This window comes from Pseudomonas sp. H3_E07, from assembly GCF_054668895.1.
In genome coordinates this window covers 2254074-2311744 of sequence record NZ_CP162795.1, presented here as the reverse complement: position 1 = coordinate 2311744, position 57671 = coordinate 2254074, and the positions used below count along the sequence as shown (strand labels likewise).

Annotated in this window: 45 protein-coding genes and 2 pseudogenes (2 of these 47 cut by a window edge); 16 read left to right on the top strand and 31 right to left on the bottom strand. The window is 62.0% G+C overall.

The window, feature by feature from the left end; all coding sequences use genetic code 11:
• The 18 genes in view from fabG to AB4O08_RS10430 are tightly spaced (at most 33 nt apart) and all read right to left on the bottom strand, a layout consistent with a single transcriptional unit that may run on beyond the window.
• On the bottom strand, positions 1-213 hold the 5' end (the start) of the coding sequence (fabG, locus tag AB4O08_RS10515; protein ID WP_010213740.1) for a 3-oxoacyl-ACP reductase FabG. The gene continues 516 nt to the left of window position 1, outside the view; the window shows 213 of its 729 coding nt (coding positions 1-213); the start codon lies at positions 211-213; the stop codon falls past the left edge of the window.
• Positions 210-671 carry an ApeP family dehydratase gene (locus AB4O08_RS10510; RefSeq protein ID WP_010213738.1) on the bottom strand — a complete coding sequence of 154 codons (462 nt, stop codon included), beginning with the start codon at positions 669-671 and terminating at the stop codon, positions 210-212. The genes fabG and AB4O08_RS10510 overlap by 4 nt, the downstream gene beginning before the upstream one ends.
• Positions 668-1834, bottom strand: a complete 1167-nt coding sequence (locus AB4O08_RS10505; RefSeq protein ID WP_042571358.1) for a beta-ketoacyl-[acyl-carrier-protein] synthase family protein — start codon at positions 1832-1834, stop codon at positions 668-670. The genes AB4O08_RS10510 and AB4O08_RS10505 overlap by 4 nt, the downstream gene beginning before the upstream one ends.
• On the bottom strand, positions 1831-2313 hold the full coding sequence (locus tag AB4O08_RS10500) for a hypothetical protein (protein WP_021493276.1): 483 nt from the start codon (positions 2311-2313) through the stop codon (positions 1831-1833). The genes AB4O08_RS10505 and AB4O08_RS10500 overlap by 4 nt, the downstream gene beginning before the upstream one ends.
• Positions 2310-3044: a class I SAM-dependent methyltransferase gene (locus tag AB4O08_RS10495; RefSeq protein ID WP_010213731.1), complete on the bottom strand. Its 735-nt coding sequence runs from the start codon at positions 3042-3044 to the stop codon at positions 2310-2312. Before AB4O08_RS10495 ends, AB4O08_RS10500 begins: the two co-directional genes overlap by 4 nt.
• Entirely contained in the window at positions 3041-4288 is a 1248-nt protein-coding gene (locus tag AB4O08_RS10490; protein ID WP_235364529.1) for an NAD(P)/FAD-dependent oxidoreductase, read from the bottom strand. Before AB4O08_RS10490 ends, AB4O08_RS10495 begins: the two co-directional genes overlap by 4 nt.
• A 33-nt stretch (positions 4289-4321) precedes the next feature.
• A complete protein-coding gene (locus AB4O08_RS10485; protein WP_010213728.1) occupies positions 4322-6634 on the bottom strand; it encodes an MMPL family transporter in 2313 nt (770 codons plus the stop codon).
• Positions 6624-7286 carry an outer membrane lipoprotein carrier protein LolA gene (locus AB4O08_RS10480; RefSeq protein WP_010213726.1) on the bottom strand — a complete coding sequence of 221 codons (663 nt, stop codon included), beginning with the start codon at positions 7284-7286 and terminating at the stop codon, positions 6624-6626. The genes AB4O08_RS10485 and AB4O08_RS10480 overlap by 11 nt, the downstream gene beginning before the upstream one ends.
• Positions 7287-7315: 29 nt before the next feature.
• Positions 7316-7741 carry an acyl-CoA thioesterase gene (locus AB4O08_RS10475; protein ID WP_010213724.1) on the bottom strand — a complete coding sequence of 142 codons (426 nt, stop codon included), beginning with the start codon at positions 7739-7741 and terminating at the stop codon, positions 7316-7318.
• A complete protein-coding gene (locus tag AB4O08_RS10470) occupies positions 7734-9275 on the bottom strand; it encodes an HAL/PAL/TAL family ammonia-lyase (RefSeq protein WP_010213722.1) in 1542 nt (513 codons plus the stop codon). Before AB4O08_RS10470 ends, AB4O08_RS10475 begins: the two co-directional genes overlap by 8 nt.
• Positions 9259-10194, bottom strand: coding sequence for an LpxL/LpxP family acyltransferase (locus tag AB4O08_RS10465; protein WP_010213720.1), 936 nt, complete (start codon positions 10192-10194; stop codon positions 9259-9261). The genes AB4O08_RS10470 and AB4O08_RS10465 overlap by 17 nt, the downstream gene beginning before the upstream one ends.
• Positions 10191-10925: a glycosyltransferase family 2 protein gene (locus AB4O08_RS10460; RefSeq protein ID WP_010213719.1), complete on the bottom strand. Its 735-nt coding sequence runs from the start codon at positions 10923-10925 to the stop codon at positions 10191-10193. Before AB4O08_RS10460 ends, AB4O08_RS10465 begins: the two co-directional genes overlap by 4 nt.
• Complete coding sequence (locus tag AB4O08_RS10455) at positions 10918-12588, bottom strand: acyl-CoA synthetase family protein (protein ID WP_021493271.1); 1671 nt, start codon at positions 12586-12588, stop codon at positions 10918-10920. The genes AB4O08_RS10460 and AB4O08_RS10455 overlap by 8 nt, the downstream gene beginning before the upstream one ends.
• Positions 12585-13130, bottom strand: coding sequence for a COG4648 family protein (locus AB4O08_RS10450; protein ID WP_010213716.1), 546 nt, complete (start codon positions 13128-13130; stop codon positions 12585-12587). Before AB4O08_RS10450 ends, AB4O08_RS10455 begins: the two co-directional genes overlap by 4 nt.
• A complete protein-coding gene (locus tag AB4O08_RS10445; protein WP_003187949.1) occupies positions 13127-13381 on the bottom strand; it encodes an acyl carrier protein in 255 nt (84 codons plus the stop codon). Before AB4O08_RS10445 ends, AB4O08_RS10450 begins: the two co-directional genes overlap by 4 nt.
• Positions 13382-13390: 9 nt before the next feature.
• Entirely contained in the window at positions 13391-13660 is a 270-nt protein-coding gene (locus AB4O08_RS10440) for a phosphopantetheine-binding protein (RefSeq protein ID WP_010213712.1), read from the bottom strand.
• Positions 13638-14450, bottom strand: a complete 813-nt coding sequence (locus tag AB4O08_RS10435) for a lysophospholipid acyltransferase family protein (protein WP_010213711.1) — start codon at positions 14448-14450, stop codon at positions 13638-13640. The genes AB4O08_RS10440 and AB4O08_RS10435 overlap by 23 nt, the downstream gene beginning before the upstream one ends.
• On the bottom strand, positions 14426-15145 hold the full coding sequence (locus AB4O08_RS10430; protein WP_010213710.1) for a beta-ketoacyl synthase chain length factor: 720 nt from the start codon (positions 15143-15145) through the stop codon (positions 14426-14428). The genes AB4O08_RS10435 and AB4O08_RS10430 overlap by 25 nt, the downstream gene beginning before the upstream one ends.
• A 304-nt stretch (positions 15146-15449) precedes the next feature.
• Between AB4O08_RS10430 and AB4O08_RS10425 the strand changes: the two genes are divergently transcribed.
• Together AB4O08_RS10425 and AB4O08_RS10420 are read left to right on the top strand one after the other, a co-directional pair.
• A complete protein-coding gene (locus AB4O08_RS10425) occupies positions 15450-16220 on the top strand; it encodes a ParA family protein (protein ID WP_010213709.1) in 771 nt (256 codons plus the stop codon).
• A gap of 484 nt (positions 16221-16704) precedes the next feature.
• Positions 16705-16923, top strand: coding sequence for a DUF6124 family protein (locus AB4O08_RS10420; protein WP_010213708.1), 219 nt, complete (start codon positions 16705-16707; stop codon positions 16921-16923).
• Positions 16924-17022: 99 nt separating this feature from the next.
• Here AB4O08_RS10420 and trxC read toward each other — a convergent pair whose 3' ends face one another.
• From trxC to AB4O08_RS10390, 6 genes and pseudogenes are all read right to left on the bottom strand, one after another.
• Positions 17023-17457 carry a thioredoxin TrxC gene (trxC, locus tag AB4O08_RS10415; protein WP_010213707.1) on the bottom strand — a complete coding sequence of 145 codons (435 nt, stop codon included), beginning with the start codon at positions 17455-17457 and terminating at the stop codon, positions 17023-17025.
• A gap of 111 nt (positions 17458-17568) precedes the next feature.
• Positions 17569-19032: a protein adenylyltransferase SelO gene (selO, locus tag AB4O08_RS10410; protein ID WP_069672815.1), complete on the bottom strand. Its 1464-nt coding sequence runs from the start codon at positions 19030-19032 to the stop codon at positions 17569-17571.
• A gap of 48 nt (positions 19033-19080) precedes the next feature.
• Positions 19081-22419: a mechanosensitive channel MscK gene (gene mscK, locus AB4O08_RS10405; RefSeq protein WP_010213705.1), complete on the bottom strand. Its 3339-nt coding sequence runs from the start codon at positions 22417-22419 to the stop codon at positions 19081-19083.
• A gap of 50 nt (positions 22420-22469) precedes the next feature.
• Entirely contained in the window at positions 22470-24212 is a 1743-nt protein-coding gene (locus tag AB4O08_RS10400) for a potassium/proton antiporter (protein WP_010213704.1), read from the bottom strand.
• A gap of 243 nt (positions 24213-24455) precedes the next feature.
• Positions 24456-25055: pseudogene (locus AB4O08_RS10395) on the bottom strand (methyl-accepting chemotaxis protein); the annotation flags it as partial.
• A gap of 303 nt (positions 25056-25358) precedes the next feature.
• Positions 25359-26015 (bottom strand): annotated as a pseudogene (locus AB4O08_RS10390) (MCP four helix bundle domain-containing protein); the annotation flags it as partial.
• Between the two features lie 344 nt (positions 26016-26359).
• Between AB4O08_RS10390 and AB4O08_RS10385 the strand changes: the two are divergent.
• Both AB4O08_RS10385 and AB4O08_RS10380 read left to right on the top strand, forming a co-directional pair.
• Positions 26360-26590, top strand: a complete 231-nt coding sequence (locus tag AB4O08_RS10385) for a hypothetical protein (protein ID WP_010213700.1) — start codon at positions 26360-26362, stop codon at positions 26588-26590.
• Entirely contained in the window at positions 26587-26880 is a 294-nt protein-coding gene (locus AB4O08_RS10380; RefSeq protein ID WP_016977202.1) for a cell division protein ZapA, read from the top strand. The genes AB4O08_RS10385 and AB4O08_RS10380 overlap by 4 nt, the downstream gene beginning before the upstream one ends.
• Here AB4O08_RS10380 and AB4O08_RS10375 read toward each other — a convergent pair.
• Together AB4O08_RS10375 and putA are read right to left on the bottom strand one after the other, a co-directional pair.
• A complete protein-coding gene (locus tag AB4O08_RS10375) occupies positions 26877-28679 on the bottom strand; it encodes an acyl-CoA dehydrogenase (protein ID WP_045791376.1) in 1803 nt (600 codons plus the stop codon). The two genes, AB4O08_RS10380 and AB4O08_RS10375, sit on opposite strands and share 4 nt — an antisense overlap.
• A gap of 227 nt (positions 28680-28906) precedes the next feature.
• Positions 28907-32860 (bottom strand): trifunctional transcriptional regulator/proline dehydrogenase/L-glutamate gamma-semialdehyde dehydrogenase, encoded by a 3954-nt coding sequence (gene putA, locus AB4O08_RS10370; RefSeq protein ID WP_010213697.1) that lies wholly within the window; start codon positions 32858-32860, stop codon positions 28907-28909.
• Between the two features lie 460 nt (positions 32861-33320).
• Here putA and putP point away from each other — a divergent pair, with 460 nt between their 5' ends.
• The 4 genes from putP to AB4O08_RS10350 all read left to right on the top strand — a co-directional run bounded on the left by putP (position 33321) and on the right by AB4O08_RS10350 (position 38661).
• Entirely contained in the window at positions 33321-34805 is a 1485-nt protein-coding gene (putP, locus tag AB4O08_RS10365) for a sodium/proline symporter PutP (RefSeq protein WP_010213696.1), read from the top strand.
• Between the two features lie 203 nt (positions 34806-35008).
• A complete protein-coding gene (locus tag AB4O08_RS10360; RefSeq protein ID WP_460114850.1) occupies positions 35009-36985 on the top strand; it encodes a type VI secretion system Vgr family protein in 1977 nt (658 codons plus the stop codon).
• A gap of 21 nt (positions 36986-37006) precedes the next feature.
• Positions 37007-37690, top strand: coding sequence for a DUF4123 domain-containing protein (locus tag AB4O08_RS10355; RefSeq protein ID WP_460114849.1), 684 nt, complete (start codon positions 37007-37009; stop codon positions 37688-37690).
• A gap of 134 nt (positions 37691-37824) precedes the next feature.
• The gene (locus AB4O08_RS10350; protein WP_010213693.1) at positions 37825-38661 is read left to right on the top strand and encodes a 23S rRNA (adenine(2030)-N(6))-methyltransferase RlmJ; all 837 of its coding nucleotides are present in this window, start codon (positions 37825-37827) and stop codon (positions 38659-38661) included.
• 138 nt (positions 38662-38799) lie between these two features.
• On the opposite strand, the gene msrA is transcribed toward AB4O08_RS10350, so the two are convergent.
• The 4 genes from msrA to aceE form a co-directional block, all read right to left on the bottom strand.
• The gene (gene msrA, locus AB4O08_RS10345) at positions 38800-39447 is read right to left on the bottom strand and encodes a peptide-methionine (S)-S-oxide reductase MsrA (protein ID WP_010213692.1); all 648 of its coding nucleotides are present in this window, start codon (positions 39445-39447) and stop codon (positions 38800-38802) included.
• Positions 39448-39519: 72 nt separating this feature from the next.
• On the bottom strand, positions 39520-42213 hold the full coding sequence (locus tag AB4O08_RS10340) for a putative bifunctional diguanylate cyclase/phosphodiesterase (protein ID WP_010213691.1): 2694 nt from the start codon (positions 42211-42213) through the stop codon (positions 39520-39522).
• Between the two features lie 315 nt (positions 42214-42528).
• Positions 42529-44175 (bottom strand): dihydrolipoyllysine-residue acetyltransferase, encoded by a 1647-nt coding sequence (gene aceF, locus AB4O08_RS10335; RefSeq protein WP_044286531.1) that lies wholly within the window; start codon positions 44173-44175, stop codon positions 42529-42531.
• Positions 44176-44185: 10 nt separating this feature from the next.
• Positions 44186-46831 (bottom strand): pyruvate dehydrogenase (acetyl-transferring), homodimeric type, encoded by a 2646-nt coding sequence (gene aceE, locus AB4O08_RS10330; protein ID WP_010213689.1) that lies wholly within the window; start codon positions 46829-46831, stop codon positions 44186-44188.
• A gap of 383 nt (positions 46832-47214) precedes the next feature.
• On the opposite strand from aceE, the gene glnE reads away from it, so the two are divergent.
• The 8 genes from glnE to AB4O08_RS10290 are packed head-to-tail and all read left to right on the top strand — an operon-like array spanning position 47215 to position 57155.
• A complete protein-coding gene (glnE, locus tag AB4O08_RS10325) occupies positions 47215-50154 on the top strand; it encodes a bifunctional [glutamate--ammonia ligase]-adenylyl-L-tyrosine phosphorylase/[glutamate--ammonia-ligase] adenylyltransferase (RefSeq protein WP_045791369.1) in 2940 nt (979 codons plus the stop codon).
• Positions 50155-50208: 54 nt separating this feature from the next.
• On the top strand, positions 50209-51243 hold the full coding sequence (waaF, locus tag AB4O08_RS10320; protein ID WP_044286536.1) for a lipopolysaccharide heptosyltransferase II: 1035 nt from the start codon (positions 50209-50211) through the stop codon (positions 51241-51243).
• A gap of 1 nt (position 51244) precedes the next feature.
• The gene (waaC, locus tag AB4O08_RS10315; protein WP_042571374.1) at positions 51245-52306 is read left to right on the top strand and encodes a lipopolysaccharide heptosyltransferase I; all 1062 of its coding nucleotides are present in this window, start codon (positions 51245-51247) and stop codon (positions 52304-52306) included.
• Positions 52306-53430, top strand: a complete 1125-nt coding sequence (locus AB4O08_RS10310; RefSeq protein ID WP_010213684.1) for a glycosyltransferase family 4 protein — start codon at positions 52306-52308, stop codon at positions 53428-53430. The genes waaC and AB4O08_RS10310 overlap by 1 nt, the downstream gene beginning before the upstream one ends.
• Positions 53427-54233 (top strand): lipopolysaccharide core heptose(I) kinase RfaP, encoded by an 807-nt coding sequence (gene rfaP, locus AB4O08_RS10305; RefSeq protein WP_010213682.1) that lies wholly within the window; start codon positions 53427-53429, stop codon positions 54231-54233. The genes AB4O08_RS10310 and rfaP overlap by 4 nt, the downstream gene beginning before the upstream one ends.
• Positions 54233-54967 (top strand): lipopolysaccharide kinase InaA family protein, encoded by a 735-nt coding sequence (locus AB4O08_RS10300; protein ID WP_460114848.1) that lies wholly within the window; start codon positions 54233-54235, stop codon positions 54965-54967. Before rfaP ends, AB4O08_RS10300 begins: the two co-directional genes overlap by 1 nt.
• Positions 54964-55716: a lipopolysaccharide kinase InaA family protein gene (locus AB4O08_RS10295; RefSeq protein WP_042571376.1), complete on the top strand. Its 753-nt coding sequence runs from the start codon at positions 54964-54966 to the stop codon at positions 55714-55716. The genes AB4O08_RS10300 and AB4O08_RS10295 overlap by 4 nt, the downstream gene beginning before the upstream one ends.
• Positions 55716-57155, top strand: coding sequence for a lipopolysaccharide kinase InaA family protein (locus tag AB4O08_RS10290; RefSeq protein WP_460114847.1), 1440 nt, complete (start codon positions 55716-55718; stop codon positions 57153-57155). Before AB4O08_RS10295 ends, AB4O08_RS10290 begins: the two co-directional genes overlap by 1 nt.
• 118 nt (positions 57156-57273) lie before the next feature.
• Here the strand turns inward: AB4O08_RS10290 and AB4O08_RS10285 are convergent, their stop codons facing one another.
• Positions 57274-57671 carry the final stretch of a TonB-dependent receptor family protein gene (locus AB4O08_RS10285; RefSeq protein ID WP_460114846.1) on the bottom strand. Its footprint extends 1702 nt past the window's final position, so only the last 398 of its 2100 coding nucleotides appear in the window; its start codon lies beyond the right edge, outside the window; the stop codon is at positions 57274-57276.

Below are 57671 nucleotides of genomic sequence, written 5' to 3'. Positions count from 1 at the left end.
CAGGATGGCTTTGCACACAGCACGGTCCGCCACATCGAACTGCAGCACCCGCGCCTTGCGGCCCAGGGCTTCAACCTCGGCCAGCACTGCATCGGCTTCCGCACGACCGCTGCGGCAATGCAGCACGATGTCATGCCCGGCCTGGGCCAGGCGCAGGGCGATAGCGCGGCCGATGCCACGGCTGGAGCCGGTGACCAGTACGGATTCAGTCATGGCGTTACGTCCTTCGATTCATCTAAATAGTTAGCCGCCTGGGGCGGTCGAAATACATTCAAGCGGGCGCTGGCCTGGATTCCATCACCGGTCAGGTGGCATTCGAACACACCCATGCCGTTGTCGTCTTCCAGGGAGCGCAGGCCGTGGATCGCCAGCTCAGCGCCTGTCGGGAAGCAATCCACGTTGCACTCGAATTTACGTGTGCCGAGCAGGAAGCCCAGCTCCACGGCTTCGCCTTTCTGACGCGCGCGGCAACCGGCGTAGGCGGCGACGCTTTGCGCCATCAACTCGATGCCGACCCAGGCCGGCAGGCTGCCGTCCGGGCGGTTGAACAGGCCGCCGGGTTTGACGGTCATGCGGGTGTGGATCTGCTCTTCATCGAACGACAGCACCTGGTCGATCAGGATCATGTCGCCCGCGTGGGGCAGCAGTTCGGCGAGTGGCCAATCGATCATGGGGCCTCTCCGATTATCAGGCTGACATTGTTACCGCCGAAGGCAAACGAATTGCTCATCAGGCAGCGCTTTCCCAGGGGTTCTGCAGCTTGCGCCCATTGTAAAGCGGGGAGTGCCGGGTCGGCCTGGCCGTCCCACACATGGGGAGGGACGCGGTTGTGAGCCAGGCTCAACCAGCAGAACGCAGCTTCCAGCGCCCCGGCTGCGCCCAGGGTGTGGCCGCTCATGGGTTTGGTCGACGAACAGGCCACGCCGTCCGGGAACAGGCTGGCGACGGCCAGGCTTTCCATGGCGTCGTTATGTTGGGTCGCCGTGCCGTGAAGGTTCAGGTAACCAATCTGCTCGGGCTGCAGTTGGGCGCTGGCCAAGGCCTTGCGCATCGACTGCAATGCGCCTTTGCCGGTGGGCTCGGGCGCCGAGATATGGTGTGCATCGCAACTGGCGCCGCTGCCCAGCAGGGCGATGGGCGCGCGCTCCTTGCTCATCAGAAACAGCACGGCCGCTTCGCCGATGTTGATGCCGTTGCGGTTCACCGAGAACGGATTGCAGCGTTCGTTCGACACCGCGTCCAATGAGCTGAAACCGTTGAGGGTCAGCTTGCACAGGCTGTCGACGCCGCCGCAGATCACCGCATCGCACACGCCCAGGTCCAACAAGCGCTGGGCACTCATCAAGGCGCGGGCGCTGGAGGTGCAGGCGGTGGAAATCACATAAGCCGGGCCGCTCAGTTGCAGCCAGTCGGCGAGGAAATTTGCCGGCGCGCTGAGTTCCTGTTGCTGGTAGTCGTAGTCGCCGGGGAATTGCTGTTCCCGCAGGAAGTGGGCGATGCCACGACTGGCCTCGTCGATGCCCGAGGTGCTGGTGCCGAGCACAATGCCGACCCGCGAAGCGCCGTAGGTGTGGATCGCCTGGCGGATCGCGCCCTCGATCTGCAACGCGGCTTCCAGTAGCAACTGGTTATTGCGGCTGCTTTGCTGGCCCAGCTCGGCGGGGATGGTCGCCAGCTCGCCGTGTACACCGGCCACCGGTAATACGCGCTCCGGCACCCAGCCGCTTTCGGCGCGCATCCCGCTGCAGTCACCGGCAAACAGGTTACGGCTGACTTCATCCTGGCCACGGCCAAGGGCGCAGATCACGCCCAGCGCGTTGAGGTAGGCGCTCATCGGGCGGCTCCGAGCGGCGTGATGCGGTAGCTCAAGGGCTGGCCGGTGATGTTCACGCTGAAGACCTCGGACGATTGATACACAATCTGCCAATGCCCCGGCAGGGTGCGCGTCAGGTCCATGGCCTGGGCGCTGGGGTAGAGCGCGCGCACGTCATCCGCCGAGGTCAAGGCAAACAGCAACGCGGCAAACAGCTCACGCGCCTGGGGGTTGGGCGGCAGCAAGCCATCGGCCTGCCATTTGCCATCGATCAGTTTTTGGCGGGCCTGGGGGATGCCCAGCGGGTCCATCATCGACCACCGAATGCCGCCGCCTTCGCGCTGGATCACCAGCAGCCAGTCCTGGCTCTGGCCATCGGCCAGGCGCTGCACATGCAGTTGCACCGGCAAGGCCAGGGTTGGGGTTTTCTCGGGCAGCGGCGGTTGGCTGGCGCAGGCGCTCAGCAGCAACAGGCAGGCGATCAACCACGTGCGCATCATGGGGCAGCGCTCGCCAGAGGTTTGCGTGCCACACAGTTGACCAACGTTTCCTCACGCTGGCCTACCGGTGGCGCCTTGCGCAGGCCCCAGCGTTCCAGCAGGCCGAAATCGCGGGAACGGCTCCACCACAGGTATGGATACGAGACGTGTTGCGGGCCGAATTCAAAACCCTGCTCGCGGATCATCTCCAGGTACTCTTCGGCGCTTTTCTGCACATGCATCGGGTGGCGGAACAGCCAGCGGATCACCCAGGTGTCGATATAGGCTTCGGTGGATTCGGCAAACAGCAGATAACCACCCGGCTTGAGCACGCGGTAGAACTCCTTGAGTGCGCGGTGCTGTTCCACCAGGTGGTGGAAGGTCTGGTGGCAGAACAGGATATCGACGCTTTCGTCCGGCACTTGCAAGGTGGCGCAGTCGCTGCCGATCAGCTCGATGGCCAAGCCTTGGCGCTTGGCTTCTTCACGGCTCAGTTCCAGGCTGTGCGGGTCGGCATCCAGGCCGATCAGGCGCGCGGGGGCGAACACCTGCTGCAAGTACTGGAACGATTTGCCCTGGCCACAACCGGCGTCCAGCAGTACCGGCGCTTCTGGCAAGGAGTCGGTAAACAGGCTACGCAGGTCGTTGATCGCCACGCGCAGCACATGGTGCTGCCAGGTGTGGCTGCGCAGGAACCAAAAGCCGAACTTGGTCTCTTCGACGTAGTTTTTACTCAGGTACTGACTGCTCATACCGGCTCACTCGCACAAATCTCCGATAACATCCGCAACCGGCGCTTGGGCTCGCTCACAAACGGGTTGCGCTCATCCCACGCGTAACCGGCGAGGATCGAACAGATCATCCGGCGAATCTCCGGCGAACTGTCCGGATGGAAGATCACATCCTGGAAGGTCCCGGCGTACCAACCCTCGACGTAGCAGCGGAAGGTGTCCACGCCACGTTTCAACGGCGCTGCAAATTCGCTCTCCCAGTCCACGGTTTCGCCTTTGAGCTGACGATGCAGCACGCCAGCGGCCATGCTCGCCGAGCGCATGGCGATGGTCACCCCGGAGGAAAACACCGGGTCGAGGAATTCCGCCGCATTGCCCAGCAATGCAAAGCCCGGCCCGTGCAGGGTTTTGACGTTGGCCGCGTAGCCGCCGATGGTGCGCGCGGGCGTATCCCACACGGCGTTTTGCAGCACGCTGGACAGGCTTGGGGTTTCCTCGATAAAGCCGCGCAGGCAGGCATCGAGGTCACCATCGCGGCCGTCGAAATGTTCCTTGGCCGCGACCACGCCCACCGAGCAGCGACCGTTGCTGAACGGGATGGTCCAGAACCAGATGTCACGCTGGGTCGGATGTGTGGTCACCAGAATCTTGTTACGGTCGAAGCCAGGATGTTCGATGCGGTCTTCGACGTGGGTGAACACGGCCTGGCGCACAGGAAAGTCGGACGGCAGATCCAGGTCCAGCAGACGCGGCAGCACGCGGCCATAGCCGCTGGCATCGAGCACGAACTTGGCCTTGAGGTGGTACTCGCTACCGTTCTCACGGCGTACATGCAGGTAACGGGATTCGCCCTTGAAGTCCACGCCGACGAGGGTCTCGCCGTAGCGAATCTCCACGCCTTGCAGCGCGGCTTGATCGGCCAGCAGCTTGTCGAACTCGCCGCGCTGCACCTGGAAGGTGGTGGGCTTGCCGTTGCTGAAGGTGTCACTGAAATCAAAGGCGCTGTAGCGCTCGCCCCAGGCGAACGCTGCACCCGTTTTCACCTGAAACCCTGCGGCCTGTACCGCTTCGAGCATGCCCGCTTCTTCGATGAAGTCGATGCAGTGGGACAGCAGGCTTTCGCCGATCGAGAACCGCGGGAAATGCTGGCGCTCGATGATCAATACATCATGCCCTTTGCGCTTTAACAGCGCGGCGGCGATGGCCCCGGACGGACCGGCACCGATCACCACCACCTGGCGACGTTCCATTTCAACTATGGGCACGAGGGCTCCTTGCCACATTGGCGATAATCACATTCATAAGGCGTGTTTCTGTTGCCCGGCCCAGGGTGCCAGCATAAAGCTGAATGCCAGTCCCAGGCTGACCGATAAGCCGAAATTACTCACTGCCGGTGTACTGGATACGGCCAGCAGACCAAACGACAACCAGGTTGTCAGCGCTGCCAACAATGTTCCCAATAGACTGACCGCAGGGCCGCCAATCTGCTCGCGCATCAGGATCGCGTAGTCGACGCTGATCGCCGTGACCAACAGCAGGCCAAACAGGCTGAACAGCGTCAGCGGCTGGCCCAGCCAACCGAGGCTGGCCAGGCTGCACAGCGCAGCAAGCAGCGGCAGCGCGACGATGCGCAAGGCACCGCCGAAGCCGAACGGCAGGATCAGCAACAGTACGATCAACACGCAGGACATCAACTTCAGTTCTGCCGCGCTGATCTGTGTGTCGGCGAACACCCGGTTCAAGTCACCCAGGCGGTCCACCAGTTGCACGCCGGGTAAATCCACCGCTTGCACCCGCAGCAGCGCCGGGTTGTTCAGGCCTTGCAGGCTGACCATCGCCGCCACGCCGCCGTCCACCGGGCCCAGCCACAAGGTGCGCCAAGGCTCGGCCAATGGGCCTACCAGTGCGGCCTCGATAGTTTGCGTAGGCAACGCTTGCAGTTGCGTCACCTCGGCTTGCAGGGCGCTGGCCGGTACGCCAAGGGCCAGCAATGGCTGCCAGTGTTGCGTCAGTGTGTTCAAGGCATCACGCAGTTGTTGCTGCTCGGCGGGCAGGCTGACCAGTTGATTGAGCGCCAGATAGCCCTTGAGCTTATCCATGTTCACCAATTGATCCAGGCGCTGCGCCAGTGCGCTTTGGCGCTCCAGCAACTGCCGCTCATCCTGCGCCCGCACCAGGAAAAACTGGCTGGTGGGCTGGAACCCGGTAATCCGCGCGACGGCCTGTGCTTCTTCCAGCAATTGCGGCGGCGCGCCGATCCATTGGCGGATATCGTTTTTGCTGTTGAGGTGCCACAGCCCACCGGCGCAAAACAGCAGCACCAGCGCCAGCAGTACGGGGCTCGGTACGCGCTTGAGCAGCGATTCGCGCACCCGCCACAGGCATTCAGCGATGCGCAGCGGCCACTGCGCCGGGCGCAACTCGACGCCTTTGAGCAGCGCCGGCAACAGGCACACGGCGGACAGGTAGGCGCCGACCAGGCCGGCAGCGGAGAACACCGCGATTTGCGTCAACGCCGGGAATGGCGTCCAGGCCAGCGCCAGGTAACCGATGCAACTGGTCGCCAGGCTCAGGCTCAGGCCGGGCAAGGTCAGGCGCAACGCCGGCCAGCTGCGCCATGGGCGCATGCTCCAGCTTTTCGACAGGTAGTGCAGCGGGTAATCCACCGCTACGCCGATCAGGCTGGAACCGAGCACCAAGGTCATCACATGCATATGCCCGAACAGCGCTACACAGGCCACCGCGCCAAACAGCATGCCCACCAGCACCGGCACAAAGGCCAGCAACACGCGCCAGCGGCGGAATGCGAGCAACAGTAACAACAGGATGCCGACGGTAGCGCCGCCGCCGACCCAGGTGATTTCCCGCGTGGCTTGCTGCTGACCATTGGCGGCGTACAGCAAGCCGCTGGCTGCCAGTAGTTGCGCACCGTGTGCGCTGGCTTGGGTGCGACTGGCCTGAAGCAGATCCGCCACCTGCAGCGGCAGTTTCATGTCGAAGGCATTGCCGGTGGTGCGCGCACGCAGCAGCACCCAGCTCTTGCCGTCGGCATCGGCGATCAGTGCGCCGCTGCCGATATCCAACTGCACCGAACCCTGTTGCGGCTGGCTGTTCTGGATACGCCCGGTGAGGCCCAGCCAGTCATCCTGGCTTGGCACCAAACTGAAGCCGGTAAAGGGGTCGAAGAGGGCTTGCACGCGCTCCTGGATAAACGCGTCGGGGTGCTCGATCAGTTGCTCGCGGTCCTTGGCCGAGAGCATCGCCAGGCGACCGCGCAGCAATTGCTCGCGCAGCGCCGGCAAATCGGCTTGCAGGTTCCACTGCACTTTTTCAAACAACCCGCTGGCCTGCCAGTGTTCGCCCAATTGCTGCGCGACGGCCACGGCTTGCTGGCGGTCGGCATGGCCTACCAATACCAGCAGCTCGCGGTTCAGCGGCTCCTGCATACGCTGTTCCGCTTGCTGCTCCAGGGCGTCCGGCGTGTTGCCCGGCACCAGCTCCATCAGGTTGGCGGACAACGGCGCGCCATGGCGCCACTGCCAGCCGGCCAGGGCGAGCACCGCGACCAGCAGGATCAGGAACAGGCGCGGCAGCAGGCGTTCACTGGGCAAAGTCGTGTTGCTCCGCGTCGCTCAATGGCTGGCTGGCGGTACTGTCCTGCATACGCAGCACGGTGCTGTCGCCTTGGGTTTCCAGCAGTTCGATGGTTTGCACCAAGTCACCACCGTCGATGTTGATCTGGGTGAAGACTTGCTTGAGCAACAGTGAGCGCGGGATCAACGTGAGCTTCCACTGTTTGGCCTCGCCTTGCAGCTGCAATTCGAAGTCACGCTGCAAGCCGCTGCTGTCGCCCTGGAGCACGGCGAGGAACAGACGGTTCTGCTCGGCGCCGGCGCTCTTGTTCGGCAGCAGTTGCCAGCCATTGGTGTCGCGGCGGGCAATGCCCTGGGGGCTGATGCGGTAGTCCTGTTGCAGCGGGGTTTTCAGCAGCCACAGCAGGCCGTGGTCCTTGGCGAGGACGAAGGAGCCTTTGCTGACCAAGGGTTGGGGCAGGGCACGCAGGTGTTTTTCCTGGGTGAAGCTGCCGTGGATCACTGAGGGTTTTGCAAGTTGGTCGCTCAGCTGCTGCAAGTCGAAGGCATGGGCCAGACTTGGAATGCCCAATAGCAGGATTAACGCGATCAAGGTGGGAGCGGGCTTGCTCGCGAAGAGCCTGAGGGCGCCGCGTAGTGTCAGGCGGATCGCGTTATCGTTGACGTCCATCGGGGGCAAGCCCCCTCCCACATGTGACCTCATTTCAAAGCCCTTTCTACGGTGTCGGTGAAGACTTTGGGGGAGGCGAGCTGCATCTCGCGGCTGGCGATTTCTACGGCGACTTGCACGGTGCTGGCGCGGGTCAAGCGCTCGCCGCTGGCCAGGTCGGTGATCAGGTAATTGACCTTCAAGCGGTTCTCCCACTCCACCAGGCTGGCGCGCACGTTGATCGTCTGGCCGAACACGGCGCCGCGCACGTAGCGCAGTTGCATGTCGATGACCGGCCAGGCGTAGCCCGACTCGAGCATCGCCGTGTAGTTGTGGCCGATCTTGTCCAGCAACGCGCAGCGCGCGACTTCCAGGTACTTCACGTAATGCCCGTGCCAGACGACGTTCATGGTGTCGACGTCAAAAAACGGCACGAGGATTTCAGTGTCGCAATGCAGCACGCCTTGGTTACGCATGCAGCCTCCAGTGTTGCTCGGCGATACGTTGCAGGCACAGGCGCAATTCGCCTTCCAGCGCACGGTCTTCGATGACCGGCGGGAAGTCCTTGGCCAGTGCTTCGTGCATCGCCGCCAGTGCTGGCGGTAACGGCCGTGCATCCTCTGCCTGGGCCCGCAGCCACACGCCCTGGTTGGCGGCGAGCAGCGTGGCGGCGGCGACCTGTTCGGTCAGTTCCAGCACGCGGATCGCATCGCGGGCGGCGATGGTGCCCATGCTTACCTTGTCCTGGTTGTGGCACTCGGTAGAGCGCGAGAACACGCTGGCCGGCATGGTGTTTTTCAATGCCTCGGCGGTCCAGGCGCTGGTACCGATCTGTACGGCCTTGAAGCCGTGATTGATCATCGCGCGGTCGGCCGGCGCGCCGGAGAGGTTGCTCGGCAGGCCGTGGTTGTAGCGCACGTCCACCAGCAACGCGAGCTGACGGTCGAGCAGGTCGGCGACGTTGGCCACCAGTGTCTTGAGGCTGTCCATGGCGAAAGCGATATGCCCGCCGTAGAAGTGCCCACCGTGCAGCACGCGTTCTTCTTCGGCGTCGATGATCGGGTTGTCGTTGGCGCTATTGAGCTCGATCTCGATGAACGAGCGCAGCCAGTTAAGGCTGTCGGCCAGTACGCCGAGGACGTGGGGCGCACAGCGCAACGAATAGCGATCCTGCAGACGGTGCAGCGGCGCGGTTGGCGCATCGATCGCCAGGTCCTTGCGCAACCACGCGGCGACTTGCATCTGCCCCGGGTGCGGCTTGGCGGCGAACAGGCGCTCGTCGAAGTGTTCCGGGTTGCCTTGCAACGCCACCACGTTCAGCGCGGTGATGCGCGTTGCCAGTTGCAGCAGGTAGTCGGCGCGGGCGAAGGCCAGGCAGGCCAGGCCGGTCATCACCGCGGTGCCGTTCATCAGCGCCAGGGCTTCCTTGGGGCGCAGGACCAGCGGTTCCCAGCCCAACTCACGGTGCACGTCGATCGCCTGGCGGCGTTCGCCACGGAACATCACTTCGCGTTCGCCGGACAGGGTCGCCGCCACGTAGGACAGTGGCGTCAGATCACCGCTCGCACCCACCGAGCCTTCTTCCGGGATCAACGGCAGCACGTCGTGTTCGAGGAACGCATGCAGGCGCTCCAGCAACTCCACGCGCACACCGGAAACACCGTGGCACAGCGACTGCAAACGCGCGGCCAGCACGGCGCGGGTGGCTTGGGCGTCGAGCAACTTGCCCAGGCCGCACCCGTGGAAGGTGTACAGATGACGGGGCAAGGCCTCGACGTGCTGCAACGGCACCGCCACCACGCAGGAATCGCCGTAGCCGGTGGTCACGCCGTAGATCACGCCTTCCTTGTCCAGCAGCGAGTCGAGGAACTGCGCGCCCTTGGCAATGCGCTGGCGATACGCGGCATCGCTCTGCAATTGGGTCGGCGCCTGACGGTTGGCCAGGGCCAGCACGTCTTCGATGCGCAAGGCGCGTTCGCCAAAGGTTACCGGCTCAAGATGCGTCGTCATCGGTCTTCCAGAAAGGGTAAAAGTTGAACCATTGTTGGGGCGCTTCCAGGCAGAACTGGCCCAGGCGCGCGGCGTAGCGCGCGGTCCACAGGGCTATGATCTGCTCGCGGGTATTGCGTTTCCATTCGATCATGTCGGCGAAAGGCTCAATGCTCAGGCGATAGCGACTGTTGTGCTTGAGGCACATCAGCAGGTTTACCGGGCACTTGAGCAAACCGGCCAGCAGCCACGGGCCTTGGGGGAAGGCGGCGTCATGGCCGAGGAAGTCTACGCGCACCGTGCGCCCGCCGTGCAGCGGCACGCGGTCGCCGGCAATCGCCAGCCACTCGCCGTCGTCCAGACGCTGGCTGAGCAGCAGCATGGTGGCCGGGTCCAGCTCGCTGACCTGGATCAGGCGCAAATGGGTCGCCCCGGCTTCGCCCAGCAGGCGATTGAATTGCTCGGCGTGCTTGGTGTGCACCAGCACGTTCATGGTGACCTGCTCGCCAATCTCGGCAAGAGCGCGGCACACTTCCAGGTTGCCCAGGTGCGCGCCCACCAGCATCTGCCCGCGTTCGCCGCGCAGTTGTCCGCGCAACTGCGCCGGGTCGTTGATCTCGATCTGCTCCAGGCGCAGCTTGCCGTTCCACACGTCGAGTTTGTCGAGCAGCGAGTCGGCAAACGCCATGAACTGACCAAAGACTTTCCAGTGAGTGGGGCGCAGTTCATCGCGCCCGCTCCAGTCGGCCAGGCGCTGTTGGTATTGCCAGGCGCTCTGGCGCGCGGTGCGGCCAAACAGGAAGAAGTACAGGACGATGCCGTACAGCACCGGGCTCAACAAACGGCGGCCGAGGACTTTGGCGGCGAAGGCGGTGAGCTTCATCAGCCAATAACTGCCACGTTCCTCGCGGTCGGCCCAGTGTTTGCTGCTGTCGCTCATGCCTGCCACCGTCGCCACAGGATCATCGGCGCCCGCACCAACATGCCGAAAAACAACCGGGTGTGCATGGCTGAAATGCGCACGTTGTCACGAAACAACCGGAAGTGCGACAGGCCGTCGGCGGGGTAGTGCACCTGGGTCGGCAGCCAGCGCATTGGCTGGTTGCGCCAGGCCAGGCGCACCAGAATGTCGGAGTCGAAGTCCATGCGCGTGCCGATGTAGGCCGAGTCCATCAGCGCCAGCACCGGTGTCAGCGGGTACACGCGAAAGCCGCACATCGAGTCGCGGATCTGCAGCGACAAGGTGTTGATCCACACCCACACGTGGGTCAGGTAGCGCGCATACAGGCGGCCTTTGGGCACACTGTCGTCGTATTCGGGGTAGCCGCAGATAATGGCATCGGGGTGACGGCGCGAGGTGTCGAGGAAGGTCTCGACTTCGCGCAGGTCGTGTTGGCCGTCGGCGTCGACTTGCAGGGCGTGGCTGAAGCCCAGGCGTGCGGCTTCGCGGAACCCGGCCATCACTGCACCGCCCTTGCCCTGGTTGGTGGGCAAGGTCAGTAGGGTGACGTTGTCGATCGTCGCCAGTTGCGCCAGAACCGCTGCGCAGGCCGGGCTGCTGCCGTCGTCGACCAACAGGCAAGGCAGGCCACTGTTCAACAGGCTGCGGACCACGGCGGGCACGGCCGCTTCGTGGTTGTAGACCGGGATCAGGGCGCAGGGGTTATGCATTGACGCTCTCCAGCACAATCCGACCGCTGGAGCAGGCCGCAACACCGTTGCGATAGGCGAAATACAACTTGCCGCGTTGCGCATCAAACCGCAGATGCAATTCGATAGCGTCGCCTGGCCGCACCAGTTGCTGGAACTTGAGTACTTCCATCCCGGCAAACGTTGCCGGCAAGTCGAGCAACTGCTGACCCAGATTAAATGCCCACTCCACCTGCACCACCCCCGGTAACACGGGGGTGACCGGGAAGTGCCCGCTGAAGTAGGCCAGGTCTGGCGGGACGCTCAGTTGCAAGGTCCATTCGCCATTGGCTTCGACCTGCTCCAGTACTTCCGGGGCTTTCGGTCGTGATGCCAACAAGAGCCCCTCGACTTGCGCCTGGGGCAGTTTGCCCTGGCTGTTCAGGGGCAGCTGGCGCAGTAACCGCCAGCGCCGCGGCAGTGCCAGGGCTTCGCAATGTTGGCTCAAGTGTTGGCGCAGGGTTTGCGTGAGCGTGCGACGGCCCTGATTGCGCAGCGCATGCAGGCCCTCGTCACTCAGCACCACCAGGGCGCCAAGGGACGCGCGGTTTTCCTGCACCACCCCCAGGCGGGTTTCCGCGACCCACGGGTGGGTCATCAGCGCGTGTTCCAGCATGGGCAGGGAGATGCGTTTTTCTTCCAGCTTGACGATGCGATCCAGACGACCCAGCAGCTCGAAGCGGCCATCGGCATGGATACGTGCAGCGTCGGCGGTTTGTTCGATGTGCCCTTCAGGCAGATACGGTGAAGCAATGCGCAGGGCGCCGTCGGCATCCTGGCTCAGGTGCACGTCGGCAAACGGCTGCCAAGGCTGCGCACCCTGGCGCCAGGCGATACCGCCGGTTTCCGAACTGCCGAGGATCTCTGTCGGCCATTGCTGCAAGCGGTCATAAAGGCTGCCGGCGGCTTCCACGGGCAGTGCGCCGCCGGAGGAAAACACCCGTGACACTTGGCTTAGCGCCGGCCAGTCGAGGTTGTCGCCCATGCGCTTGAGCAGCGCCGGGCTGGCGACCCAGGCAAAATGCGTGTGCTCGCGGCTGGCGCGCTGCAAATCTTCGGGGAAGGCCAGTTGCTTGCGCACAAAGGTACGCCCGGCGCACAGCGGCCAGAGCACTCGGAACAGCAAGCCGTAGATATGTTGAGTGGCAACGCTGCCGATGATGCACGCGTCTTTTAGGTCCGGGCCCCACAGGGTTTCCAGTGCCTCGACTTCATTAGCCAGCTGGCGCAGTGTCTTGTCGATGCGCTTGGGCTCGCCGCTGGAGCCGGAGGTGCACAGGCTCAGTTGGCAGCTGTCCAGATCGAGGGCGGCGGGGCTCAGTGGTGTTTGAAACAGTGCGTCCAGGTCAGCTGCTTCGGTCAGCCAGGCGTCAACGGCGGCGTCCCAGCGCTGACGGGTCTGAGGTTGCAGGTCGGCGGGCAGCAGCACGCTGACCCCGGCGCGCCAGGCGCCCAGCAGGGCAATCGCCAGCAGGCCTGCATCTTCCAGGTACACGGCCAGGCGCTGGATGCCGCGCGCTTGCAGGCCTGCGGCCAGGCTCAAGGACTGCGCCCACAGCTGGGCATGATCCATTGCAGGTTCGGTGGTGACCGGACGCTGTTCCAGCGGCTCAAGCAGCAAGTGCTCAAGTTTCAACCCATTCATACGCGGCCTCGAACCCTTTGTCGTACCAGCCATTCCACGGCAAACAACAGCCCCATCAGCCCGTAGGCGATCAGGCCGTTGTACAACGTCCACCAGCTCAGCGGCGCCCACAGGGTGAGGGCGGCGGCGAGCAGGCCATTACACAGAAAAAACACACTCCACACCACGGTGACCTGGCGGGTATACACAATGGCTTGCGCGGGCAACACCGGGTCGGTCATGCGCGCCAGGCGCTCGACCATCGGCGGGCCGTATTTGAGACTCAGGCCGAACAGCGCCAACATAAACCCGCTGACCAGGCTCGGGTACCAGCGCAGCAGGTGCGGGTTGTCGAACCAGGCCAGCAACAGGCAGAACACCATCACGGCCAACGCCATCCAGCGGCTGCCGGGGCGTCGCGCACCGGTCAGCGTGCGCAGCAGCCACAGGCCGCCCAGCAGCAGCCCGAATTGCCACGGTGCGAAGTGTTCGGTGCCGTAATACACCGCAAAGGGGTACAGCAGCCCCGCCAACAACAGGCCAAGGCCGATCAGCCGGCTCATGCGGCCGGCTGGACCAGACGGTACACCGCCTCAACCACGTCGTTCACGGTACGCACGGCCTTGAATTCTTCGGCGGCGATCTTCTTGCCGGTTTGGCGCTTGATATGGTCGATCAAGTCGACGGCGTCGATGCTATCGATTTCCAGGTCCTGGTAAAGGTTGGCGTCAAGGGTGACGCGTTCCGGCGGCAGTTCAAACAGTTCCACCAAGGCGTCGCGCAAGGTGTTGAAAATATCGTCACGAGTTTGCATGGTCCGGTCTCAAGCTGCCTGTCTGGCCGTGACGAACGCCGCAAGGCTGGCCACGTTGGTGAAGTGATTGCGGGTGTCCTTGGCGTCGGCGTCGATCTTGATGCCGTACTTTTTCTGGATCGCCAGGCCCAATTCCAGGGCGTCTACCGAATCCAGGCCGAGGCCTTCGCCGAACAGGGTTTGCTCGCTACCGATGTCGTCGACGCTGATGTCTTCCAGGCCCAAGGCCTCGATGATCAGCATCTTTATGTCGTGCTCAAGGCGGTGTTGGTCGCTCATCTTCGGCGAGCTCCTTAATAAAATAGTGATGCAGGTAATCGTTGAGCTTGCGTGAGGCCTGGGGTGGGGGCCCCAGTGTTGCGAACGCCTGTGGTTCTATATCGGCACCCACCCGCAAACTGAAGTGCACGCGGCATTTTGGGATGCGATACCAGGGTTCGGCCTTGGTCAGCGTCGTGGGGCTGACCTTGATCACCACGGGAGTGATGATTGTCGCACCGCGCAGCGCAATGGCGGCGCCGCCGCGATGAAAGGCAGGCGCTGCGCCGGGTGTGGTGCGGGTGCCTTCGGGAAAGATGATCAGGGTTTGGCCGCCACGCAGGGCATCAGCCGCCGCATCGAGCATTTCGGCACTGCCGTCGTTGCTGATATAACCCGCGTCGCGCACCGGCCCACGGGTGAAGGGGTTCTGCCACAGGCTCTGCTTGACCACGCAGTTGGCCTGGCGCACCAAGCCGATCAGGAACACCACGTCGATCAGCGACGGGTGGTTGGCGATGATCATCTGGCCTGGGCGGCCGAGTTTTTCCGTGCCTTCGACGCTGTAGGTGAGCACGCCGGCGCGCTGCATCAGGCGGATAAAGAACCAGAACAGCCAACTGATCGTATGGCGGGCGCGGCTGCGGTGTTTTGCAGCGTCCCCTGGCAGGCAACTGAGCAACGGGAACACCAGCAAACGCAGGCACAGGCCACCGAAGCCGAACAGAGCGAAGCTGGCGGCGGTGGCGAACAGGCGCCAGTAATAGGCATCCCGAGGTTTGTCGTTCAGGGCTTGCGTTGCCAGTTCCATACACGGTTCTTCCAGGCATGTTGGCAGGCGACCTGTTCGGTGAGCAGGGTGCGCAGCAGGTTCAGGGCGTGGGGCCACTGGGTTTGAGTGAGTTGGACACTGGCGCTGCTCAGTTCCAACTGCCACTCGTCGCCCGGCGTCAGCAGCAGACCAAGGGCATAGGGAAACGGCACGTCCACAATCCAGCTGGCGTAGGCTTCGGGCGGCTGTTCTTCGGTGATGACCAGCAAGACCGCGGGTGCGCCTTCGTTGAGCAAGGCCGCCGCTTCGAGCATGCCGTGCTCCAGGCCGTCACCTGCGGCCGCGAGGGCTGTCATTTCGCTGGTTTCATTGCGCAAGATCGACCACAGGCCAATCACCGCGTTGTGCACCGACAGGCTGAACTGGGTCGGCGACAGCGGCTGCTCGTTGGCCAGATCGCTGAGAATATCGAGGGTGCGCGGGGTCTCGCCGTGTCGGGAAATAAACACCAACGGCAGGTCCTGCAGGCTCTCGGCCAGTGGCCAGCCCACGCTGAAGGCCATGCGCGCCAGGCGGCTCAGGCGGCGGCGTTGCATGGCCGGCAAAAATGACACGTCAGGGCAGGCATCGCTGGCAGGGAGTAACACCGGGGCCTGGCACCAGGCGCGCCAGTCGTCCACGCTATCAAGCCCTGGGGCCCAGGCGCGCCATTGGGCGATGTTGAAAGTGATCACTGAGAAGTTATCCCGCCCCTGCGGGCTTCCATGTGCGGCTTTTGGCCCCGAATACCGGGACAGGGAGCAATAGCCGAGTGGTGCGCATTATCCCGGTGCCGTGGGGTTCTAGCAAATATTGGTAAAAAATTGTTCACGGCTGATTACAATTTGGTTGGGATTATTTACGGATTGTCCTTTACCCCTCGCCGATTTGGATTGTCAGACCCTTCCTGTTCGTTTGTCGGGGGTGGATGAACGAGGTAGCGAACATTCGCTTAAGCCCTCTACACTCGAGCATTCATTGATACACGGAGGTTTTTCCATGCGGCGCGTGGTGTTCAATCAAAAAGGCGGCGTTGGCAAGTCCAGCATTGCCTGCAACCTGGCGGCAGTCAGCGCCAGCGAAGGCTATCGAACCCTGTTGGTGGACCTCGATGCACAAGCCAACTCAACCCAGTACCTCACTGGGCTGACCGGCGACGATATACCGATGGGCATTGCCGAATTTTTCAAGCAGACCCTGTCTTCCGGGCCTTTTTCGAAGAAAAACCGAGTAGATATCTACGAGACGCCCTTCGACAACCTGCATGTGATCACCGCCACCGCCGAACTGGCGGACCTGCAGCCCAAGCTCGAGGCCAAGCACAAGATCAACAAGCTGCGAAAGCTGTTGGATGAGCTGAGCGAAGATTACGACCGGATTTACCTGGACACCCCGCCAGCATTGAATTTTTATGCGGTTTCGGCGCTGATTGCCGCTGATCGTGTACTGATCCCCTTCGATTGCGACAGCTTCTCGCGCCAAGCCCTGTATGGCCTGCTGGCTGAGATTGAAGAACTGAAGGAAGACCATAACGAAGGCCTAGAAGTGGAAGGCATCGTGGTCAACCAGTTCCAGGCGCGGGCGAGTCTGCCACAGCAGATGCTGGAGGAGTTGATTGCCGAGGGCCTGCCGGTGTTACCGGTGTACCTGGCCAGCTCGGTGCGCATGCGCGAGTCGCACCAGGAGAACAAGCCCCTGATCCACCTGGACCCACGGCATAAGCTGACGCAGCAGTTTGTCGAGCTGCATAACCTGTTGGAAAACGCGTGATCTGAACGACAACACAAAACCCTTGTGGGAGTGGGCTTGCTCGCGAATGCGGTGTGTCAGTTTCAGATGTACAGACTGAGACACCGCATTCGCGAGCAAGCCCGCTCCCACATGTGTATCGCATTCCTGCAGCTGGAGTTGGATGTGCCCCACGGGGGCTGTAGGACGGGTCTGGCAATAGGGGTTGTGCCTTGTAACGTTGCCTACAGGTAAGCCAGAATCGCCCGGCTTGTGCGTCTGGGTGGGCGTCTCTAAGGTTCCCGGGTCGCTGAATGTTCAGTGATCGGGTTTAGTAGCCCAACCGACCAAAGCAGTTACACCGCTCCCAAAGCATGGCGGCATATCGCCTATATGATGGTGGCTGTGCGCAGGGCACTTTCGGGTGCGCCGGTCTTTGCTTTGTTCCCCGGTCTACTAACCTGCGTACAGCTACCGCCCTTCGTTTAGTAGCGAAAAGGTGGTGGCCCTATCAGGGAACAAATGCATGTCTATTCGTCTTTTCAATGTGGCGCCCAACCTCCCCACCGAAACCCTCGTCCTCAACAGCTACGAAACCTTCTCCTCCGTCCGCACCTTGTTGCTCAACCTGTCCAACGACCTCAGCGGCGAACACCGCGACGTGGCCTTGGCCATTCACCAATTGAGCGAACTCGGCGTAATGCTGGTCGGCCAGATGATGGACCGCGAAGCCCCACTAACCTGAGGCTGAAACACGGTCCATGTGGGAGCTGGCTTGCCTGCGATAGCTGTAGTGAATTCAACACTGCCATCGCAGGCAAGCCCGCTCCCACATTTGACCGCGTTACACGCCCTGGCTACGCAACCAGTTCATCAACTGCGGCAACGGAAACGCCCCGCTCTGACGCGCCACTTCGCGGCCGTTCTTGAACAGAATCAAACTGGGAATCGAGCGAATCCCCAACTGCGCCGACAGCTGCTGATTGGCCTCGCTGTCGAGCTTGGCCAATCGGCACTTGCCCTGCAACTGTCCGGCCGCCTGCTCAAACACCGGCGCGAACGACTTGCACGGCCCGCACCAGTCGGCCCACACATCCACCAGCAACGGCAGGTCGCCCTTAATCTGGCTGGCGTAGTCGCCCTGTTTCAGTTCGAAAGGCTTGCTCAACAACACCGGCTGCTTGCAGCGCCCGCATTTGGGCGCGTCACTCAGGCGTTCGCCGGGGATGCGGTTAAGGCCGTTGCAATGGGGGCAGGGGATTACAAGCGGTTCGGACATCGGGAGGGCTCCTAGGGTATGGCCAATAAGTCCAATTTGGAGCCGACGCTGACATTTATCAAGGTAAATGCAGCCCCGAACCGCGCAAGACAAGCCCGCCCACTACAGCGCCTATGAGGAACAGCTGATTTCCAGGTGTTTGCCCCAATCCGGCGGCCGCTGTGCGTATTGCTCCATCCCCGCTTGCTCCTCAAACGGCTTGGACAGCACCTCGTGCAGCCGCCGGACTTCGCTGTAATCCCCTGACTCGGCTGCAGTGATGGCGTTCTGCGCGAGGTAGTTGCGCAGGATGTACAGCGGGTTCACTGCGTGCATCCGCTCACGGCGTTGCTCTTGGCTATATTCCCCATCCCGCACAACACGGGCCTTGTACTGCTCAGCCCAGGCATCAAACCCGGCCAGGTCGACAAAGTCATCGCGCAGTCGCGTCACCGCCGGCGCCGCCGATTCATCCCCCAGGCGGCGGAAGAACAGGGTGTAATCCACGCCGCTGTTCTGCATCAGTTGCAACAAGCGCTCCACCAGCTTCTGGTCATCGTCTTCGGCGGTGGTCAGCCCCAAGCGGCGGCGCATCAAATCCAGGTAATTGGCCTGATACAGCGGCAGGTATAAGCCCAGCGCTTCTTTCAAAGCATCGACGCTGATAAACGGCGTCAACGCCTGTGCCAATGCACTGAGGTTCCACTGCCCAATCGGCACTTGGTTGCTGAAGGAGTAACGCCCTTCATGGTCGGAGTGGTTGCAGATGAAATGCGCGTCAAAGTCATCCAGGAACGCAAACGGCCCGAAGTCGAACGTGATGCCCAGGATCGACATGTTGTCGGTGTTCATCACGCCATGGCAGAAGCCATAAGCCTGCCATTTTGCGATCAGTTCGGCGTTGCGCTCGACGATTTCACGGAACATCGCCAGGTACGGCTCAGGTTGTTCACGGCACTCGGGGTAGTGCAGGTTCAGTACATGCTCGGCCAAGAGTGCCTGCTGCTCGGGCTTTTTGGTGTAGTAGAAGTATTCGAAATGGCCGAAGCGGATATGACTGTGCGCCATGCGCAACACCATCGCGCCGCGCTCCTGCTTCTCGCGCCACACGGGGGTGTCGGAGCCGATCACGCACAGCGCACGGCTGCTGGGGATGCCCAGCGCGTGCAGTGCTTCGGAGGCCAGGAACTCGCGGATGGACGAGCGCAATACCGCGCGCCCATCGCCCATCCGTGAGTAAGGCGTCATCCCGGCGCCCTTCAGATGTAGGTCCCAGTGCTCGCCGGCCTCGTTGTACGCCTCGCCCAGCAACAACCCGCGGCCATCGCCCAGTTGCGGGGTGTAGCCACCGAACTGATGCCCGGAATAGACCATCGCCCGCGGTTCGGCCTCGGCCCACAGCGTGTGGCCGCCGAACAGCTCGGCGAACACCGGTGTTTCGGCAACGGCGGGATCAAGATCGAGCAGGGCCATGGCGGCCGTGCTCGCCACGACCAGGCGCGGTGCGTCGAGGGGCTCAGGCAATACGTGGGTCGAGAACGCGTCGCCCAGGCGTGCGAAGCGGTTGTCGAAGGTCAGTTCGTCGAGGGCTTTCACCGGCCATCTCCAGCAGAATGTCCGAGCATTCTGCTGGGGATAACGGCGTTAGTCGAGTTTGCTCGGCGGCGGTTCCTGCACACCGCCGTCGTTGGCGGGCTTGGCCGGGGTGTCGACCTCCACCAATTTGTATTCCTGGCCGTGGAGGTTCTTGAGGTAGACCTCCATCTGGCGGAACGAGATGTTGATGTGCTCTTTCTTGAACTCGCGATTGATAAAGCGGTTCACTTCGTCGATCACCGGGTTACGGTCGCCGAGGTCGCGCACGTGCATGCGCAGTTCGTGGTCGAGGGTGCTTTCGCCGAAGTTGAGGAAGTACACATGGGGCTCCGGCTCCTTGAGTACCCGTGGGTTGTCGCGGGCGGCCTTGAGCAGCAGTTCCTTCACGCGGTCCAGGTCGGAGCCGTAGTCCACACCCAGCTTCAACGTGACGCGGGTGATGGTGTCGGTCAGCGACCAGTTGATCAGTTGCCCGGTAATGAAGGTCTTGTTCGGGACAATGATGTCCTTGCGATCAAAGTCAGTGATCGTAGTGGCGCGGATGCGGATCTTGCTCACCGTGCCCGACAGGTTGCCGATGGTGATGGTGTCGCCGATCCGCACCGGGCGCTCGAACAGGATCATGATGCCGGAAATGAAGTTGGCGAAAATCTCCTGCATGCCGAAGCCCAACCCCACCGACAGCGCCGCCACCAACCATTGCAACTTGTCCCAGCTCACGCCGAGGGTGGACAGGGTGGAGACGAAACCGACGCCGGCAATCACATACGACAGCAACGTAGTCGTCGCATAGGCGCTGCCCTGGGCCAGGTCCAGCTTGGACAGCACCAGGACTTCGAGCAGGCCGGGCAGGTTGCGCGCCAGCGCGAAGGTGATGCCGATAATGATCAAGGCGCCGAGCAAGTCGCCGATGCTGATGGGGACCATGCTGATATTGGCGCCGGTACCGCTGGTGTATTCGTACAGCGTGACGTTATCCAGATACGAAAATACCGAGATCAGGTCCGACCACACCCAGTACAACGCCGCGATGAAGCCGCCGAGCAAGGCCAGGCGGATCAGGCGCATGGACTGTTCGTTGACCTGTTCGATGTCCAGGGTCGGTTCTTCGATCACCGCTTCGCCGTCGCCGGCTTCCTTGGCGGCTTGGCGTTTGGCCAGGGCGCGCGCGTAGGCCAGGCGCCGGGCGGCAACGCCCAGGCCGCGAACGAAGGTGGCTTCGATCACCAGCCAGAACATCAGCAGGTACAGGGTGTTGATCAGGCGATCGCTGAGCTTGAGCGCGGTGTAGTAGTAGCCAAAGCACACGGCGATAAACAGCGCGACCGGCAGCGCGGTAAACAACAGGCCCACGGCCTTGCGAAACAGCGAAGCCTTTTCATGAGTGGGGCTGTTGAGCAACAGGCGGCCGAGCAGCCAGGCCATCAGCGCGTAGCAGGTCAGTACCACGCCGATACCCAGCACGTCGTCGGCGAGCGCCGCCGGTTGGTGTTCAGCGATGGCCACCACGGCCACCAGCGCCAGCACCACTAACCCGAGCTTGCGCACCCAACCTTGCAGGAATTCGACCTGGGGCTTTTCCCAGCGGAAGTGCAGTTCGGCCACGCCGCCCGGCGCCAGGATGCGATAAGCGGTATAGAACACCAGCCAGGCCTGGGCGATCTGCAGCAGGGCCGAGCCGAGGTTGGCGTTTTGCCCACGAGCGTCGATCTGCAACGCGTAGCCGCACAGCGCCAAACCCAGGGACACCGGCATCGCCAGCAGGATATTGATCAGGATGGCCTGTGGCGTGTGCCACTGGCTGTCACGTTTGAAGTGGCCGATGTCCAGGTGCACCTTGTTCAGGCGCTGATACAGGTTTTTACGGCGCCACAGCAGGGCACCAATCAACAGCAGCAGGGGCAGGAACAGCAGCGGGCGCTGGGTCAGGCCGTCATACAGTTCGCTGACGCTGGAAGCCCAGGGCAAGGTGGCGACTTGTTTGCTCAGGTGCGCCGGGACCGTTTCCAGCCATTCGGTGTCCAGCGGCTTGTTGCTGGGGATCCAGAACATCTGCTCATCCAGCGTCGCCCGCAGGGTAGTGGCGGTGCTGAGCAGTTGTTTCTGGTTCAGTTGCAGCGTGATGGATTCGTTGAGCAGCGCGCTCAGCTCGCGGCTCAGGCGCTCCAGCAGGTCGCTGCGGGTGATCGCCAGTTCCAGCAAGGTGCGGCGCAACTGCGGGGTGACGTCTTCCGGCGACTGGTTGGCCAGCAAGTTATCCACATAGGCGCTGGGAGAGCTGATCAGTTCACGTTGCTGGTTGACCTCGAACTGGTACAGGCGAATGTTGGCAATGTCGTCCGCCAGGTCGCGGTCTACTGTCAGGCGCGGCAAGGCCTGTTTCTGTTTATAGAGGATCTTGGACAGCAGCAGGCTGCCCTTGAGCACGTTGATCTGCTCGTCCAGGGCCGAGTCGCTCTGGGTCACGGTGTCGAGTTGCTGCTTGGTTTTCAGGTTCTTCTGGGTCAGGTCGTTGAGGCGGTCAGTACTTTTGAGCAGGTAATCGGACAGCTTCAGGTTGGCTGCGCTCTCGGTGGCCAGCAGACTGCTGCCGCCGGCCTTTTGCGCTTCGATGGACTGTTGGGTCACCGTTTGTTGGGACTGGGCCAGGCGCTTCTGGTTGATCAGGGTCTGCAGGTCCTGGATCTCTTGTTCCAGGCGCGCGGTTTTCTCCATCACTAGGTCGTGCTGGCTGTTGCCCAGGTCTTGCAGTTGGCTGTTGCCGGCCAGTTCCTGGCGGCGCAGGGGGATCAGCGCGCTAAGGGCCGCGAGTTCGGCGTTGAGCTGGTTGCGCTGGTCGCCGCTGAGGGTTTTGCCGTTGTCTTTGCCGGCCTTGAGGATCGAATTGATCTGCAGGATGCGCGTCTGGCTGCTGCTGATCTCGGTCTGGGCGCGCTCGGGGCGGGTCTGGGCGGCAATGGACAGGCTGTTGGCGTCGGCCAGTTCTTTTTGCAGGTCGCCTTGCTGGGTGGTGCGCTGCACCAGCAACTGCTCAAGCTGCGGCACCGGCAAAGTGGCGTAGCGCTGGGCGACCGGGACGATTTTGGTGGCCTTGAGCCGGGTCAGTTCGCGCTGGTTATCAGCGGTCTGGCGCGGCGCGTCTTCCAGCTGGCGTTTGAGGTCGACCAGGCGCTGCTCGTAATCCTGCTTGTTGCCCAGGTACGTCAGGGTCTGCTGCAGGATGGTCTGCAGGGCCTTCATGTCGGCGTCGGGCAGCTTGCGGTCGGGCAACTTGTCCAGGGTTTGCTGGATGGCGTCGGCGCTGGGCGGGTCGGCCGCGTGAACGGTGCCGACACAAAGGGTCAGGCCCAGCAGGGCAGTGGCGAGGAACGTGCGCAGGGTAGGCATAGAGACCGGTCTTGCAAGGTGAAGAATCGGGGGCGTCGTCGCCCCGCAGTTTAGAGGAAGAGACCGGGGCCCGGGCGACTTCCTTCGGGGAATCTGACGCCCACTTTGCCGATCTTGTTCCCATCCATGACCGCGACGGTCCAGATGGTGTTATTCCACTCCACCTGGTCGCCGACGATGGGGGCGCCGCCGACTTTTTGGGTGATGAAGCTGCTCAGCGGCATATCGGGGTCGATGCCCTCCAGTTTCAGGCCGTACAGCGCCGAAACCGCGCCCAGCTGGGCGTCGCCTTCCAGCACGAAGTCGCCGAAGAAACGCAGGTCGAGACCGCGTTGCGGGGCCTGGCTGAACAGTTTGCCCAGTGCCGGCAGGTTGTGTTCGTGGCCGATCACGCAGAGCAAATCGCCGACTTCCAGCACGGTACTACCCGACGGATGGAGCAGTTGCTGGCCACGGAACAGCGCGGCGATCCGCGTGCCTTCGGGCATTTTCAGCTCGCGCAGGGCAGCGCCGATGCACCATTTCTCCGCGCCCAGGCGGTAGACGAACAGCTCCCACTCGCTGGTGACGTGCACTTCCAGCGCTGCACGGGAGATCGGTGCCGGGTCCGGCGGTACGGTGACTTTGAGCAGCTTGGCCACCCACGGCAGGCTCGTGCCCTGCACCAGCAGCGACACCAGTACGATAAAGAACGCGAGGTTGAAGTACAGCTGCGCATGGGGCAGGCCGGCCATCAGCGGGAACACCGCCAGAATGATCGGGACCGCGCCGCGCAGGCCAACCCAGGCGATAAAGGCTTTTTCGCGCCCATGGAAGGCCTTGAAGGGCAGCAGGCCGACCATCACCGACAACGGCCGCGCAAACAGGATCATCCACAGCGCCAGGCCCAGGGCCGGCAGTGCGATGGGCAGTAAGTCATGGGGGGTGACCAACAGGCCCAGCACCAGAAACATACCGATCTGCGCCAGCCAGGCCATGCCGTCGAGCATATGCAGAATGCCATGACGGCTGCGCACCGGGCGGTTACCGATCACCAGGCCGCACAGGTACACGGCGAGGAAGCCGCTGCCGTGCAGGGCGTTGGTCACGGCGAACACGAACAGGCCACCGGCGATCACTAGGATCGGGTACAAGCCGGTGGCCAGGTTGATGCGGTTGACCATCTGCAGCATCAACCAGCCGCCGCCCAGGCCGACCACGCCGCCGATGCCGAACTCGCGCACCAGGTGCGTCAGCAGGCTCCAGTGCAGGCCGGTCTGGCCGCTGGCGAGCATGTCGATCAAGGTGACGGTGAGGAATACCGCCATCGGGTCGTTGCTGCCGGATTCGATTTCCAGGCTGGCAGTAACCCGCTCGTTGAGGCCCTTGCCGCCGAGCAGCGAGAACACCGCCGCGGCGTCCGTGGAGCCGACAATCGCGCCGATCAGCAGGCCCTGGATGAGATTGAGGTCAAACAGCCAGGCCGCGGCCATGCCCGTGAGGCCGGTGGTAATCAACACCCCCACCGTGGCCAGCGACAACGCCGGCCAGAGTGCCACGCGGAAACTCGCCACCCGTGTGCGCAAACCGCCGTCGAGCAGGATCACGGCCAGGGCGAGGTTGCCCACCAGGTAGGCGGTCGGGTAGTTATCGAAGATGATGCCGCCGCCATCGACGCCGGCGACCATGCCCACGGCCAGGATGATCACCAATATCGGGATACCCAGGCGGGACGAGAGAGAACTCACCAGAATGCTCGCACTCACCAGCAACGCGCCGATCAAGAACAGGCTGTTGATGGTCGTCGCATTCAAAGGCAGTACTCCATAAGCAAACAGGACGGGGCGCAAACTGACCATGCAGTCTGCGTGCCAGCGATTCTAACCTGTTGAATTGCTGCGCTGTCAAAAAGCTTTTTCTGATTTGCGCAAAGCCAAATGTGGGAGCTGGCTTGCCTGCGATGGCGGCGTGTCAGGCGCTAGAGGCGCTGGCTGACACATTGCTATCGCAGGCAAGCCAGCTCCCACAGGGATAGGCGTCGTCAGGCGAATCCGATTTTAGAGACGGAACCGGCCGACCATCCCATTCAGATCCACTGCCAGGCGCGACAGCTCACTGCTCGCTGCACTGGTCTGGCTGGCGCCGGTCGCCGACTGCACCGACAGGTCACGGATGTTCACCAGGTTGCGGTCCACTTCCCGTGCCACCTGGGCCTGTTCTTCTGCTGCGCTGGCGATCACCAGGTTGCGTTCATTGATCTCGACAATTGCCGTATTGATGGTATCCAGCGACATCCCGGCACCTTTGGCGATATTCAACGTCGATTCGGCGCGTTCCGTGCTGTTGCGCATCGAGTCCACCGCATGCTCGGTGCCGGCCTGGATGCTGCCGATCATCCGCTCGATTTCGCTGGTCGATTGCTGGGTGCGATGGGCCAGGGCGCGCACTTCATCGGCCACCACCGCAAAACCCCGACCGGCTTCACCGGCACGCGCCGCTTCAATCGCTGCGTTCAGGGCCAACAGGTTGGTCTGGTCGGCCAGGCCGCGAATCACGTCCAGCACCTTGCCGATGTCGCGCGACTCATTGGCCAGGTCGCCAATCAGGGTGGCCGTGGCTTGCACGTCGCCGCTCATGCGTTCGATGGCGCTGACCGTTTCCTGCACCAGGTCACGGCCATCACCGGCGGAGGTGGTGGCGTTGCGCGAAGCTTCGGACGTGCTCACCGCATTGCGGGCGACTTCTTCGACGGCACTGGTCATCTCATTCACCGCGGTGGCGGCTTGTTCGATTTCGTTGTTCTGTTGGGTCAGGCCACGGGCGCTTTCGTCGGTGACGGCGTTCAGCTCTTCCGCAGCAGACGCCAGCTGGGTCGCGGACCCGGCAATGCGTTGCAGGGTGTCGCGCAGCTTGTCCTGCATCTTGGCCATGGCGGCCAGCAGGCGCCCGGCTTCGTCGCTGCCGTCGACCTTGATCGGCCGCGTCAGGTTGCCTTCGGCCACTTCTTCGGCCGCTTCCAATGCCTGGGCAATCGGCAGGGTGATACTGCGGGTCAGCAGCCAGGCGAACAGCAGCGTCAGCAGGGTGGCGATCACCAGAAGGCTCACCACCATGTTGAAGGCCATGTTGTACTGGTCTTCGGCGTCCTTATTGGTGGCCAGGGCCATCTTGTTATTGATGTCCAGCAGACGGGTAAGCACGGCGTTGACCTGCTCGGAGTTACTCAGCAATTCGTTATTGAGCAGGCTGCGCAGCTCTTCCACCTGATTGGCCCGCGACAGGCTCTTCATGCGTTCTTCAATCTGATGGTACTGTCCAAGCAGACGCACGTAGTCGTCGTAGGCCGCACGCTCTTCGCTGCTCTCGATGAGTTTTTCGTAGATGCCCTGGGCCGTGCGAATCTGCTGATTACGCACTTCAAAGGCTTCCAGGGTTTTTTGCTGAACCTCCGGCTCACGGTTGGTCAGCAGGCGGTACGACAACACACGCAGGCGCAGGGTCAGTTGGGTGAATTCGTCGAGGGCGCGAATGCTCGGCACGCTGGACATTGTGATGTCTTCGGTGGCGCCACGGATCTTGCTCATCTGGTTCAGGGCAAACACACCGAGAAACAACATCAGCGCACCAATAAACGCGAAGCCGAGGAAGGCCCTCGGAGCGATATTCATATTACGAAGCGACATGCGGGAATCCTGGGGGAGAAGCGCGATCCGTGCGGCCATCAGACGGGGTGTCCCTCTCTATCGGTCGTACGACTAAAGTCTAAAGGGGCGTGTGCGCTTTTGTCGCATCTGACGAGGGGTTTGGCCGATTCAGGAACCAGATCCGGTAAATGCAGTCACTAAGGCTCGAAAGTGCGGCCCGGCCCTTAAAAATCGAGCTGCGCGCCGGGGATAACCCTGGCATCCGAGGTGAATTTTCTTTATCGTCACCGCCCTTTGAAAAAGCCCGAGAAATCAAAATGTTAGAAGCATCCCTCAGCCAATTGGAACAACTGGTCAGCGACCTGGTACAGCAGAATCAGGATCTGCTGAGCACCAACGAATCCCTCAAGGCGGAACTGGCCCGCGCCAAGGATGAGAACGACAGCCTGCAACTGAACCTGATGGAGCAGGAAGAAAAGCACGGCGCCACTGCCGCACGGATCCAGGCGCTGGTTGAGCGTGTGAGCGCAGGGCCTGTCGGCGCATGAGTGAAGGGATAAAGGTCGTTTCGATTCTCGGAGAGGATTACTCGATCAAGGCTCCGGCCGGGGAAGAGAAAACCCTGATGCACGCCGTGACCCTGCTCAAGGCGTCCCTGGCCACCACCAAGAAGAAGTACCCGACCCTGATCGGTGACAAGCTACTGGTGCTGGCGGCGCTGAACCTGTGCGCCGAGCAGATCGAAATGCAGCAGGCGCACCAGCAGGAACTCGACCGTTACCAAGAGCAAGTCAGCGCCACGGTCGATGTGATTTCCAAGGCGATCGGAACGCCTTAGAACCACTCATCTTGCATGCCGAGGCACGTGTCATCGCGGGCCTCCAAGAGTGCCAGTTCATGATGGCAGCTCGGTACTTCCCAGGTCAGGAAGTACCGGGCGGCCTGGAGCTTGCCTTTATAGAAGGCCACATCCGCCGCATTGCCCTTGGCCAAGCCTTCTTCGGCGCGAATCGCCTGTTCCAGCCAGCGCCAGCCAATCACCGTATGCCCGAACACCTTCAGGTACAGCGCCGAGTTCGCCAGGCTGCTGTTGACCTTGCCGTGGGCGAGATCCGTCAGCAGGCCGATGGTGACGCTTTGCAGGCGGTTGACCAACTGTTCCAGTGGCTCCCTTAATGCGGTCAGGCTTGGGTATTCCTGCGCCCGTGCGCCGGTTTCAGCAATCAGTCGTATGAGTTGCTTCAGCCCCGCGCCGCCGTTCTGCGCCAGCTTGCGCCCCAGCAAATCCAGGGACTGGATGCCGTGGGTGCCTTCATGGATCGGGTTCAGGCGGTTGTCACGGTAGTACTGCTCCACCGGGTATTCGCGGGTGTAGCCATGGCCGCCGAGAATCTGGATCGCCAGTTCGTTGGCCTTGAGGCAGAACTCCGAGGGCCAGGATTTGACGATGGGCGTGAGCAGGTCCAGCAGTTCGTGGGCGTGCTTGCGCTCGGCTTCGGTTTCCAGGGTGGTGGTGTCGTCGAACAGCCGTGCGGCGTAGAGGCCAAGGTCGAAGGCGCCTTCCACGTAGGATTTTTGGGTCAGCAGCATGCGCTTGATGTCCGCGTGCTGAATGATCGAGACAGGTGCCGTTGCAGGGTCTTTGCTGTCGGGCAGACGACCTTGCGGGCGTTCGCGGGCGTACTCCAGGGAGTAAAGATAACCCGCGTAACCGAGCATGACCGCGCCCATGCCGACGCCAATACGCGCCTCGTTCATCATCTGGAACATGCAGCTCAGCCCCTGGTGCGGCTGGCCCACCAGATAGCCGACGCAATGCCCGTTGTCGCCGAAGTTCAGCGCGGTGGACGTGGTGCCGCGCCAGCCCATCTTATGGAACAGCCCTGCCAGCAGCACGTCGTTGCGCTCGCCCAGGCTGCCGTCGTCGTTGACCAGGAATTTGGGCACGATAAACAGCGAAATGCCCTTCACCCCGGCTGGCGCGTCCGGCAGCTTGGCCAGCACCATGTGCACGATGTTGTCCGACAACGGGTGGTCGCCGCCGGAGATGAAGATCTTGTTGCCCTTGAGTCGATAGGTGCCGTCAGCAGCAGGCTCTGCGCGTGTGCGAATATCCGCCAGCGACGAGCCCGCGTGGGGTTCGGTGAGGGCCATGGTGCCAAAGAAGCGGCCGTCGATCATCGGTTGCAGGAAGCGTCGTTTCTGATCGTCGGTGCCGAAGCTTTCGATCAGGTTGGCGGCGCCCATGGTCAGGAACGGATAGGAGGTGGACGCCGCGTTGGCCGACTGGAAGTGCGCGAAACAGGCTTGGGACAGTAGGGTGGGCAGTTGCATGCCGCCCGCTTCGAAACTGCGCGCTGCGTTGAGGAAGCCGGCTTCCAGGAAGGCGTCCACGGCGGGTTTCACTTCTGGAATCAGGATGGCCTTGCCGTCTTCGTAGCGCGGTTCGTTTTCGTCGTTCTTGCGGTTGTGAGGGGCGAAGTACTTTTCCGCGATGTTGCGGGCGGTGCTGATGGCCGCATCGAAGGTTTCACGGTTGTGTTCGGCAAACCGCTCGCGCTGGGTCAGACCCTCGGCATCGAGGACTTCATACAGCTCGAAAGCCAGATTGCGGGAACTGAGCAGCGTCTCGGACATGGCGGCTTACCTTTGGAGGAATTGGCCTGAGTCTAAGTGCGCGAATGGTGGGTGGATAGCAAGATTGATCTGGGTGATGGAGGAACAAAACGCGGATGGAAGCAAAGCGCGGTCAATGGGGGAGCGGGCTTACTCGCGAATGCGCGATGTCAGTCAACATCTTCATCGACTGACACACTGCTTTCGCGAGCAAGCCCGCTCCCACAATTCTGACCGTGTTGGGTCAGTTAACCGATGGTCATCAGGCTGGCATTGCCACCTGCCGCCGCGGTGTTAACACTCAACGCCCGCTCGATCACCAAGCGCTCCAGCGCAACCGCCGTCTCGCCTTGCGACAAACCTTGCACCCCGACAATCGCACCGCCACGCTGGGCCACTTGCTGGCACACCGCACGCAACTGGTCGGAATCACCGTGGTGCAGGACCGCATCGAACACAACCTCGTCCTTGGTCCAGTCGGCCACGCGCTTGATCTTCGCCTGAATCTCCTTCGGCAGGCGTGGGAACAAGGCCTTGGTCAGGTCAGTTTCAGGCCATACCGCCGAACCGCCGACGGCCAGTACCGCCGCCAGTTGCGTCAGCAGATCGCCTTCCACGTCCGCCAGGCACAGTACATGCTCGCGAGGCAGGATGGCGTAGCTGTTGCGCTCACCGGTCGGGCCGGCCAACTGGCGGGTGATACCGCTTTGCGACTGCGCGGCGAACTGGCTGCACAGGGCGCTCAGGTCGCTGAACTTGTTACCGTCGGCCCAGGTTTTCAGGGCGGTCAGCGGCTGGCTCATGGCGTCGCGCAGGCGCACGTCCGGCGCGGCCAATGCGTCGCCGCGGACGAAGGATTGCTCGATGGCATCCGTAGGGCGCGTCGACAGCAGGCGGTACAGGTACAGCGGGCCACCGGCTTTCGGGCCAGTGCCCGACAGGCCTTCGCCGCCGAACGGTTGCACGCCAACCACAGCGCCCACGATGTTGCGGTTCACATAGACGTTGCCGGCATTGACGTTGTCGATCACCTTGGCGATGGTCTCGTCGATACGCGTGTGCACGCCCAGGGTCAGGCCGTAGCCGGAGGCGTTGATCTGACCGATGAGTTGGTCGATCTCTTTACGCTTGTAGCGCACCACGTGCAGTACCGGGCCGAAGATCTCGCGTTGCAGTTCGTCGAAGCTGTCCAGCTCGATCAGGGTAGGCATCACGAAGGTGCCGCGCTTGATCTCTTCGCCATCGGCGATAGCCACCTGATACACATTGCGGCCTTTGTCGCGCATGGCCTGGATGTGTTTCTCGATGCCGGCCTTGGCTTCGGCGTCGATCACCGGGCCGATGTCGACGGACAGGCGCTCAGGGTTACCCAGGCGGCATTCCGCCATGGCGCCCTTGAGCATTTCGATGACGCGGTCTGCCGAATCTTCCTGCAGGCACAGTACACGCAGGGCCGAGCAGCGTTGACCGGCACTGTCGAAGGCCGAGGACACCACGTCGATGACCACTTGTTCGGTCAGCGCCGAAGAGTCGACGATCATCGCGTTCTGGCCACCGGTTTCGGCGATCAGCGGGATCGGACGGCCCTGGGCATCCAGGCGACCGGCGACGTTGCGTTGCAGCAGGCGAGCTACTTCGGTAGAACCGGTGAACATCACGCCTTTGACGCGATCATCACCCACCAGGCGGGCACCCACGGTTTCGCCCTGACCCGGCAGCAATTGCAGGACGCCTTCCGGAATACCGGCTTCCAATAGGATGCGCACGGCTTGCGCGGCAACCAACGGGGTTTGCTCAGCAGGCTTGGCCAGTACCGGGTTGCCGGCGGCCAACGCAGCCGCAACCTGGCCGCTGAAGATCGCCAGTGGGAAGTTCCACGGGCTGATGCAGACCACCGGGCCCAGCGGGCGGTGGGCGTCATTGGTGAAATCGTTACGCGCCTGCACCGCGTAGTAGCGCAGGAAGTCCACCGCTTCACGCACTTCGGCGATGGCGTTGGCGAAGGTCTTGCCGGCTTCGCGGGCCAGCAGGCCCATCAGCGGCTGGATCTCGCCTTCCATCAGGTCGGCGGCACGCTCCAGGATTGCAGCGCGCTCGGCGGGCGGGGTGGCCTGCCAGATCGGTCCGGCGCTGATAGCGCACTGGATCGCGTTGTCGACGTCTTCGACGGTTGCTTCTTGTACATGACCGACTACATCACGCAGGTCGGACGGGTTCAGCACCGGTGCCGCCGCTTGCTCGCTGGAGGCGCAACCGAGCATCGGCGCGGCTTTCCAGTTGTTGTGGGCGGTGGCCAGCAAGGCGCAGGACAGCGACGCCAAGCGGTGTTCATTAGCCAGGTCGATACCGGCCGAGTTGGCGCGGTCGCTGCCGTACAGGTCACGCGGCAATGGAATGCGCGGGTGCGGCAGGCCGAAGCCGCCTTCCAGCGTGGCCATCTGTTCGATGCTGGCCACTGGATCGGCCACCAGCTCCTGGATCGAGATGGATTGGTCGGCGATGCGGTTGACGAACGAGGTGTTCGCGCCGTTTTCCAACAGGCGACGTACCAGGTAGGCCAGCAGCGTTTCGTGGGTGCCGACCGGTGCGTACACGCGGCACGGACGGTTCAGCTTGCCGTCGGAAACCTTGCCTACAACCTGCTCATACAGCGGTTCGCCCATGCCATGCAGGCATTGGAATTCGTACTGGCCGGGGTAATAGTTCTGACCGGCGATATGGTAGATGGCCGACAGCGTGTGCGCATTGTGCGTGGCGAACTGCGGGTAGATGACTTCCGGCACCGACAGCAGTTTGCGTGCGCAGGCAATGTAGGAAACGTCGGTGTACACCTTGCGGGTGTAGACCGGGTAGCCTTCCAGGCCTTCGACCTGGGCGCGCTTGATTTCGCTGTCCCAGTACGCGCCTTTTACCAGGCGGATCATCAGGCGATGGCGGCTGCGGCGTGCCAGGTCGATGACATAGTCGATCACATACGGGCAACGCTTCTGGTAGGCCTGGATCACGAAACCGATGCCGTTCCAGCCGGTCAGTTGCGGCTCGAAGCACAGGCGTTCCAGCAGGTCCAGGGACAGCTCCAGGCGGTCGGCTTCTTCGGCATCGATGTTCAGGCCGATGTCGTATTGCTTGGCCAGCAAGGTCAGGGACAGCAGGCGCGGGTACAACTCGTCCATCACGCGCTCGTATTGCGCACGGCTGTAACGCGGGTGCAATGCCGAGAGCTTGATGGAAATGCCCGGGCCTTCATAAATCCCACGGCCGTGGGACGCTTTGCCGATCGAATGGATGGCTTGTTCGTACGAGGCCAGGTACTTCTGCGCGTCGTGTTCAGTCAGCGCGGCTTCACCCAGCATGTCGTAGGAGTAACGGAAGCCCTTGGCTTCGAACTTGCTCGCGTTGGCCAAGGCCTCGGCAATGGTTTCGCCGGTGACGAACTGCTCGCCCATCAGGCGCATGGCCATGTCGACGCCCTTGCGGATCATCGGCTCGCCGCTCTTGCCGATGATGCGGCTCAGGGACGAGGTGAGGCCTGCTTCGTTGTGGGTAGCGACCAGTTTGCCGGTCAGCAACAAGCCCCAGGTGGCGGCGTTGACGAACAGCGATGGGCTGTTGCCCAGGTGCGGCTGCCAGTTGCCGGTGCTGATCTTGTCGCGGATCAGTGCGTCGCGGGTGCCCTTGTCCGGGATGCGCAGCAGCGCTTCGGCCAGGCACATCAGCGCCACGCCTTCCTGGGACGACAGGGAGAATTCCTGCAGCAGGCCCTGGACAATACCGGCACGGCCGCCGGCACTCTTCTGGTTACGCAGTTTTTCAGCGATCGAGGCCGCCAGCTTGTTGGTGGCTTCGGCCATCGGGGTCGGCAGGCGAGCCTGTTCGATCAACATCGGCACCACTTCCGGCTCAGGGCGGCGGTAAGCGGCGGTGATCGAGGCGCGCAATACGGACTGTGGCAGGATGCTTTCGGCGAACTCAAGGAAGCACTGGTGGGCGTGGTCGGTCTGGACCTCGCCTGCATCGTCGGCGTCCTTGCTGCTCAAACCATTGAGTTCGGTCAGGGTTGCACCACCCTCCAGTTTCTCCAGGTAATTGAAAATCGCCTGCTTGATCAGCCAGTGCGGCGTGCGATCAATGGAGGTCGCGGCAGCCTTCAGGCGCTCGCGGGTCGGGTCGTCGAGTTTGACCCCAAGGGTGGTCGTAGCCATTTTCTTATCCTCATGGGTGCCACTACCGAGTGGCATCAGCTGGCGGCAAGATTAGCTTTGCGCATGCAGAGGTGCAACCGGGTGCAACCCTTTTTATTCAGGAAATTTTCGATCGTGATCGGGAAAAAAACACACCGCCAACAGATTCCGCTCCGCCTTGGTGCGTTTGCTTCTGAGATCGGCTGTTCTTGCTCCGAAAAGGAGCAAAAACAGGGTGTTTTTTACAAAACACGTTAAGGTGCAACTTATTCTCGCGAAACTGGTTGCACCTTATTTGCTTTGTTGAATAGCATTCGCGGCCAAGGTGCAACCACCTCGACGGGTCGGTTCATCGGCTGACGGCTTTCCTGGGGAAACGTCAGTCATAAATGCGCGGCACGCAGTTACGTCTACCCACTACCAGTGGGTGGCCGTCTGACAGACCGCTGCTACATAAAAACAAAGCCAGGGCGTCACTCTTATGAGCGTTAGTAATCCAACCCTGATCACGTTCGTGATCTACATCGCAGCAATGGTACTGATCGGCTTCATGGCCTATCGCTCCACCAACAACCTTTCCGATTACATCCTGGGCGGTCGCAGCCTCGGTAGCGTGGTGACTGCCTTGTCGGCCGGTGCTTCCGATATGAGTGGCTGGTTGTTGATGGGCCTGCCGGGCGCGATCTACATGTCTGGCCTGTCGGAAAGCTGGATCGCCATCGGCCTGATCGTCGGTGCTTACCTCAACTGGCTGTTCGTCGCCGGTCGCCTGCGGGTCCAGACCGAGCACAACGGTGACGCCCTGACCCTGCCGGATTACTTCTCCAGCCGTTTCGAAGATAAAAGCGGCCTGCTGCGGATCATCTCTGCCGTGGTGATCCTGGTGTTCTTCACCATTTACTGCGCTTCCGGCATCGTCGCCGGTGCCCGCCTGTTTGAAAGCACCTTCGGCATGTCCTACGAGACTGCGCTGTGGGCCGGTGCTGCAGCGACCATTGCCTACACCTTCGTCGGTGGTTTCCTGGCAGTGAGCTGGACCGATACCGTACAAGCCACGCTGATGATCTTCGCGCTGATCCTGACGCCAATCATCGTGCTGCTGGCCACCGGTGGTGTTGATACCACTTTCCTGGCCATTGAAGCCAAGGACCCGACTAACTTCGACATGCTGAAAAACACCACCTTCATCGGCATCATTTCGCTGATGGGCTGGGGCCTGGGTTACTTCGGCCAGCCGCATATCCTCGCGCGTTTCATGGCGGCGGATTCGGTGAAGTCGATCGCTAAGGCACGCCGCATCTCCATGACCTGGATGATCCTGTGCCTGGGCGGCACCGTGGCCGTGGGTTTCTTCGGTATTGCTTACTTCTCGGCGCACCCGGAAGTCGCAGGTCCGGTCAACGAAAACCACGAGCGTGTGTTTATTGAGCTGGCCAAGCTGCTGTTCAACCCATGGATCGCCGGCGTGCTGCTGTCGGCCATCCTGGCGGCCGTGATGAGCACCTTGAGCTGCCAATTGCTGGTGTGCTCCAGCGCCTTGACCGAAGACTTCTACAAGACCTTCCTGCGCAAAAACGCCTCCCAGGTTGAGCTGGTATGGGTCGGTCGCCTGATGGTGCTGCTGGTTGCGCTGATCGCTATCGCCATGGCCGCCAACCCGGAAAACCGCGTTCTGGGCCTGGTGAGCTACGCCTGGGCCGGCTTCGGCGCCGCGTTCGGTCCTGTGGTGCTGATCTCGGTGATCTGGAAAGGCATGACCCGCAACGGCGCACTGGCCGGTATCCTGGTCGGCGCGATCACCGTGATCGTGTGGAAACACTTTGAACTGCTGGGTCTGTACGAAATCATCCCGGGCTTCATCTTTGCCAGCCTGGCGATCTACTTCGTGAGCAAGCTGGGCGCTCCGACTGCGGGTATGGTCGAGCGTTTTGATGCTGCGGAAAAAGACTACAACCTCAATAAGTAATTCGCTGGGCGTTAAACGCCAGGTGAGTTGAAAAAAGGCCCGCGTCCTACGGATTGCGGGCCTTTTTTTGCGTGGGGTTTACGTCGGTCCTAAGAAGATTCAGACGTGTGAACGTAGGGTTTTACTGATTTGCTTGGCGTGTGCTCAGCGGGGCGCAAGGGTGATGCAAAATCGGCAGCCCACCCCTCGCAGAGAAACACCGGATGTTCGCTCCTGCCAATCAAAGCGCCTTTAACCTGACCCTCGATGGGGAGCCCAGTGAATTCAAGGTAGTCGAGTTCAGTGGTATCGAATCCATCAGCCAGCCTTACCGTTTTGATATCGAACTGGTCAGCGAGCAGCCCGACCTGGACCTGGAGAGCCTGCTGCACCGGCAGGTGTACCTCGGTTTCGATGATCGGGGCCGGGGTGTCCACGGTCTGGTTTACCGAATGGCGCAAGGCGACTCCGGCCGACGCCTGACGCGGTATCAGATGACGCTTGTGCCGCAGCTTGCCTATCTGGGCCACAGTAGCCACCAGCGTATTTTCCAGCACAAGACGGTGCCGCAGATTGTTGCGCAAGTACTCGAGGGGCAGGGGATCCAGCGCGACCGTTTCGAGTTCCGGCTCAGTGGCACCTACCCGGAGCGTGAATACTGCGTGCAGTTTGGCGAGACGGACCTGGCGTTCATCCAGCGGCTTTGCGCGGAGTTGGGCATTCACTATCACTTTCAGCATTCGTCGGCCGGTCATTTGCTGGTATTTGGCGATGACCAGACCGTTTTCGTCCAAGCAGCCCCGCCCACGCCCTATACCCCCGGTTCCGGGATGGTGGCGGACACCCCGGTGATCAAGCGGTTTGCAGTACAGATACAAGCCCGTACCACGGGGGTGAACCTGCGCGACTACGACTTTCGCAAGCCAAGCCTGGCGCTGGAAAGCGAGGTGACAGGCGAGCAGCTTCCACCGCTTGAAGCTCAGGTTTATCCCGGCCACTTCAACGACCGTGCCCATGGCAAATACCTCGCGCAGCGTGGTCTGGAGCGGCACCGCAGTGACTATCGCGTCGCCCGTGGCAGCGGTGATGAGCCTGCCTTGGGCAGCGGTCGGTTTCTCAAGTTGGCCGGTCACCCGCGGGAAGACTGGAACGACCTGTGGCTGGTGACGCACGTGACCCATGAGGGGCTGCAGCCCCAAGTGCTGGAAGAGTCCGTCACCGAGGTGGCAGGCGGGGATTTCCGCCAGGGTTATCGCAACGAATTTTCCGCTACGCCTTGGGACGCGATCTTCCGCCCGCCCATGCCTGAGCAGCCGCGTCCGACCATTGCCGGCTATCAGAACGCCGTGGTGACCGGCCCCGCCGACAGCGAAATCCATTGCGATGAATACGGCCGGGTCAAGGTGCAGTTGGTGTGGGATCGCGACGGGGAACATAACGACCATTCCAGTTGCTGGCTGCGGGTTGCCAGCGGCTGGGCCCATGATCGTTATGGCTCGGTGTTGATCCCCCGGGTCGGTATGGAAGTGCTGGTGGGTTTCGTCAATGGCGACATGGATATGCCGCTGGTCATGGGTTGCCTGCCCAACGCGGCCACCCAGGTGCCCCTCGACCTGCCGGCGGACAAGACCCGCAGCGTCTTCCGCAGCCAGAGCAGCCCCGGTGGTGGAGGCTACAACGAGCTGCGCATCGAGGACCGAAAGGGCGCCGAGGAAATCTACCTGCGCGCCCAGCGGGACTGGACGCAGCACGTGCTGCATGACCTTCGGGTAAACGTGGATGGCGAGTCGCATCACGAATTGCAAGGCGAGGAGCTGCGCATCACCCACGGCAACCGTCTGACCGACCTAAAGCAAGACGACCACTTGATGGTTGGCGGCTCGCGGCAGGTAAGGGCAGGACAGACCATCCAGATAGGCGCGGGGCAAAGCGTGGTGATCGAGGGTGGCGCAACCGTGACGATTCAGGCGGGCGGACAATCGATCACCCTGTGCGCGGGCGGGATTTTCAGCAGCGTTCCGATCCAGCTTGGCAGTGCGCCCGCTGCGACTGCGGCGCCATTGACGCCTGGCCTGAAGGAAACAGTGCTGGCGGTGATTCCCGCTCCACTGAGCCGGGTGCAAGTGGCCAGCCTGAAGCGCAGTGCGCCGTTTTGCGAAGAGTGCGAGCGTTGCAAGAACGGCCAATGTGGCCTCATCTGACTTTTAAACGGATTTACGAAGATGCATCAACCTTTGCTTCCGGGTGAACAGATGTTTGCAGTGCTGGGCGCTGGCAGCGACGCCAAGCCCCTTGACGCTTGGCGGGCGCTCGCCGCCGGGCCAGCGCCGCAGCCCGTTTGGGCCGGCACGGCCTATGCGACATGGGATGAGGTGATGCCCTATGTGGGAATTGTCGAACCGGATAGCCCGTTCCTCGATTGGGCTGCTTCCACGGCCTCCACGGATTGGGGCTGGTTGGCCCTATCGTCGCACCCGCTGGAAACCGTGATTGCACACCTGCAAGGCCTGACCAAGGTCTACCTGCCCGACGGCGAGGAAGTGTTCTTGCGGTTCTGGGATGGTGCTCAGTTCCTGCCGATCCTTCAGCAGACGGGCGGTGAACTATTGCCGGTGTTCCAGCGCTACTTGATCAATGGCCAGTCGCTGACCGTCGCCACTGGCCCGGTCACTGCCGCCAGAGCGAGCCCGTGGTGGCGAGTACCTGCGCCGTTACTTCAAGATTTGGCCGAGCAATCGCCGCACACCCTGATCGATAACCTCCTGCAAGGGCTCGAAGAGCAACGCCCTGACCTCTACACTGCGTTCATGCCGACGACCTTGCGGGACAAGGTCGCCTACTTCACGCGCCGCCGCGAGGTCAGCCATCAGGGTTTGGCGGGCTTTCTGGCTTCAGAGTCGAGTTGAAACCAGCGCCTGCTGCAGATCTTCGATCAGTTCGGCGATGGCTTCGGCGCAGTCTTCGCGGGCGAAGCGCGCACCGAAGCACTGCACCAACGCCCGCGTAAAAGGTAAACTTCGCCCCCTGCGCAGGAGCAACCATGAATTATCGTCACGCCTTTCACGCCGGCAACCACGCCGATGTCTTCAAACACCTGACCTTGACCCGCCTCATCGCCCTGATGTCGCGCAAGGAGCAGCCGTTCGCCTACCTCGACACCCACGCGGGGATCGGTCTGTACGACCTGCAGGGCGACCAGGCCAACCGCACCGGTGAGTACCTGGAGGGCATTGCGCGCCTGTGGGGCGAAAGCGACCTGCCGCCACTGACCGCCGATTACATGCGTGTGCTGCATGAGATGAACCCGGACGGAGAGTTGCGCTACTATCCGGGCTCGCCGGAACTGGCGCGGCGGCTCACCCGCCCTCAGGACCGTGTGCTGCTCAATGAAAAGCACCCGGAAGACGGCGTGCTGCTCAAGGACAACATGAAGGGTGACCGTCGCGTGAAGGTGCACCTGGGCGAAGGCTGGCATGTGCCGCGAGCTTTGCTGCCGGTCCCGGAAAAACGTGCGTTGATGCTCATTGATCCGCCGTTCGAAAAACTCGACGAGATGCAGCGCTGTGCGGCATCCCTCAAAGAGGCGGTGGGTCGCATGCGCCAGACCGTCGCGGCCATTTGGTATCCGGTGAAGGATCAGCGCATGTTGCGCCGTTTCTACCAGGACCTAGCCGGCACCGGTGCGCCGAAGTTGCTGCGTGTGGAATTGCTGGTGCATCCGCTGGATACGCCCAACACCCTGACCGGCTCGGGCCTGGCGATCGCCAACCCGCCGTGGGGCTTGGAGGAGGAGTTGCGGGAGTTGCTGCCGTGGCTGTCCAAGAAGCTTGGGCAGACCCAGGGTGGATGGCAGATGGATTGGCTGATCGCTGAGTGATCCAGTCTTAAGCCATGCACGGAACCCAATGTGAGAGCGGGCTTGCTCGCGAAGGCGGTGTATCAGTCTACTAATTCAGTGACTGACACCCCATTTTCGCGAGCAAGCCCGCTCCCACATGTTGAATGGCGTTGGCCTTTAGATCGGGCAGCTCACACCCGTTCCGCCGATCCCGCAATAGCCCTGCGGATTCTTCGCCAGGTACTGTTGGTGGTACGCCTCGGCGAAGTACACCGTCGGTGCCTCTTCGATTTCGGTGGTGATCGCGCCCAGGCCGGCCTTGGTCAACTCACCCTGATACGCCTCGGCACTGGCCTTTGCCGCCGCCAATTGCTCCGGGGTGGTCGCGTAGATCACCGAGCGGTACTGACTGCCGATGTCATTGCCCTGGCGCATGCCCTGGGTGGGGTTGTGCAGTTCCCAGAACATCTTCAGCAGGTCTTCGTATTTCACCTTGTCCTGGTCATACACCACCAGTACCACTTCGCTGTGGCCGGTCAGGCCTGAACAGACTTCTTCATAGGTCGGGTTTGGCGTGTAGCCGCCAGCGTAACCGACCACGGTGCTGACCACGCCATCGCGCTGCCAGAACCGGCGTTCGGCTCCCCAGAAACAACCCAGGCCGAAGATCGCGAAGCCGACGTCATCCAGAAATGGCCCGAGCAGCGGATTGCCGTTGACGAAGTGAGTCTCCGGCAGCGACATCGGGGTTTCACGGCCAGGCAGAGCTTGTTCTTGAGTGGGCAGCACGTTTTTGTTCACCAGAATTTCCGAGCGCAAGACCATGATCAGTCCTCTCAGTCAGATTGAGTTGGGTAAGAATTCAGACAACCAGTGTGCCCGAGTGTTACGGCGCTGTCAGGCGATTGGCCCGCGCGGATAGCGTTTGAGCATCGCCAGCAGCTCTGCCCCAGGGATCGGCCGGTCAAACAGGTAGCCTTGGCCCACATCGCAACGGTGGCGGCGCAGGAACGCCAGTTGTTCGGCGGTCTCGATGCCTTCGGCCACCACCTTGAGCTTAAGGTTGTGGGCCATGGCGATCACCGCGGAGGTGATTTCCATGTCGTCCTGGTTGTCCGGGATTTCGTGGATGAAGCTGCGATCGATCTTGATGATATCGATGGGGAATTTTTTCAAGTAACTCAGCGACGAGTAACCGGTGCCGAAGTCGTCCATGGCCAGGGTCAGGCCAAGGCTCTTCAATTGATCAAGCTGCAGGCGTGTGTCTTCGGTGGCTTCCAGCAGCAGGCCTTCGGTCAGTTCCAGCTCCAGCAGGTTGGCCGGCAGTTGTTCTTCCTTGAGGATGCTGGCAATCGAGGCCACCAGGTCCGGGTCGGAGAACTGTTTGGGTGACAAGTTGATTGCCACCTGCAAGTTGCCCATGCCGCTGGCGCTCAGTTGCTTGCTCATGCGACAGGCCTGGCGGGCGATCCATTTGCCGATGGGGATGATCAGGCCGGTTTCTTCCGCCACGCTGATAAATTGGTCGGGGCGGATCATGCCCTTTTCCGGGTGGTTCCAGCGCAGCAGCGCTTCCATGCCGAGCAGGCGGCCGCTGCGCAGGCACAGCTTGGGCTGGTAGAACACGTCCAGCTCATTCTGGGTGAGGGCGCGGCGCAGGTTGTTCTCCACGAACAGCTTGTAGCTGGCCTCGGCGTTCAGTGCTTCGGTAAACACTTGGACCTGATGCTTGCCGTTGGCCTTGGCCTTGTGCAGGGCGAGGCCGGCGTTGCGCATCAGGGTCTGCGGGTCGCGGCCATGCAGCGGTGCGCAGGCCAGGCCCACGGAGCCGGTGACGCTGATCAGCTGATTGTCGACAAACATCGGTTTGTCGAGCGTCGCCAGCAACTGACTGGCCACCTGCTGGCCGCTCTCCAGGTCGGTGTCGTCGAGCAGCACCGCGAACTCGTTACTGGCAAACCGCGCCAGGCTGCCGCCGGTACTCAGGCTGTTACGCAAGCGGCGCGCCAGGCTGATCAGCAGCTTGTCGCCGGTCTGGTGACCAAGACTGTCGTTGATGCGCTTGAAGTTGTCGATGTCCACCAGCAACAGGCTGATCGGACTGTCACTGTCACGGGCGAAGCGCTCGTCGAGGTTGCGGATGAACGCCGGGCGGTTGCCCAGGTTGGTCAGGTTGTCGGTGTAGGCCAGACGCTCGATGCGCTGCTGGGCCAGCTTGGTCTGGGTGATGTCTTCGTAGATGCCGATGTAGTGGGTCAACTCGCGGTTGTCGCCATACACTTTGGAAATCGACAACTGGCCCCAGTAGGGTTCGAGGTTTTTACGGCGGCTTTTGAATTCACCCTGCCAGCTGTTGCTCTTGGCCAGGCTCGACGGTGCGTCGAACAGCAACTCACTGAGGTTCTCCAGCGCCGGCAACTGGGCCAGGCGGTGGCCGTGGACCTCCTCGGCGCTGTATTGGGTGATCGCGGTAAAGCTTGGGTTGACGTACTCGACCACGCCGTCGCAATTGACCAGCAGAAAGGCGTTGGCGCTTTGTTCCACGGCGCGCTGGAACAGGTGCAGCGCGCTGGTTGCCGTCCGACGGTTGTGGTTGTTGATGACTTGCGCGAACTGATCGGCCAGCTCGCCGGCGAAGGCAATTTCATCGGCTTGCCAGGCGCGGGTGCTACCGCTTTGCTCTAGGCACAGTACGCCCACGACATGGCCGTCGACGCGAATGCTGGCGTCAAGCATGGCGTGGATGTCTTTGTCGCGCAGGCTGTCGGCCATTTCCCGAGTGCGTGGGTCGCGCATCGCGTTGGTGGCGTCGATCGCCCGGCTGCTGTGCAGGGCTTCCAGGTAGTCCGGGAAGCAGCTGGCATCGATGGATTCGGGCAGGTGGTGTTGCCCGTCGGCGCGGTGGTAGGCCGAAATCGGCACCAGGCGCTGGCCTTCGAGGTTCCAGATGCTGGCGCAGTCGATCTGGTAGATGTCACAGGCACTGCGGGTAATCAGCTCGGCGGCTTCTTGCAGCGAATTGGGGGTGGTGTAGCGCTGACGGGCCAGCAGCAGAATCAACTCTTGCTGGGCGCGCACCCGCTCCAGATGCTGCAGTTGTTCCTGTTGGGCGCGCTGGTTGAGCTCCAGGGCGATCTGCAGGCGGCTATTCTGGTTCTCCAGGTCTGCCGTGGGGGCCGCGGTGGGAATCTCGCTGAACAAGCCATCGACCACCATCAGGTAGCCGCGCAGCAGATGGCGATTGTGTTGCTTATAGGCTTCGCCCATTTCCAGCAGGCTCAGCGGCCCGTCGCTGGTGTGCAGGGTATAGCGCACCAGGTAATGAGGGCTCTGGGTCAGTTGCTGCTGGATGGTGTCGTGCAGTTGATAGCGCGCCTGGGGCTCCATCAGGCTGGCGTAAGGCGTGCCGATCAAGGCACACAATTCGACCGCCGAAAGGCCGAATTGGCGTTCGCAATTGGGGTCGAGGTAAAGAAGGGCCCAGCTTGCCTCATTAAGCCGCTCGAAACGCAGCATACCGAGGCGCGAAGGCACCGGTAACTGCGTCACTACCTCGGCCGCCATACGGGCGACATCGGGTTGGCTTTTCATGGGGGAAACTCACTTGAAATTACGCGCACTGCGCCGGGCTCACGCCCTCTTTTCTGCTGCCTGCGGCAAGGTTGCATCATGCGGCGCGGGCTGACAAGAGAGGATGAAGGCTAAGTGCTATAAGGGGGTTATCGGCCGCGAGAGGGATTTCTGCAATCGAGGTGATGGAAGGTGTACAAACCTGTTTTGTGTGTCCAGCTTCCTGCGGGACAACAGGCAAAAAAAGCCCCGCCAAGTGGCGGGGTTGAGGTGCGAGCGTGGCGCTCGAAAATCGTTGCAGCCAGGCCTCCTCGGTGAAGAGGAGGCCATGGCGGCTTACAGCAGGATAGTGCGGATATCGTTCAGCAGTTGGCTCAGACGCTGGGTGAAGCGTGCAGCTGCGGCGCCGTTGATCACGCGGTGATCGTAGGACAGCGACAGTGGCAGCATCAGCTTCGGCTGGAACGCTTTACCGTCCCACACAGGCTGGATGGTTGCCTTGGACACACCCAGGATCGCCACTTCCGGCGCGTTGACGATTGGCGTGAAGCCAGTGCCGCCAATGTGACCGAGGCTGGAGATGGTGAAGCACGCGCCCTGCATGTCGTCCGGGGTGAGCTTCTTGTCGCGGGCCTTGGCAGCCAGTGCAGCGGCTTCGGCAGCGAGTTGCAGCAGGCTCTTCTGGTCAACGTTCTTGATGACCGGCACCAGCAGGCCATCCGGGGTGTCGACCGCGAAACCGATGTGCACGTACTTCTTGCGGATGATCGCCTTGCCGCTTGGAGCCAGCGAAGCGTTGAAGTCCGGCAGTTCCTTGAGCAGGTGCGCGCAGGCCTTGAGCAGCAGTGGCAGCACGGTCAGTTTCACGCCGGCCTTCTCGGCCACGGCTTTCTGCGCAACGCGGAAAGCTTCCAGGTCGGTGATGTCGGCCTGGTCGAACTGAGTCACGTGCGGGATGTTCAGCCAGCTCGCGTGCAGACCGGCCGCGCCGATTTGCATCAGGCGGGTCATCGGCACTTCTTCGATTTCGCCGAAGCGGCTGAAGTCCACGGTACGGATCGGCGGAATGCCCGAACCACCGGTAGCGCCACCAGCAGCCGGCGCTTCCTTGGCCTTCTGCATCATGGCCTTGACGTAAACCTGCACGTCTTCCTTCAGCACGCGACCGTGAGGGCCGGTGGCCGACACAGCGCTCAGCTCAACGCCGAACTCACGGGCCAGTTGACGCACGGCAGGACCGGCGTGAACCTTGGCACCGCTTGGCGCAGGAGCGGCAGCAGCAGGGGCCGGAGCGGCCTCGGCTTTGGCAGCAGGCGCAGGGGTGGCAGCAGCCGGAGCAGCTTCAGCCTTGGCGGCCGGAGCGGCTGCCGGTGCTGGAGCGGCAGCAGGTGCAGCGCCTTGTACTTTCAGCTTGAGGATGAAGTCGCCAGTGCCGACTTCGTCTTCCAGCTTGACCGCGATGCTTTCCACTACGCCGGCAGCCGGCGAAGGGATTTCCATGGAGGCCTTGTCGGACTCCAGGGTGATCAGCGACTGGTCGGCTTCGACGGTGTCGCCGACCTTGACCAGCAGCTCGATGATCTTGGCCTTGCCCGACGAGCCGATGTCTGGGACGTGAATGTCCTGGACGGTGGCGGCGGCAGGTGCAGCGGCCGGGGCTGGAGCAGCCTCGGCAGCAGCAGGCTTTTCAGCAGCAGGGGCGGGTGCAGCAGCGGCAGCAGGCGACGCCGCAGGGGCCGCGTCAGCGGCACCTTCGATTTCCAGTTCCAGCAGTTCGTCGCCTTCTTTCAGGCGATCGCCCAGCTTCACTTTCAGGCTCTTGACCACGCCGGCCTTGGGAGCAGGGATTTCCATGCTCGCCTTGTCCGATTCCAGGGTCAGGATGCTCTGGTCGGCTTCGACGGTGTCGCCGACCTTCACAAACAGCTCGATTACTTCACCTTCACCGCTGCCGATGTCAGGTACGCGAATGAGTTCGCTCACAAAAATCTCCTCAGCAGTCCAGTGGGTTGCGTTTTTCCGGGTTGATCCCGAACTTGACGATAGCGTCTGCTACCACCTTAGGTTCGATCTCACCGCGGTCAGCCAAGGCTTCCAGGGCTGCCAACACCACGAAGTGACGGTCGACTTCGAAGAAGTGACGCAGCTTCTTGCGGCTGTCACTGCGGCCGAAACCGTCGGTGCCCAGGACTTTGAATTCCTTGGACGGGACCCACTGGCGAATTTGTTCAGCAAACAGTTTCATGTAGTCGGTCGAAGCGATCACCGGGCCTTTACGGCCGGTCAGGCACTCTTCAACGAAGGTGCGCTGTGGCTTCTGGCCAGGGTGCAGGCGGTTGTGACGCTCTACGGCCAGGCCATCGCGACGCAGTTCGTTGAAGCTGGTCACGCTCCATACGTCAGCGCCGACGTTGAACTCGTCACGCAGGATCTTAGCCGCTTCACGCACTTCGCGCAGGATGGTGCCGGAGCCCATCAGCTGTACGTGGTGCGCCGCTTCCTTGGTGTCTTCTTCGAGCAGGTACATGCCCTTGATGATGCCTTCCTCGACACCGGCCGGCATGGCTGGCTGCTGGTAGGACTCGTTCATCACGGTGATGTAGTAGAAAACGTCCTGCTGCTCTTCGGTCATCTTCTTCATGCCGTCCTGGATGATCACCGCCAGCTCGTAGCCGTAGGTTGGATCAAAGGTGCGGCAGTTCGGGATGGTGGCAGCCAGGATGTGGCTGTGACCGTCTTCGTGTTGCAGGCCTTCGCCGTTCAGTGTGGTCCGGCCGGCGGTACCGCCGATCAGGAAGCCACGGGTACGGCTGTCGCCTGCTGCCCAAGCCAGGTCGCCGATACGCTGGAAGCCGAACATCGAGTAGAAGATGTAGAACGGCAGCATCGGCTGGTTGTGGCTGGAGTACGAAGTACCGGCAGCGATGAAGGAGCTCATGGCGCCCGCTTCGTTGATACCTTCTTCGAGGATCTGGCCCTTCTTGTCTTCCTTGTAGAACATCACCTGGTCTTTATCGACTGGCTCGTAGAGCTGGCCGACGGAGGAGTAGATGCCCAACTGACGGAACATGCCTTCCATACCGAAGGTACGGGCTTCGTCCGGGATGATCGGTACGATGCGCGGGCCGATGTCCTTGTCCTTGACCAGCTGCGCGAGGATCCGCACGAAGGCCATGGTGGTGGAGATTTCACGGTCGCCCGAGCCGTCGAGGATAGCCTTGAGGGTGCTCAGGTCTGGCGTCGGTACGCTGAAGCTGTTGGCGCGACGCTGAGGCACGAAACCACCCAGTGCGGCGCGGCGCTCAGCCAGGTAACGGGCTTCGGCGCTGTTCGGCTCTGGCTTGAAGAACGGCAGGTTCTCCAGCTCTTCGTCCTTGACCGGGATGTCGAAGCGGTCGCGGAACAACTTCAGACTGTCGACGTCGACTTTCTTGGTGTTGTGCGCAGTGTTCTTCGCTTCGCCGGCACCGGTGCCATAACCCTTGATGGTCTTGGCCAGGATTACGGTTGGTTGTTCTTTATGGTTGACCGCTTCGTGGTAGGCCGCGTAGACCTTGTACGGGTCGTGGCCGCCACGGTTGAGTTTCCAGATCTCGTCGTCGGACAGGTCGGCAACCATCGCCTTGAGTTCAGGCGTGTTGAAGAAGTGTTCACGCACGAACGCGCCGTCTTTGGCTTTGTAGTTCTGGTACTCGCCGTCGATGACTTCGTCCATGCGACGTTGCAGGATACCGTCGACGTCCTTGGCCAGCAGTGGGTCCCAGAAGCGGCCCCAGATGACTTTGGTCACGTTCCACTGAGCACCGCGGAACACGCCTTCAAGTTCCTGGATGATCTTGCCGTTGCCGCGAACCGGGCCGTCGAGGCGCTGCAGGTTGCAGTTGATGACGAAGATCAGGTTGTCCAGCTTCTCGCGGCCGGCCAGGGAGATGGCGCCCAGGGATTCCGGCTCGTCACACTCGCCGTCACCCAGGAAACACCAGACTTTCTGCTTGCCTTCCGGGATGAAGCCACGGGCTTCCAGGTACTTCATGAAACGTGCCTGGTAGATCGCCTGGATTGGGCCCAGACCCATGGATACCGTCGGGAACTGCCAGAAATCAGGCATCAGCCAAGGGTGCGGGTACGACGACAGGCCGTTACCGTCCACTTCCTGGCGGAAGTTGTTCATGTGTTCTTCGCTGATGCGGCCTTCCATGAACGCACGGGCGTAGACGCCTGGCGAGGTGTGGCCCTGGAAGTAGATCAGGTCGCCGCCGTGTTCGTCGGTCGGGGCCTGGAAGAAGTAGTTGAAGCCGATGTCATACAGGGTTGCGCTGGAGGCGAAGCTGGAGATGTGACCGCCCAGGTCCGAATCTTTCAAGTTCGTGCGCATTACCATCGCCATGGCGTTCCAACGTACCAGCGAGCGAATGCGGCGTTCCATGAACAGGTCGCCAGGCATGCGTGCTTCGTGGGTAACAGGAATGGTGTTGCGGTATGGCGTAGTGATGGCGTAAGGCAGTTGCGAGCCGCTGCGGGTCGCGAGTTCGCCCATACGGGTCATCAGGTAGTGAGCACGGTCTTCGCCTTCTTTGTCGAGAACCGATTCCAGGGCGTCCAGCCATTCCTGGGTTTCGACGGGATCGAGGTCTTGCATGGCTTGCTCCAGGGCGGAAAGGCTACCAGAATCGGTTGCCTGAAGTTTGCGACTGGCCTTGTGGGCAGACGACATAAATTCTTGGATGGCCGAAGGTTGCTTCGGCGTCCTGTAGTTTTACTACAAATCGTCGGCCATTTCAGCCTTTCGAATGTATATACGAGTAGTAAAACTACACAAGACTGAGCGTATGGCTCGGTCTGGCTGGTGAGCATAATCGTTATTGTTGATCTTTTGCGAACAAGAAAAGGTGAAAGTTTGATGTTGGCTGCCAAAATGAAATTAATTTCAGCTATTTCTAACCTTTGTTCGACAGTCCTTCATAGAGCGCGGTTCTTACGTTCACACCTACACGCCCTTTACGCGCCGATCAAGGATAGACCATGAGCCTTCCAACACTGGCCGAACTGCCAGCCATTCTCTTGCCAAAAGCCCGGCGGGCCGAGCAGTCATTTTGTGACGCAGTGGCCGCGCTGGACGACGATCATGGACTTTCTGCGTGGACGCCGCAACGGTGGGCCGACTTCGCCCGCGTGTGCGCGGCCAGTGATTTCGTCATTGAACAGAGTGTTCGTGACCCTTTGATGTTGTTGGAGCTGGTGGCCTGGGGCGAGTTGGACCGTGGTTTTGCGCCCGGTGAGTTGTGCGGTCAGATCGCTGGTGCGGTGCAACAAGCCGAAACAGAAGATGAGTTGGGCCGCGTGCTGCGTCGTCAGCGTACGCGCCAGCAAGTGCGCATCATCTGGCGCGACCTGACTCGCCAGGCGGACCTGGTGCAGACCTGCCGCGACCTCTCCGACATGGCTGACGCCAGCATCGACCAGGCCTACCAGTGGCTGTACCAGCGTCATTGCGTTCAGTTCGGCACGCCCACTGGTCGGCGCAGCGGCGAGCCGCAGCAGATGGTGATCCTCGGCATGGGCAAGCTCGGCGCGGTCGAGTTGAACCTGTCGTCGGATATCGACCTGATCTTCGCCTACCCCGAGGGTGGCGAGACCGTTGGCGTCAAGCGCGCCCTGGATAACCAGGAGTTTTTTATCCGTCTTGGTCAAAAGCTGATCAAGGCCCTCGACCCGATGACCGTCGACGGTTTCGTGTTCCGCGTCGATATGCGCCTGCGCCCTTACGGTTCGGCCGGTGCGCTGGTGCTCAGCTTCAACGCGCTGGAGCAGTATTACCAGGACCAGGGCCGTGACTGGGAACGCTACGCCATGATCAAGGCGCGCGTCGTCGCTGGCGACCAGGTTGCCGGTGCGCAGTTGCTGGAAATGTTGCGACCCTTCGTTTATCGCCGCTATCTGGACTTCTCCGCCATCGAAGCGCTGCGCACCATGAAGCAGTTGATCCAGCAGGAGGTGCGGCGCAAAGGCATGGCCGACAACATCAAGCTGGGTTCGGGCGGCATCCGCGAAGTGGAGTTCATCGCCCAGGCCTTCCAACTGATCCACGGCGGTCGTGACTTGAGCTTGCAGCAGCGACCCTTACTCAAGGTGCTCGGCACCCTGGAAGGCCAGGGCTACCTGCCGCCGGCGGTGATCGCCGAATTGCGCAATGGCTACGAATTCCTGCGTTACACCGAGCACGCGATCCAGGCGATTGCCGACCGGCAGACGCAAATGCTTCCGGACAGTCCGGAAGACCAGGCGCGCATTGCCTTTATGCTGGGCTTTGCCGACTGGGCCTCGTTCCACGAGTGCCTGATGTATTGGCGCGGTCGGGTGGACTGGCATTTCCGCCAAGTGATCGCTGATCCTGACGAAGAAGAGGGCGAAGAAAGCGAATTGGTCGTGGGTGGTGAGTGGTTGCCGCTGTGGGAAGAATCCCAAGATGAAGAGGCTGCCTGCCGCCAGTTGGCCGAAGGTGGTTTTGCCGACGCAGCCAAGGCCCTCAAGGCGTTGGCCGGCCTGCGCAACAGCCCGCAACTGCGTGCCATGCAGCGTTTGGGGCGTGAGCGGCTGGATGCGTTCATTCCGCGCCTGTTGGCCCAAGCGGTCGAACACGCCAACCCGGACTTGGTGCTGGAGCGCGTGCTGCCATTGGTCGAAGCCGTCGCCCGGCGTTCCGCTTACCTGGTGTTGCTCACGGAAAACCCCGACGCCCTGCGTCGGCTGTTGACCCTGTGCGCCGCCAGCCCGTGGATCGCCGAGCAGATCACGCGTTTCCCGCTGCTGCTCGACGAGTTGCTCAACGAAGGCCGTCTGTTCAAGCCGCCGCTGGCGCCCGAGTTGGCCGCCGAACTGCGTGAGCGTTTGACGCGCATTCCCGAAGACGACCTTGAGCAACAAATGGAAGCCCTGCGTCACTTCAAGCTGGCCCACCGCCTGCGCGTGGCCGCCTCGGAAATCGCCGGCAGCCTGCCGCTGATGAAAGTCAGTGACTACCTCACCTGGCTCGCCGAGGCGATCCTTGAACAAGTGCTGGCCCTGGCCTGGCGCCAGACTGTCGCGCGCCACGGCTCGCCGCAGCGCTTGGACGGCACCCTGTGCGATCCTGGGTTCATCATTGTCGGTTATGGGAAAGTCGGTGGGATCGAACTGGGGCATGGTTCGGACCTGGATTTGGTGTTTATCCACGATGGCGATCCGCAGGCGGAAACCGATGGCGCCAAGCCGATCGACGGTGCGCAGTTTTTCACACGCCTGGGCCAGCGCATCATCCATCTGCTGACCACGCAGACCAACTCCGGCCAGTTGTATGAGGTGGATATGCGGCTGCGACCTTCCGGCGCGTCCGGGCTGTTGGTCAGTTCGCTGGGCGCATTTGCGCGTTATCAACAAAATGAAGCCTGGACTTGGGAGCATCAGGCCTTGATCCGCGCTCGGGTGCTGGTCGGCAGCCAGGATGTGGGTCAGGCATTCGAGCAGGTACGGGCTAACGTGTTGGGGCAGGCGCGGGACCTGACGAAGCTGCGCCAGGAGGTCAGCGAGATGCGCGCCAAGATGCGTGACAACCTGGGCACCAAGACCACGGCGGCCGGCACCGGCGCCAATGCCTTTGAGGCCACGGCGGCGTTCGACCTCAAGCAGGACGCCGGAGGTATCGTCGATATTGAATTTATGGTGCAATACGCGGCTTTGGCGTGGTCTGCGCAACATCCATCGTTGCTGCGCTATACCGACAATATCCGCATTCTGGAAGGCCTGGAGCAGGTGGGTTTGATGCCCGCCGCCGATGCCCATCTGCTGCGCGAGGTGTATAAGGCCTACCGTTCGGCTGCGCATCGCCAGGCCTTGCAAAATGAGGCCGGTACGGTGGCCGGGGATCAGTTCGCCGACGAACGGCGCCAGGTGATGCGTATCTGGCAGGAGCTGGGGTTGAGCTGAAACACTATTAGGGCGGGGAGGCATAAGCCTCCCCGCATCGTTTGTGGAAACTACATGAATATTCTGATCGTTGGGCCCAGTTGGGTCGGTGACATGGTGATGGCGCAGACACTGTTTCAGTGTCTGCGCATGCGCTACCCGGACTGCCAGATTGACGTGCTCGCCCCTGAGTGGAGCCGGCCGATCCTCGAACGCATGCCCGAAGTGCGCAAGGCCTTGAGCTTCCCGCTCGGCCATGGCGCCCTGGAGCTGGCGACCCGCCGTCGTATCGGTAAATCCCTGGCGGGCGAATACGACCAGGCGATCCTGTTGCCCAACTCACTCAAATCGGCGTTGGTGCCGTATTTCGCCGGTATTCCCAAGCGCACCGGCTGGCGTGGCGAGTTCCGCTACGTGCTGCTCAACGACGTGCGTACGCTAGACAAGGCCCGCTACCCGCTGATGATCGAGCGCTTCATGGCCCTGGCTTACGAGCCGGGGGCCGAGTTGCCCACGCCGTATCCGCGTCCGAGCCTGCAGATTGACCCCGTGAGCCGTGATGCCGCCCTGGCCAAGTTCGGCCTGACGCTGGACCGTCCGGTCCTGGCGCTGTGCCCTGGGGCCGAATTTGGCGAGTCCAAGCGCTGGCCGTCGGAGCACTACGCCAAGGTCGCCGAAGCCAAGATCCGTGAAGGCTGGCAGGTCTGGCTGTTTGGTTCGAAGAAGGACCATCCGGTGGGTGAGGACATTCGCCAGCGGCTGATTCCTGGCCTGCGTGAAGAGGCGGTCAACCTCAGTGGTGACACGTCCCTGGCCGAAGCCATCGACCTGCTGTCCTGCGCCGATTCGGTGGTGTCCAACGACTCCGGCCTGATGCACGTCGCCGCCGCGCTGAACCGCCCGCTGGTGGCGGTGTACGGCTCCACATCGCCGGGTTTCACCCCGCCGTTGGCCGACAAGGTCGAAGTGGTGCGCCTGGGCCTGGAATGCAGCCCGTGTTTTGATCGCACCTGCCGTTTTGGTCACTACAACTGCATGCGCCAGTTGCTGCCGCAGCCGGTGAACGAAGCCTTGCAGCGGTTGCAGGGCTCTGCGGTCGAGGTCCGATAGTTTGCGCGTACTGGTAATCAAGACCTCATCCCTGGGCGACGTGATTCATGCCTTGCCGGCCCTGACCGATGCAGCGCGGGCGATCCCGGGCATTCGATTCGACTGGGTGGTGGAAGAAGGCTTCGCCGAGATTCCCACTTGGCACCCTGCGGTGGACAAAGTGATCCCGGTAGCGATCCGCCGCTGGCGCAAGAACATCTGGCAGACCATCAAAAGTGGCGAATGGCGGCGTTTCAAGCAGCAAGTCCAGTCGACCAAATATGACTTGGTGATCGATGCCCAGGGCCTGCTGAAAAGCGCCTGGCTGACCCGTTACGTGCGCGCGCCAATCGCCGGTTTCGACAAGAATTCCGCGCGCGAGCCGATGGCTGCACGTTTCTACTCCCGACGCCTCGCCGTGGCGCGTGGGCAACACGCGGTGGAGCGTCTGCGCCAGTTATTCGCCGTGGCGCTCGGTTATGACTTGCCCAAAGGTCTGGGCGACTACGGCCTGAGCACTGAAAAGCTCCTGGGCCTGCCGCCGAAGAAACCTTTTGTGCTGCTGCTGCATGGCACCACCTGGGACACCAAGCACTGGCCCGAAGCCTACTGGCGCGAGCTGGCCGAGCGCATGGGGCGCCTGGGTGTGGAGGTGAAATTGCCTTGGGGCAACGCCGCCGAAAAAGCCCGCGCCGAACGCCTGGCCCAAGGCCTGCAACACGCCGAAGTGCTGCCCAAATTGAACCTGGCCGGCGTCGCTCGCGTACTGGCCAGCGCCCGCGCCTGCGTGGCGGTGGACACTGGTCTCGGCCACCTGGCCGCCGCGCTGGATGTACCGACCATTTCCCTGTTCGGCCCGACTAACCCCGGCCTCACCGGCGCCTATGGCAAGGGCCAGATTCACCTGGCCAGCGACTTCCCCTGCGCGCCGTGCCTGCAAAAGCAATGTACCTATCAACCGACGGCCGACGACCTGCGTCGGTTCGACATCAAGCGCGAGTCGCCCCTGTGCTTCACGCGCCTGAACCCTGAGCGTGTGGCAAGCCGACTGAGCACGTTGTTATTGGCTGAGGAGCTGCACTGATGCAACTGGCTTTTGTGCTGTACAAGTATTTCCCCTTCGGTGGCCTGCAGCGCGACTTCATGCGCATCGCCCTGGAGTGCCAGCAGCGCGGCCACCAGATTCGTGTCTATACGCTGATCTGGGAGGGCGACATCCCGCCCGGTTTCGAAGTGCTGGTGGCGCCGGTCAAGGCGTTCTTCAACCATCGGCGCAATGAGAAACTCAGCGCATGGATGGAGGCCGACCTGGCCAAGCGCCCCGTGGACCGTCTGATCGGCTTCAACAAAATGCCCGGCCTGGATGTGTACTACGCCGCCGACGGCTGCTTTGAAGACAAGGCACAGAACCTGCGCCACTCGCTGTACCGCTATTTTGGTCGCTACAAGCACTTTGCCGACTACGAGCGTGCAGTGTTCGCCAAGGACGCCAAGACTGAAGTCCTGATGATCTCCGAAGTGCAGCAGCCGTTGTTCATCAAGCATTACGACACGCCGCTGGAACGCTTCCACCTGCTGCCGCCGGGCATTGCCCAGGACCGCCGCGCACCGCCGAATGCCGCCGAGATTCGCGAGGGTTTCCGCCAGGAGTTCAACCTGGGCGATGACGATTTGCTGCTGGTGCAAATCGGCTCGGGCTTCAAGACCAAGGGCGTCGACCGCAGCCTCAAGGCCGTGGCCGCATTGCCGTCTGAGCTGAAAAAACGCACGCGCCTGTTTGTAATCGGCCAGGACGACCCCAAGGTATTCCAACTGCAAAGCGCGACGCTGGGGCTGGGGGACAATGTGCAGTTTCTCAAGGGCCGCAGCGATATCCCGCGTTTCCTGCTGGGCGCCGACCTGTTGATCCATCCGGCGTACAACGAAAATACCGGCACCGTATTGCTTGAGGCCCTGGTGGCCGGGCTGCCGGTGTTGGTCTCGGCCGTGTGTGGGTATGCTCACTACATCGCTGAAGCTGACAGCGGCCTGGTGCTGGATGAGCCGTTTGAACAAACGCAGCTCAACACGTACCTGGCGAAGATGCTCACCGACACTGCACAGCGCGCGGCCTGGAGCCGCAATGGTTTGGCCTTCGCTGAGACGGCCGACCTTTACAGCATGCCGCAGCACGCTGCGGATGTGATCCTGGCGGAGCCAAAACGATGAAGTTGATTCTTGCCGAACCGTTCAAGACGTTATGGGCCGGGCTTGATGCCTTTGCCGAAGTCGAGAAACTGCAAGGCGAAGTATTCCGTGAGCTGGCGGCGCGTCGCACCCTGCGTACCGTGGTGGATGGCCGTCCGTATTTCGTCAAGATCCACCGTGGCATTGGCTGGGGCGAGATCTTCAAGAACCTGATCACCGCCAAGCTGCCGGTGCTGGGCGCGGGCCTTGAGTGGGCGGCGATTCATCGCCTGCAGGAACTCGGCGTGCCAACCATGACCGGCGTCGCCTTCGGCGAAAAGGGCAGCAACCCGGCAGACCAGCACTCGTTCATCATCACCGAAGAGCTGGCGCCGACCCTCAGCCTGGAAGATGTGACTATCAATTGGGTTGCCGAGCCTCCGGCGCCTGCGCTGCGTCACGCCCTCACGGCGGAGCTTGCTCGCATGGTCGGCGACATGCACCGTGGTGGCGTGAACCACCGCGACTGCTACCTGTGCCACTTCCTGCTGGACACTGCCAAACCCATCGATGCGAAGAACATCAAGCTGTCGGTGATCGACCTGCACCGCGCCCAACTGCGTGCGCACTTGCCGTTGCGCTGGCGCGACAAGGACCTCTCCGCGCTGTATTACTCGGCGCTGGAAATCGGCCTGACCCGTCGCGACAAACTGCGCTTTCTCAAGGGTTACTTCCGCCAGCCGCTGCGCCAGATCCTGGCCGAGCACTCGGCGTCGTTGAGCCTGATGCAACGCAAGGCCGACAAGCTGTATGCACGCAAACAGCGCCTCGGGGATGCAATCTGATGGCGGGTTGGAACCTGGAACCCGGTTACGCCCACCTGGCGGATGATTTTGGCAGCCTCGAAGCGGTGTTCGCCCTGCAGGGCGAGCGGCTGACCCGTGATCCGCTGTCGGAAGTGATCCGTGTGGAGCGGGGCGGGGTGAATTACTACGTCAAGCGCTACACCGGTGCGGGCAAGGGGTTGCGGCGTTACCTGGGCAAGCCTCGGGTCAAGTCCGAATGGCAGAACCTCAAGCGATTCGCCAAATGGGGCATCCCCACCGCCGATGTGGTCGCCTGGGGGCTGGAGCGCAAAGGCCTGGCCTACGACCGTGGGGCGATGATCACCCGCGAGTTGCCGAAGACCGAAGACCTTTCGGTACTGGCCGAGCGCAATGATGCGCGCCTGCACGACCCGAAGTGGGTCAACGCGGTGAGTCGCCAACTCGCCGAGTACACGCGCACCATGCACGAACATTGCTTTACCCATAACGATTTGAAGTGGCGCAACCTGCTGATCGATGATCAGGCCACCCTGTACCTGATCGATTGCCCCAATGGTGATTTCTGGCGCGGGTTCTGGCTCAAGTACCGCATCACCAAAGACCTGGCGTGCCTGGACAAGGTGGCCAAGTATCACCTGTCTGCCACCCAGCGCCTGCGGTTCTACATACAGTACCGTCAGTGCCGGCACCTGAGTGCGTCGGATAAAGAGCGGATTCGCCACGTGGTGAAGTTTTTCGAGGGACGCGAATGAGTGATTTCCTGGCGGTTGAAGACCGTGCGCTGCTGGAGCGCCACGGCCTATCGACGTTCGACGCCTTGTGGGCCAAACAACTGGACGCGGTGGATGAACCCAATACCAGTCGCGGAGGTTGGAGCAGCGTGTTTCGCCTTGAACTCGATGGCCAGGGTTACTACCTCAAGCGCCAGAGCAATTACCTGACGCGCAGCTTGCACCGTCCTTTCGGCGAGCCGAGTTTCTCGCGTGAATTCCGCAATATCAGCCGTTACCGCAAGCTTGGCATTCCGGCCTTGCAAGCGGCGTTCTACGGCGAGCGCAAAGTCGATGGCGAACACCGCGCGATGCTGCTCACCCGCGCCCTGGACGGCTGGAATGACTTGGATTCGTTGCTGGAACAATGGGCGCAACTGAGCGACGCCCAGCACCGTGCGATCCTGCTGGCTTGCGGTCAGCTTGCTCGTCGGTTGCACAGCGTTGGCCAAGTGCATGGCTGTTTCTATCCCAAGCATATTTTCCTGCAGGCCACCGGCGACGGGTATGCCGCGCAGTTGATCGACCTGGAGAAAACCCGCCCGTTGCTGTTCGGCTGGCGTGATCGGGTCAAGGATCTGGAGCCGCTGTTGCGTCGTGCGCCGCAGTGGTCTGATGAGCAAGTGCGCCAATTGCTGGCCGCCTATCTCGACCAGTCGGAAGACAGCGCGCTGGTCGGCACCTGGTTGCAGAAGTTGACCGCCCGCCGCAGCCACAAGGAAAACCGTTGATGCGTTTGTCCGAGCTGAAAACCGCCGGCCGTACCCCGGACTTGCCCCTGGCCCTCGAACTGGCCGATGCGGCGGGCCCTGGTCAGTTGCAACTGCTGAGCCTGTTGCGCGTGTTGCCAGGCGAGCGCTATGTGGGCGCGGCCGTCTGGCGTGGCCGTCCGGTGTTGGCCAAGTTACTGGTGGGCAGCAAGGCAGCACGGCACTTTCAGCGTGAGCTCAGCGGCGTGCGCCTGTTGGCCGAGCAGGGGCTGACCACACCGTTGTTGCTGGCGGACGGCTTGCAGGAAGGCGAGGGCGGCTGGTTGCTATTCGAATTCATCGAGGGCGCCGAAAGCCTGGCCGATGCCTGGCAGGCTGTCGAACACTTGCCGCCGCTGGCCGATGAGCAAACCGCGGTGCTCGCCGAAGCGCTGGGCGCGATTGCGCAGATGCACACCCAAGGCCTGTGGCAGGAAGACCTGCACCTGGACAACCTGCTGCGCAAGGACGGCAAGCTGTACCTGATTGATGGCGCCGGCATTCGCGTCGAAGAGGCTGGCAAGCCACTGTCGCGTAACCGCGTGCTGGAAAACCTCGGGGTGTTTTTCGCCCAGTTGCCGAAAAATCTCGAACCGTTCACCGAAGAACTGCTGGTGTACTACCTGCTGAGCAATGGCGAACACGCCCTGCCGTTGGAAGCCTTGGAGAAGCAGGTGCGCAAGGTCAGCGCCTGGCGCCTCAAGGACTTTTTGAACAAGGTCGGCCGCGAGTGCACGTTGTTCAGCGTGGTACGTGGCGCTTTTGCCTCGCGCGCCATTCGCCGCGAAGAAGAGCGTGCCATGCTGCCGGTGCTGGAGCAGGCCGATTCGCTGCTGGATAAGGGCCACCTGTATAAAACCGGTGGTGCCGCCAGCGTGGCCAAGGTCGACGTGGCTGGCCGGCAGTTGGTGATCAAGCGCTACAACATCAAGGGCTTTGCGCATTGGCTCAAGCGCTTCTGGCGTCCGAGCCGCGCCTGGCATTCCTGGCGTGAAGGCAACCGCCTGGCGTTCCTCGGTATTGCCACGCCCAAGCCGCTGGCGGTGCTGGAAAAACGCTTCTTCTGGCTGCGTAGCCGTGCGTACCTGATCACCGAGTACCTGCCGGGGCCGGACATCATCGAACGCTTCGCGCCGTACGTTGAAAACGGTGACGCACCGGAAAGCGAACTGCAGGCGCTGGATCACCTGTTCGCTGAACTGATCCGCGAGCGCATCAGCCATGGCGATTTCAAGGGGCATAACCTGTTCTGGGACGAGGATCGCTGGTCGCTGATCGACCTGGATGCCATGTGCCAACACGCCTCCGACGCCAGCTTTGCCTCAGCGTATGCCAAGGATCGTGCGCGGTTTATGCGTAACTGGCCGTCGGAGAGTGCGTTGTACAAACTCATCGATCAGCGCTTGCCAGCTCAGGTCTGATCGCGGTCAAAATGTGGGAGCGGGCTTGCCCGCGAATAGGGTGTGTCAGTTAGTACATGTGTTGCTGACCTAACGCATTCGCAGGCAAGCCAGCTCCCACATGAGCCTTGTGGTGGTTTTAGAACTGGTACTCGGCACCAGCACCGGCGTACCACGAGCGGCCAGGAGCGGCTTCGTAGTAACGGTTGTTGCCATCGCCGACGATCACCGAGCCGACGTACTGGCGGTCGAGCAAGTTGTCCAGACGCAGGGTCTGGTGGAAGGTCCAGTGTTCGACTTTCTGCTCAAAACGTGCGCGCCAGTTAAAGACGCTGTAGGCCGGCGCGGCACGTTGGCTGTTGGTGTCTTCGACATAGACCTTGCTGCGGTACAGGCCTTCGATGGCGGTGCTGACCCAGTCCCGGGGTTTCCAGTTCAGCTCGGCGAACAGCGTGGTTTGCGGCACGCCGGGCAGGTAGTTGCCCTTGTCGACGGCGGTGCTGCCGCCGCTGACGAAGTCGCTGTCGTAGGTGGCTT

What these genes read in the sequence shown, in the direction of transcription:
- AB4O08_RS10510 (WP_010213738.1), bottom strand. Translation starts at nt 671, where the DNA reads ATGATCGATTGGCCACTCGCCGAACTGCTGCCCCACGCGGGCGACATG.
- AB4O08_RS10505 (WP_042571358.1), bottom strand. Translation starts at nt 1,834, where the DNA reads ATGAGCGCCTACCTCAACGCGCTGGGCGTGATCTGCGCCCTTGGCCGT.
- AB4O08_RS10500 (WP_021493276.1), bottom strand. Translation starts at nt 2,313, where the DNA reads ATGATGCGCACGTGGTTGATCGCCTGCCTGTTGCTGCTGAGCGCCTGC.
- AB4O08_RS10495 (WP_010213731.1), bottom strand. Translation starts at nt 3,044, where the DNA reads ATGAGCAGTCAGTACCTGAGTAAAAACTACGTCGAAGAGACCAAGTTC.
- AB4O08_RS10480 (WP_010213726.1), bottom strand. Translation starts at nt 7,286, where the DNA reads ATGGACGTCAACGATAACGCGATCCGCCTGACACTACGCGGCGCCCTC.
- AB4O08_RS10475 (WP_010213724.1), bottom strand. Translation starts at nt 7,741, where the DNA reads ATGCGTAACCAAGGCGTGCTGCATTGCGACACTGAAATCCTCGTGCCG.
- AB4O08_RS10470 (WP_010213722.1), bottom strand. Translation starts at nt 9,275, where the DNA reads ATGACGACGCATCTTGAGCCGGTAACCTTTGGCGAACGCGCCTTGCGC.
- AB4O08_RS10465 (WP_010213720.1), bottom strand. Translation starts at nt 10,194, where the DNA reads ATGAGCGACAGCAGCAAACACTGGGCCGACCGCGAGGAACGTGGCAGT.
- AB4O08_RS10460 (WP_010213719.1), bottom strand. Translation starts at nt 10,925, where the DNA reads ATGCATAACCCCTGCGCCCTGATCCCGGTCTACAACCACGAAGCGGCC.
- AB4O08_RS10455 (WP_021493271.1), bottom strand. Translation starts at nt 12,588, where the DNA reads ATGAATGGGTTGAAACTTGAGCACTTGCTGCTTGAGCCGCTGGAACAG.
- AB4O08_RS10450 (WP_010213716.1), bottom strand. Translation starts at nt 13,130, where the DNA reads ATGAGCCGGCTGATCGGCCTTGGCCTGTTGTTGGCGGGGCTGCTGTAC.
- AB4O08_RS10445 (WP_003187949.1), bottom strand. Translation starts at nt 13,381, where the DNA reads ATGCAAACTCGTGACGATATTTTCAACACCTTGCGCGACGCCTTGGTG.
- AB4O08_RS10440 (WP_010213712.1), bottom strand. Translation starts at nt 13,660, where the DNA reads ATGAGCGACCAACACCGCCTTGAGCACGACATAAAGATGCTGATCATC.
- AB4O08_RS10435 (WP_010213711.1), bottom strand. Translation starts at nt 14,450, where the DNA reads ATGGAACTGGCAACGCAAGCCCTGAACGACAAACCTCGGGATGCCTAT.
- AB4O08_RS10425 (WP_010213709.1), top strand. Translation starts at nt 15,450, where the DNA reads ATGCGGCGCGTGGTGTTCAATCAAAAAGGCGGCGTTGGCAAGTCCAGC.
- AB4O08_RS10420 (WP_010213708.1), top strand. Translation starts at nt 16,705, where the DNA reads ATGTCTATTCGTCTTTTCAATGTGGCGCCCAACCTCCCCACCGAAACC.
- trxC (WP_010213707.1), bottom strand. Translation starts at nt 17,457, where the DNA reads ATGTCCGAACCGCTTGTAATCCCCTGCCCCCATTGCAACGGCCTTAAC.
- mscK (WP_010213705.1), bottom strand. Translation starts at nt 22,419, where the DNA reads ATGCCTACCCTGCGCACGTTCCTCGCCACTGCCCTGCTGGGCCTGACC.
- AB4O08_RS10385 (WP_010213700.1), top strand. Translation starts at nt 26,360, where the DNA reads ATGTTAGAAGCATCCCTCAGCCAATTGGAACAACTGGTCAGCGACCTG.
- AB4O08_RS10380 (WP_016977202.1), top strand. Translation starts at nt 26,587, where the DNA reads ATGAGTGAAGGGATAAAGGTCGTTTCGATTCTCGGAGAGGATTACTCG.
- AB4O08_RS10375 (WP_045791376.1), bottom strand. Translation starts at nt 28,679, where the DNA reads ATGTCCGAGACGCTGCTCAGTTCCCGCAATCTGGCTTTCGAGCTGTAT.
- putA (WP_010213697.1), bottom strand. Translation starts at nt 32,860, where the DNA reads ATGGCTACGACCACCCTTGGGGTCAAACTCGACGACCCGACCCGCGAG.
- putP (WP_010213696.1), top strand. Translation starts at nt 33,321, where the DNA reads ATGAGCGTTAGTAATCCAACCCTGATCACGTTCGTGATCTACATCGCA.
- AB4O08_RS10360 (WP_460114850.1), top strand. Translation starts at nt 35,009, where the DNA reads ATGTTCGCTCCTGCCAATCAAAGCGCCTTTAACCTGACCCTCGATGGG.
- AB4O08_RS10355 (WP_460114849.1), top strand. Translation starts at nt 37,007, where the DNA reads ATGCATCAACCTTTGCTTCCGGGTGAACAGATGTTTGCAGTGCTGGGC.
- AB4O08_RS10350 (WP_010213693.1), top strand. Translation starts at nt 37,825, where the DNA reads ATGAATTATCGTCACGCCTTTCACGCCGGCAACCACGCCGATGTCTTC.
- msrA (WP_010213692.1), bottom strand. Translation starts at nt 39,447, where the DNA reads ATGGTCTTGCGCTCGGAAATTCTGGTGAACAAAAACGTGCTGCCCACT.
- AB4O08_RS10340 (WP_010213691.1), bottom strand. Translation starts at nt 42,213, where the DNA reads ATGAAAAGCCAACCCGATGTCGCCCGTATGGCGGCCGAGGTAGTGACG.
- aceE (WP_010213689.1), bottom strand. Translation starts at nt 46,831, where the DNA reads ATGCAAGACCTCGATCCCGTCGAAACCCAGGAATGGCTGGACGCCCTG.
- glnE (WP_045791369.1), top strand. Translation starts at nt 47,215, where the DNA reads ATGAGCCTTCCAACACTGGCCGAACTGCCAGCCATTCTCTTGCCAAAA.
- waaF (WP_044286536.1), top strand. Translation starts at nt 50,209, where the DNA reads ATGAATATTCTGATCGTTGGGCCCAGTTGGGTCGGTGACATGGTGATG.
- AB4O08_RS10310 (WP_010213684.1), top strand. Translation starts at nt 52,306, where the DNA reads ATGCAACTGGCTTTTGTGCTGTACAAGTATTTCCCCTTCGGTGGCCTG.
- rfaP (WP_010213682.1), top strand. Translation starts at nt 53,427, where the DNA reads ATGAAGTTGATTCTTGCCGAACCGTTCAAGACGTTATGGGCCGGGCTT.
- AB4O08_RS10300 (WP_460114848.1), top strand. Translation starts at nt 54,233, where the DNA reads ATGGCGGGTTGGAACCTGGAACCCGGTTACGCCCACCTGGCGGATGAT.
- AB4O08_RS10295 (WP_042571376.1), top strand. Translation starts at nt 54,964, where the DNA reads ATGAGTGATTTCCTGGCGGTTGAAGACCGTGCGCTGCTGGAGCGCCAC.
- AB4O08_RS10290 (WP_460114847.1), top strand. Translation starts at nt 55,716, where the DNA reads ATGCGTTTGTCCGAGCTGAAAACCGCCGGCCGTACCCCGGACTTGCCC.